At 40.1% G+C, this 57,671-nt stretch carries 50 protein-coding genes; 26 read left to right on the top strand and 24 right to left on the bottom strand.

The window, feature by feature from the left end; translation table 11 throughout:
* The first annotated feature begins 113 nt into the window (after window positions 1-113).
* From EHO65_RS18735 to prfB, 4 genes are all read left to right on the top strand, one after another.
* Window positions 114-2,762, top strand: coding sequence for a valine--tRNA ligase (locus tag EHO65_RS18735; RefSeq protein WP_135776073.1), 2,649 nt, complete (start codon window positions 114-116; stop codon window positions 2,760-2,762).
* A gap of 28 nt (window positions 2,763-2,790) precedes the next feature.
* Window positions 2,791-4,062, top strand: coding sequence for a phosphoribosylamine--glycine ligase (gene purD, locus EHO65_RS18730; RefSeq protein ID WP_135776072.1), 1,272 nt, complete (start codon window positions 2,791-2,793; stop codon window positions 4,060-4,062).
* 4 nt (window positions 4,063-4,066) lie between these two features.
* Window positions 4,067-4,912 carry a hypothetical protein gene (locus EHO65_RS18725; RefSeq protein WP_135776071.1) on the top strand — a complete coding sequence of 282 codons (846 nt, stop codon included), beginning with the start codon at window positions 4,067-4,069 and terminating at the stop codon, window positions 4,910-4,912.
* Window positions 4,913-4,996: 84 nt separating this feature from the next.
* Window positions 4,997-6,100, top strand: a complete 1,104-nt coding sequence (gene prfB, locus EHO65_RS18720) for a peptide chain release factor 2 (protein WP_086447133.1) — start codon at window positions 4,997-4,999, stop codon at window positions 6,098-6,100.
* Here prfB and EHO65_RS18715 read toward each other — a convergent pair.
* Genes EHO65_RS18715 through EHO65_RS18700 form a run of 4 tightly spaced genes read right to left on the bottom strand, consistent with a single transcriptional unit; the run spans window position 6,097 to window position 9,397 of the window.
* A complete protein-coding gene (locus EHO65_RS18715; RefSeq protein WP_135776070.1) occupies window positions 6,097-6,660 on the bottom strand; it encodes a TetR/AcrR family transcriptional regulator in 564 nt (187 codons plus the stop codon). The genes prfB and EHO65_RS18715 overlap by 4 nt on opposite strands.
* Window positions 6,657-7,331: an ABC transporter ATP-binding protein gene (locus EHO65_RS18710; protein WP_135776069.1), complete on the bottom strand. Its 675-nt coding sequence runs from the start codon at window positions 7,329-7,331 to the stop codon at window positions 6,657-6,659. The genes EHO65_RS18715 and EHO65_RS18710 overlap by 4 nt, the downstream gene beginning before the upstream one ends.
* Window positions 7,331-8,578 carry an ABC transporter permease gene (locus tag EHO65_RS18705; RefSeq protein WP_135776068.1) on the bottom strand — a complete coding sequence of 416 codons (1,248 nt, stop codon included), beginning with the start codon at window positions 8,576-8,578 and terminating at the stop codon, window positions 7,331-7,333. The genes EHO65_RS18710 and EHO65_RS18705 overlap by 1 nt, the downstream gene beginning before the upstream one ends.
* A complete protein-coding gene (locus EHO65_RS18700) occupies window positions 8,579-9,397 on the bottom strand; it encodes an efflux RND transporter periplasmic adaptor subunit (RefSeq protein ID WP_135776067.1) in 819 nt (272 codons plus the stop codon). It abuts the gene before it with no gap.
* A 242-nt stretch (window positions 9,398-9,639) separates the two neighbouring features.
* Between EHO65_RS18700 and EHO65_RS18695 the strand changes: the two genes are divergently transcribed.
* Window positions 9,640-10,011, top strand: coding sequence for a DoxX family protein (locus EHO65_RS18695; RefSeq protein WP_135776066.1), 372 nt, complete (start codon window positions 9,640-9,642; stop codon window positions 10,009-10,011).
* Window positions 10,012-10,474: 463 nt separating this feature from the next.
* Here the strand turns inward: EHO65_RS18695 and EHO65_RS18690 are convergent, their stop codons facing one another.
* The 4 genes from EHO65_RS18690 to add form a co-directional block, all read right to left on the bottom strand.
* Complete coding sequence (locus EHO65_RS18690; protein WP_135776065.1) at window positions 10,475-11,833, bottom strand: adenylate/guanylate cyclase domain-containing protein; 1,359 nt, start codon at window positions 11,831-11,833, stop codon at window positions 10,475-10,477.
* Between the two features lie 88 nt (window positions 11,834-11,921).
* Entirely contained in the window at window positions 11,922-13,283 is a 1,362-nt protein-coding gene (locus tag EHO65_RS18685) for a DUF805 domain-containing protein (RefSeq protein WP_135776064.1), read from the bottom strand.
* Window positions 13,284-13,291: 8 nt separating this feature from the next.
* Window positions 13,292-13,852, bottom strand: a complete 561-nt coding sequence (locus EHO65_RS18680) for a GyrI-like domain-containing protein (RefSeq protein ID WP_208744170.1) — start codon at window positions 13,850-13,852, stop codon at window positions 13,292-13,294.
* Window positions 13,853-13,915: 63 nt separating this feature from the next.
* Window positions 13,916-15,250: an adenosine deaminase gene (gene add, locus EHO65_RS18675; protein WP_135756970.1), complete on the bottom strand. Its 1,335-nt coding sequence runs from the start codon at window positions 15,248-15,250 to the stop codon at window positions 13,916-13,918.
* 119 nt (window positions 15,251-15,369) lie between these two features.
* On the opposite strand from add, the gene EHO65_RS18670 reads away from it, so the two are divergent.
* Together EHO65_RS18670 and EHO65_RS18665 are read left to right on the top strand one after the other, a co-directional pair.
* Window positions 15,370-16,566: a DegT/DnrJ/EryC1/StrS family aminotransferase gene (locus tag EHO65_RS18670; protein ID WP_135776062.1), complete on the top strand. Its 1,197-nt coding sequence runs from the start codon at window positions 15,370-15,372 to the stop codon at window positions 16,564-16,566.
* 184 nt (window positions 16,567-16,750) lie between these two features.
* On the top strand, window positions 16,751-17,029 hold the full coding sequence (locus EHO65_RS18665; RefSeq protein ID WP_135776061.1) for a DUF2442 domain-containing protein: 279 nt from the start codon (window positions 16,751-16,753) through the stop codon (window positions 17,027-17,029).
* Here EHO65_RS18665 and EHO65_RS18660 read toward each other — a convergent pair.
* The gene (locus EHO65_RS18660) at window positions 17,022-17,621 is read right to left on the bottom strand and encodes a hypothetical protein (RefSeq protein ID WP_135776060.1); all 600 of its coding nucleotides are present in this window, start codon (window positions 17,619-17,621) and stop codon (window positions 17,022-17,024) included. The two genes, EHO65_RS18665 and EHO65_RS18660, sit on opposite strands and share 8 nt — an antisense overlap.
* 93 nt (window positions 17,622-17,714) lie before the next feature.
* Between EHO65_RS18660 and EHO65_RS18655 the strand changes: the two genes are divergently transcribed.
* Window positions 17,715-18,527, top strand: coding sequence for a carbon-nitrogen hydrolase family protein (locus tag EHO65_RS18655; RefSeq protein ID WP_135776059.1), 813 nt, complete (start codon window positions 17,715-17,717; stop codon window positions 18,525-18,527).
* A gap of 54 nt (window positions 18,528-18,581) precedes the next feature.
* Here the strand turns inward: EHO65_RS18655 and EHO65_RS18650 are convergent, their stop codons facing one another.
* The 3 genes from EHO65_RS18650 to EHO65_RS18640 form a co-directional block, all read right to left on the bottom strand.
* A complete protein-coding gene (locus tag EHO65_RS18650; protein WP_135776058.1) occupies window positions 18,582-19,547 on the bottom strand; it encodes an MBL fold metallo-hydrolase in 966 nt (321 codons plus the stop codon).
* A gap of 2 nt (window positions 19,548-19,549) precedes the next feature.
* Window positions 19,550-20,125, bottom strand: a complete 576-nt coding sequence (locus EHO65_RS18645) for a TetR/AcrR family transcriptional regulator (RefSeq protein WP_135776057.1) — start codon at window positions 20,123-20,125, stop codon at window positions 19,550-19,552.
* A gap of 135 nt (window positions 20,126-20,260) precedes the next feature.
* The gene (locus tag EHO65_RS18640; protein WP_135776056.1) at window positions 20,261-21,850 is read right to left on the bottom strand and encodes an exonuclease; all 1,590 of its coding nucleotides are present in this window, start codon (window positions 21,848-21,850) and stop codon (window positions 20,261-20,263) included.
* A gap of 349 nt (window positions 21,851-22,199) precedes the next feature.
* On the opposite strand from EHO65_RS18640, the gene EHO65_RS18635 reads away from it, so the two are divergent.
* Window positions 22,200-22,736 (top strand): inorganic diphosphatase, encoded by a 537-nt coding sequence (locus tag EHO65_RS18635; protein ID WP_036089002.1) that lies wholly within the window; start codon window positions 22,200-22,202, stop codon window positions 22,734-22,736.
* A gap of 2 nt (window positions 22,737-22,738) precedes the next feature.
* Here EHO65_RS18635 and EHO65_RS18630 read toward each other — a convergent pair whose 3' ends face one another.
* Together EHO65_RS18630 and EHO65_RS18625 are read right to left on the bottom strand one after the other, a co-directional pair.
* Window positions 22,739-24,646, bottom strand: a complete 1,908-nt coding sequence (locus EHO65_RS18630; protein ID WP_135776055.1) for an adenylate/guanylate cyclase domain-containing protein — start codon at window positions 24,644-24,646, stop codon at window positions 22,739-22,741.
* 236 nt (window positions 24,647-24,882) lie between these two features.
* Entirely contained in the window at window positions 24,883-25,704 is an 822-nt protein-coding gene (locus tag EHO65_RS18625) for an alpha/beta fold hydrolase (protein WP_135776054.1), read from the bottom strand.
* Window positions 25,705-25,768: 64 nt separating this feature from the next.
* Between EHO65_RS18625 and EHO65_RS18620 the strand changes: the two genes are divergently transcribed.
* The 3 genes from EHO65_RS18620 to EHO65_RS18610 all read left to right on the top strand — a co-directional run bounded on the left by EHO65_RS18620 (window position 25,769) and on the right by EHO65_RS18610 (window position 28,319).
* A complete protein-coding gene (locus tag EHO65_RS18620; protein ID WP_135776053.1) occupies window positions 25,769-26,719 on the top strand; it encodes a helix-turn-helix transcriptional regulator in 951 nt (316 codons plus the stop codon).
* 85 nt (window positions 26,720-26,804) lie between these two features.
* Window positions 26,805-27,647 carry a GGDEF domain-containing protein gene (locus EHO65_RS18615; RefSeq protein WP_135776052.1) on the top strand — a complete coding sequence of 281 codons (843 nt, stop codon included), beginning with the start codon at window positions 26,805-26,807 and terminating at the stop codon, window positions 27,645-27,647.
* Complete coding sequence (locus EHO65_RS18610; RefSeq protein ID WP_135776051.1) at window positions 27,648-28,319, top strand: class I SAM-dependent methyltransferase; 672 nt, start codon at window positions 27,648-27,650, stop codon at window positions 28,317-28,319. It begins immediately after the preceding gene.
* A gap of 7 nt (window positions 28,320-28,326) precedes the next feature.
* Here EHO65_RS18610 and EHO65_RS18605 read toward each other — a convergent pair whose 3' ends face one another.
* Window positions 28,327-28,866 (bottom strand): DUF4442 domain-containing protein, encoded by a 540-nt coding sequence (locus tag EHO65_RS18605; RefSeq protein WP_135776050.1) that lies wholly within the window; start codon window positions 28,864-28,866, stop codon window positions 28,327-28,329.
* 273 nt (window positions 28,867-29,139) lie between these two features.
* On the opposite strand from EHO65_RS18605, the gene EHO65_RS18600 reads away from it, so the two are divergent.
* The gene (locus tag EHO65_RS18600; protein ID WP_208744161.1) at window positions 29,140-31,071 is read left to right on the top strand and encodes a ricin-type beta-trefoil lectin domain protein; all 1,932 of its coding nucleotides are present in this window, start codon (window positions 29,140-29,142) and stop codon (window positions 31,069-31,071) included.
* A gap of 137 nt (window positions 31,072-31,208) precedes the next feature.
* Here the strand turns inward: EHO65_RS18600 and EHO65_RS19975 are convergent, their stop codons facing one another.
* Entirely contained in the window at window positions 31,209-31,373 is a 165-nt protein-coding gene (locus EHO65_RS19975) for a hypothetical protein (RefSeq protein ID WP_167482064.1), read from the bottom strand.
* 125 nt (window positions 31,374-31,498) lie between these two features.
* Here EHO65_RS19975 and EHO65_RS18595 point away from each other — a divergent pair, with 125 nt between their 5' ends.
* The 5 genes from EHO65_RS18595 to EHO65_RS18575 all read left to right on the top strand — a co-directional run bounded on the left by EHO65_RS18595 (window position 31,499) and on the right by EHO65_RS18575 (window position 36,631).
* On the top strand, window positions 31,499-31,942 hold the full coding sequence (locus tag EHO65_RS18595) for a MarR family winged helix-turn-helix transcriptional regulator (RefSeq protein ID WP_279632295.1): 444 nt from the start codon (window positions 31,499-31,501) through the stop codon (window positions 31,940-31,942).
* A 172-nt stretch (window positions 31,943-32,114) separates the two neighbouring features.
* Window positions 32,115-32,855, top strand: a complete 741-nt coding sequence (locus EHO65_RS18590) for an SDR family NAD(P)-dependent oxidoreductase (RefSeq protein ID WP_135776047.1) — start codon at window positions 32,115-32,117, stop codon at window positions 32,853-32,855.
* Between the two features lie 3 nt (window positions 32,856-32,858).
* Window positions 32,859-33,578: an MIP/aquaporin family protein gene (locus EHO65_RS18585; RefSeq protein ID WP_135776046.1), complete on the top strand. Its 720-nt coding sequence runs from the start codon at window positions 32,859-32,861 to the stop codon at window positions 33,576-33,578.
* Window positions 33,579-33,601: 23 nt separating this feature from the next.
* Window positions 33,602-34,558, top strand: coding sequence for a glycerophosphodiester phosphodiesterase (locus EHO65_RS18580; RefSeq protein WP_135776045.1), 957 nt, complete (start codon window positions 33,602-33,604; stop codon window positions 34,556-34,558).
* Between the two features lie 33 nt (window positions 34,559-34,591).
* Entirely contained in the window at window positions 34,592-36,631 is a 2,040-nt protein-coding gene (locus EHO65_RS18575) for a PP2C family protein-serine/threonine phosphatase (protein ID WP_135776044.1), read from the top strand.
* Here the strand turns inward: EHO65_RS18575 and EHO65_RS18570 are convergent, their stop codons facing one another.
* Window positions 36,632-37,093 (bottom strand): GNAT family N-acetyltransferase, encoded by a 462-nt coding sequence (locus EHO65_RS18570; RefSeq protein ID WP_135776043.1) that lies wholly within the window; start codon window positions 37,091-37,093, stop codon window positions 36,632-36,634.
* 35 nt (window positions 37,094-37,128) lie between these two features.
* Between EHO65_RS18570 and EHO65_RS18565 the strand changes: the two genes are divergently transcribed.
* Window positions 37,129-38,370 (top strand): TCR/Tet family MFS transporter, encoded by a 1,242-nt coding sequence (locus EHO65_RS18565; RefSeq protein ID WP_135776042.1) that lies wholly within the window; start codon window positions 37,129-37,131, stop codon window positions 38,368-38,370.
* 1 nt (window position 38,371) lies between these two features.
* On the opposite strand, the gene EHO65_RS18560 is transcribed toward EHO65_RS18565, so the two are convergent.
* Window positions 38,372-39,019 (bottom strand): hypothetical protein, encoded by a 648-nt coding sequence (locus tag EHO65_RS18560; protein WP_135776041.1) that lies wholly within the window; start codon window positions 39,017-39,019, stop codon window positions 38,372-38,374.
* Window positions 39,020-39,162: 143 nt separating this feature from the next.
* On the opposite strand from EHO65_RS18560, the gene EHO65_RS18555 reads away from it, so the two are divergent.
* The 6 genes from EHO65_RS18555 (at window position 39,163) to EHO65_RS18530 (ending at window position 46,006) form a co-directional block, all read left to right on the top strand.
* The gene (locus EHO65_RS18555) at window positions 39,163-40,164 is read left to right on the top strand and encodes a hypothetical protein (protein ID WP_135776040.1); all 1,002 of its coding nucleotides are present in this window, start codon (window positions 39,163-39,165) and stop codon (window positions 40,162-40,164) included.
* Window positions 40,165-40,498: 334 nt separating this feature from the next.
* Complete coding sequence (locus EHO65_RS18550) at window positions 40,499-41,791, top strand: imelysin family protein (RefSeq protein WP_135776039.1); 1,293 nt, start codon at window positions 40,499-40,501, stop codon at window positions 41,789-41,791.
* Window positions 41,792-41,852: 61 nt separating this feature from the next.
* Window positions 41,853-43,430, top strand: coding sequence for a di-heme oxidoreductase family protein (locus EHO65_RS18545; protein ID WP_135776225.1), 1,578 nt, complete (start codon window positions 41,853-41,855; stop codon window positions 43,428-43,430).
* 11 nt (window positions 43,431-43,441) lie between these two features.
* A complete protein-coding gene (locus EHO65_RS18540; RefSeq protein WP_135776038.1) occupies window positions 43,442-44,698 on the top strand; it encodes an imelysin family protein in 1,257 nt (418 codons plus the stop codon).
* A 118-nt stretch (window positions 44,699-44,816) separates the two neighbouring features.
* Window positions 44,817-45,233: an MAPEG family protein gene (locus EHO65_RS18535; protein ID WP_135776037.1), complete on the top strand. Its 417-nt coding sequence runs from the start codon at window positions 44,817-44,819 to the stop codon at window positions 45,231-45,233.
* Between the two features lie 53 nt (window positions 45,234-45,286).
* Window positions 45,287-46,006 carry a phosphate signaling complex PhoU family protein gene (locus EHO65_RS18530; protein WP_135756995.1) on the top strand — a complete coding sequence of 240 codons (720 nt, stop codon included), beginning with the start codon at window positions 45,287-45,289 and terminating at the stop codon, window positions 46,004-46,006.
* Window positions 46,007-46,024: 18 nt separating this feature from the next.
* On the opposite strand, the gene EHO65_RS18525 is transcribed toward EHO65_RS18530, so the two are convergent.
* From EHO65_RS18525 to EHO65_RS18515, 3 genes are read right to left on the bottom strand one after another with little or no spacing between them, the layout of a single operon-like run.
* Window positions 46,025-46,966 carry a DUF1554 domain-containing protein gene (locus EHO65_RS18525; RefSeq protein WP_135776036.1) on the bottom strand — a complete coding sequence of 314 codons (942 nt, stop codon included), beginning with the start codon at window positions 46,964-46,966 and terminating at the stop codon, window positions 46,025-46,027.
* Between the two features lie 6 nt (window positions 46,967-46,972).
* The gene (locus tag EHO65_RS18520; RefSeq protein WP_135776035.1) at window positions 46,973-47,686 is read right to left on the bottom strand and encodes a hypothetical protein; all 714 of its coding nucleotides are present in this window, start codon (window positions 47,684-47,686) and stop codon (window positions 46,973-46,975) included.
* Window positions 47,683-48,381, bottom strand: a complete 699-nt coding sequence (locus tag EHO65_RS18515) for an alpha/beta hydrolase (protein ID WP_167482068.1) — start codon at window positions 48,379-48,381, stop codon at window positions 47,683-47,685. Before EHO65_RS18515 ends, EHO65_RS18520 begins: the two co-directional genes overlap by 4 nt.
* A 184-nt stretch (window positions 48,382-48,565) precedes the next feature.
* Here EHO65_RS18515 and EHO65_RS18510 point away from each other — a divergent pair, with 184 nt between their 5' ends.
* Window positions 48,566-49,339: a LamG domain-containing protein gene (locus EHO65_RS18510; protein ID WP_135776033.1), complete on the top strand. Its 774-nt coding sequence runs from the start codon at window positions 48,566-48,568 to the stop codon at window positions 49,337-49,339.
* A 34-nt stretch (window positions 49,340-49,373) separates the two neighbouring features.
* On the opposite strand, the gene EHO65_RS18505 is transcribed toward EHO65_RS18510, so the two are convergent.
* The 3 genes from EHO65_RS18505 to EHO65_RS20080 all read right to left on the bottom strand — a co-directional run.
* On the bottom strand, window positions 49,374-50,543 hold the full coding sequence (locus EHO65_RS18505; protein ID WP_135776032.1) for a YheT family hydrolase: 1,170 nt from the start codon (window positions 50,541-50,543) through the stop codon (window positions 49,374-49,376).
* 188 nt (window positions 50,544-50,731) lie between these two features.
* The gene (locus EHO65_RS18500) at window positions 50,732-51,106 is read right to left on the bottom strand and encodes a TIGR04452 family lipoprotein (protein WP_135776031.1); all 375 of its coding nucleotides are present in this window, start codon (window positions 51,104-51,106) and stop codon (window positions 50,732-50,734) included.
* Between the two features lie 843 nt (window positions 51,107-51,949).
* Window positions 51,950-57,671 (bottom strand): RHS repeat domain-containing protein (locus EHO65_RS20080; RefSeq protein ID WP_244243587.1); only part of this gene is annotated, 5,722 nt, incomplete at its 5' end.

Genomic DNA, 57,671 nt, shown 5'->3' with positions numbered 1-57,671 from the left:
TTAAGGCCCTGGAATCACTCTAGGGCCTTTTTTATTCAGTATTCTCTTTTAATTATGGGATCAGTACGACTTGACCTCACCCTTCTACGGAAAATTCTATCCGAACGAAGGCTATGAAGAAACAAATCAGCGATCGCTACGAACCCACCAGCGTAGAACCGAAATGGATCTCTCTCTGGGAGAAGGAAAAAAGTTTTGAGCCTAACCTCAAAGCAGGGGAATCTTTTACCATCGTTCTTCCTCCTCCTAACGTGACCGGAAGCCTTCATATCGGTCACGCCCTCAATCATACTATCCAAGATATTCTAACCCGCATCGAACGTAAAAAAGGTAAATCCGCTCTTTGGGTTCCTGGTACCGACCACGCAGGGATCGCGACTCAAGTAGTTGTAGAAAGGGAACTCGCTAAAGAAGGCAAAAAGAGAACAGACTTCACTAGAGAAGAATTCGAAAAGAAAGTTTGGGAATGGAAGGAACACTCTGGTGGAATGATCCAAAACCAGCAAAAACTTTTGGGAGAATCGGTAGATTGGTCCCGTTCCAGATTCACCATGGACGAAGGATTGTCCAAAGCGGTTTTCAAAGTTTTCAAAACATTATATGATGAAGGTTTAATATACAGAGGAGAAAGGATCATCAACTGGTGTCCTAAAACTCTGACTGCTATCTCGGATTTGGAAGTAGAACATAGAGAAGTAAAAGGTAAACTTTATCATCTACGTTATCCTGTTGTAGGCCAACCGGGCAAATACCTGATCGTTGCTACTACAAGACCTGAAACTATGTTTGGGGACGTTGCGGTTGCTGCTCATCCTGACGACGAAAGATATAAATCGTTAAAAGGTGCGGAGTTGGAACTCCCACTAACCGATAGAAAGATCCCACTTTTATTTGATTCATTCGTTGATAAGGAATTCGGATCCGGTTTAGTGAAGATCACCCCTGCTCATGACCCGAATGACTTCGAAGCAGGACAAAGATTAGGGCTTAAACCATTACTAGTAATGAATCCTAATGCAACTCTGAATGAGAATGCGGGAAAATATGCAGGATTAGAAAGATTCGTAGCTCGTAAAAAAGTAATCGATGATCTGCAAGCTTTAGGCCTAGTAGAAAAGATAGAAGAACATACCCATTCTATCGGCCATAACTCCAGGGGTGGAGAAATTATAGAACCTTACTTATCTACACAGTGGTTCTGTAAAATGAAACCTTTGGCTGAACTAGCAATCCAAGCAGTTCAATCCGGAGAAACTGAATTTGTTCCTAAACTTTGGGAAAAAACTTTCTACGAGTGGATGAACAATATTAGAGATTGGTGTATCTCTCGCCAATTATGGTGGGGACATCGTATCCCTGCATATCATTGTAAAAATTGCAAACATATAGAAGTTTCCGAAACTAAAGTTAGTAACTGTCCTAAATGTAATTCCACAGAAGTCGAACAAGACACTGATGTTTTGGATACTTGGTTCTCTTCTCAGCTTTGGCCATTCTCCACTTTAGGTTGGCCGGAGAATACGGAAGATCTTAAAAAATTCTATCCTACATCCGTATTAGTAACCGGATTTGATATCATATTCTTCTGGGTAGCCAGAATGATCATGATGGGTAAGAAATTTTTAGGTAAGGCCCCTTTCCAAAAAGTTATTATTCACGGATTAGTAAGAGATAAAGAAGGTAAGAAGTTTTCCAAGTCCATAGGAAACGTTATAGATCCTTTGGATATGATGAATAAATACGGAACCGATTCTTTCCGTTTCTTCTTAGCCGCAACTTTACCCGAAGCAAAAGATGTTCTTTTTGATGAAAGTAGATTAGACGGTTATCGTTCTTTTTGTAATAAGATCTGGAACTCCAGTCGTTTCATCCTAATGAACTTGGACGCAGATTGGAAATTAGAGGATCTGGAATCCAAGTACGGTTCAAAATTAGAACCGATGGACAAATGGATCCTTCATAGGTTCAATGAAACTCTTTCTAATTACGAAAAAGCATATTCCAAATTCCTGTTTTTCGAAATGGCTTCCCAGATTTACGATTTTGTTTGGGGAGATTTCTGCGATTGGTATATCGAATTGGTTAAACCAAGGATTTACGGAAAATTGGGCGAAGAGTCCCAAGAGATCGCAAAACAAGTACTTGCAAGTATTCTAATTAAAGCATTGGGACTTCTTCATCCTTTTATGCCATTCTTAACAGAGGAAATTTACGAAGTATTCAGCGAAGGAGATTTTTTGATCCAAACTCCTTTCCCGACTTCTTATAATGTTTCGGCCGGCGATGAAGGTGTTCAAAAAACTATTATCCTACAAGACGTAGTAACCCAGATCCGCGTTCAAAGAGCGGAGAACGGTGTTCCATTAGATAAAAAATGTAAAGTGATATTAAAATCTTCGGAATCACTCGTTGCTTCTGCAGTAAAAGATTTTGAATTCTCTATCTTACAATTAGCTCGTTTGGAAAGTATAGAAGTGAATGCAAACTATACTGGTGAAAAAACAGACTCAGTCGGCGCTTTCCGTTTTGGAGAAGTAATTCTTCCTTTAGCAGGAATGATAGACTTCGAAAAAGAAAGAGCACGTATAGACAAAGAATTACAGAAGTTGATCCAAGAAGAAGAGAAACTCGCATCCAAATTAGGAAACGAGAACTTCATCGCGAAAGCGAATCCGGATGTGATCGAAAAAGAAAAAGAAAAACTCAAAACTGTCCGTGATAAAAAAGAAGTTCTCCAAAAAGGTTTGGAAAAACTAGGTTAATCCTCGGACTAAACTGCGGTGAAATATTATGTCTAAGATCCTTTTAATCGGCTCTGGCGGTCGCGAAAGTGCTATTGCCTATAAGCTTCGCCAGTCCCCTAAACTCAGCCAATTACATGTTTTTCCGGGTAACGGAGGCTTTCCTGATTCTGAGGTTTTGGCCCCGAATTCTTTCGATCTGAAGAGTAAATCTTCCGTTCAAAGCTTCATTCAAAAAAATGAATACGATTTAGTGGTAGTTGGTCCGGAAGATCCATTAGTAGACGGGATCGGAGACTGGCTGGCTGAGATAGGAGTCCCGGTTTTCGGACCTTCTGCTTATTGTGCTCAGATAGAAGGCTCGAAAGAATTTGCAAAAGCATTAATGATAGAAGCTGAAGTGCCTACCGCGAAGTATGCTTCATTCGATAATTACGAATCGGCATCTGCATATGTTAAAAAAGAAGGAGCACCTATCGTAATCAAGGCTGACGGCCTTGCTGCTGGTAAGGGTGTAACAGTTTGCACTGAACTTCCTCAAGCAACACAAGCTCTAAAAGAGATCTTTTTAGACAATAAATTCGGAAAAAGTGGATCCAAAGTTGTTATAGAAGAGTTCATGGACGGACAAGAAGCTTCTATCTTTGCGATCAGTGATGGAAATACTTATTTCACTCTTCCCGCTGCTCAAGACCATAAAAGAGCGTATGACGGAGACCTAGGACCGAATACAGGCGGTATGGGTGCATACTGCCCTGCCCCGATCGTCACCAAAGAAACATTAGAAAAAGTGAATGCACTCGTCTTCCAACCTGTATTCGAGATCTTTCGCAAGAAAGGAAATCCTTATAAAGGCCTTTTATATGCCGGATTAATGATAGATTCCAAGGGAAATCCTAGAGTAGTAGAGTTCAATTGTAGATTCGGTGACCCTGAGACACAATGTGTGTTACCCATGTTAGAAGGTGACCTACTGGAAATTTTCCAAGCGTCTGCCAAAGGGGCACTCGGCGATGTAAAAATAGGTTTGAGACCCGGAGCATCCACCGTAGTCGTTTTGGCCGCGGAAGGTTACCCCGATTCTTATGAAAAGAATATTCCTTTGAATTTACCTGAAACGAATAGTAAAGATCTAGTAGTTTTTCATGCTGGCACTTTAAAAAAGGATGGAAACTTAATATCAACGGGTGGAAGAATTCTAGGAATCTCTTCTTACGGTAAGGACTTAAAAGAATCTGTGGATAAAGTTTATTCTTATCTAAGCGGATTTAAAATTTCTAAAACCTTCTTCCGTAAAGATATCGCGAGTAAAGCTCTTTAAGTTTATGCCTTTTCTAGTTTCCGGAAATATCGATTTAGTCGAAAGGTCCAACCTTCGCAAATTAGAAAAACATTTAGGGATCATTCTATCTCCCCATCAATATCCTTTAGAACAATATAATCTAATTCGTGCTTCTTTGAAACAAAAACTGGATTCGGACACTCTGATCCGTTCCATGACTCGCAAAGAACTATTATCTTTTATTTATATACTCACTCAATTCGGTGATGTTGTCCAAAAAGAAACTCCTGACGAATACTTGGATGTGGAGAATGTTCCCGTCGTAATCGAATGGCAGGCGGGTCATTATATGATCCCTTACGAGGTTTTGGACTTTCTTGCACAATCCAGAGTTTTCCGAAATCAAAACTATCTGTTCGCATTGATACCTGCACTTCCAAGCAAAGAGAAGAAGGCATGGTTAGAATGGATCGGAGCAGGATACGGCAGGACCTTCCCACGCGAGATCAATCACGAACTATATTTTCAGTGCAGACATCTGCAAAAACCTTTCCAAGGTAAAAGTTTAGTCCAAGAGGAATCCATTCGATTGGATCAACTTTGGGCTCCGGGCAAAAACGAGACTGTAGATTGGTTCTATAAAGGTATCATGCCTTTTTATTCTTCCATGAAGGAACTTCAACGTTCCGAAAGAGACCCATTCTTACTACATGTTTTGGATCTGATCCGCTCCGGAAAACTTGTCCTAAAACGCCTCCCGGAAGAATTTGGCAGAAAGGAAGAATACCAACTTGTCTCCACGGTAGAAGGAAACACTCCTCAGCTCAGGGACACAGTATTTAGCTGGGAAGAAGCCAGAGAAGAAAGCGAAGATTTCCTCTTTCGATAAATACACTCCTTTACAGTACGATCCCGGACTAATCATCCGCAAATTTGCAAATTAGATTAATATTATATATTTTATTGGACCGAAATGGAAGTTAAGAACGCCAAGGAACTGAAGCGCCTCTCTAAAGAACTTCAAGAGAACTTTTTAAATCGCTGGAAACTTTTGAACCTGGATAAAGACCAGGACCAGCTCAAATCATATAATGATCGTATCGCAGAACCCACTTTCTGGGATAACCCTGACCAGGCGAAATCGATCAGCCAAAGAAAAACGGAATTAGAAAGAAAATTAGAACCTTGGGTCAATATCAGAAGAGATATATTAGATTTTCCTGATTTAGTTGAACTCACTTTCGACGAAAAGGGAGAAGACGGAGTAGACGAACTCAGCTCCGAATACCAAAGATTAAAGTCGGAATTCGAAAGACTGGAACTTTTAGGTGCTCTAAACGAACCGGAAGACATGAAACCTGCGTTCTTAAATATCCATCCGGGTGCCGGCGGGACAGAAAGCCAGGACTGGGCAGAGATGCTTTTCAGAATGTATCTGAAATATTTCGATAAAAAGGGATACCAGTACAGCGTTGTAGACTTCCAAGAGGGGGACGGTGCCGGGATCAAAAATGCCACCATACATGTTATAGGTGATTTTGCTTACGGATTTATGAAATGTGAGAATGGAGTGCATCGTTTGGTGCGGATTTCTCCTTTCGATGCAAACAAACGTAGGCACACATCTTTCGTATCCGTCCATGTAAGCCCAGAGTTAGACGACGATATAGATATCAAGATAGAAGATAAAGATATCCGAGTGGATGTATACCGTTCTTCCGGAGCAGGTGGACAGCACGTTAACACCACCGACTCCGCAGTTCGTATCACTCATATTCCAAGTGGAATCGTAGTCGCTTGCCAGAACGAAAGGTCCCAGATCAAAAACAGGGACACTGCTTTTAAGATGTTAAAAGCGAGACTTTATGAGCTGGAACAAGAAAGATTAAAAGACGATTTGGAAAAAAAATCCGGAGAGAAAAAAGACATTTCTTGGGGAAGTCAGATCCGCTCTTATGTATTCCATCCTTATAATATGGTGAAAGACCATCGTACAGATCAGGAAACAGGGAACGTGCAAGCAGTCATGGACGGAGATATCGAACCGTTCATCATGGCTTACTTAAAAACTCTTTAATATTTTTCCTGAACTCCTTCTAAGAAGATGGTAACGATCGCATCGAATGCCATCGTATTAGAATAAGGACTCTGGAATAAATAAGTCGGATTTAAGATCCCGTCCACAGCAGCCAAAAGAATATCGATCGTCAGCTCGGGTGTAACATCCTTCCGTATCTGACCTGCTTTTTGTCCTTCCCGGAGAAGGTCCGCTAAACTCAATATCCTTTGTTTACGGAACTCCCTCATAGTAATAAATAGATCCGGGCGCACCATCTCAATATCCTTGGCAAACGTTTTGGACATCTTGGATCCCATATCCGAAATGAAGAATAAAATCTCCTTTAAACGATCGATCGGGTCTTTGGCCTTATCCTGCAAAACCTTATCAAACTTGGCTTGGACCTTTGACCTCATCAGCTCGAAAACCGAATCGATCAATTTATCCTTGGTATCATAATATTTATATAATGTTCTTTTGCTGATACCGATATGTTTTGCGATTTGATCGGTGTTCGTTTTTGCAAAACCGGAGGACAAAAAAAGAAGAAAGGTTCTTTCTAAAATTCTTTCTATCATTTCTCCCCCTTTCCGTTGGAGATCATACCATCCACTAGTTTGATCTGTCTCTTGGCGGATTTAGCAAAATCAGGATCATGAGTGACCATAATCACTGTGGTTCCTTCCGTTTTATTGATATCCTTAAAGATATCCATAACGATCTTTGCGTTGGCTGAATCCAAAGCACCAGTAGGTTCATCTGCAAAAAGATATCTAGGTTTCATCACCAATGCTCTTGCGATGGAGACCCTTTGCATCTGTCCTCCGGAAAGTTTAGAAGGAATATGATCCAACTTGTCTCCTAGATCGAATCGTTTTAAAAGTCGGATAGCATCTTCTCTTTTTTCTTTCAGTTTACCTGCTTTTAAAGCAGGCATCAGAACGTTTTCCAAAGCTGTAAACTCAGGAAGAAGATAATGAAATTGGAATACGAATCCCATATGAAGATTTCTAAAAGAATGGAGATCTGTTTGAGACAAAGAACTGATCGTTCTTCCGTCTATGCTGATCTTTCCTTGAGAAGGGTCGTCCAAACTGCTGATCAAATACAAAAGAGTACTTTTACCGGAGCCAGATTTTCCTGTTAAAGAAACAAATTCGTTTTCTTTGATCTCAAGGCTAATTCCTTTGATGATATCAGTAGGAGGTTTACCAAAACTCTTTGTAACGTTTTCCAATATGATTCCCATTATTCCCCCCGAATGATCTCAATTGGAGAAAGTTTACTGGCAGATCGTGCAGGAAAAATACTCGCGATCAATGTAGCAATAAATGCAAGCAAGAACGCTTGGAAATAAATAGAAGGTGCAAATGAAACCATCATCATTCCGGATTTAGTTTGCATAAGGGGATTTGAAAAGGATACATGCTCTAGTCTTCTGCAGATCAGATTACCCAAAAACATTCCCAAAACACCCCCGGCAATACCTAAGATCAAACCTTGGATCAAAAATATTTTCAGAATGTCTCCTGCTTCATATCCTATGGATCTAAGGATCGCAATCTCCCTTCTCTTCTGTCCGATCACAATGTTTAGAATATTATAAATTCCGAATCCTGCTACGAGTAAGATCGTTCCGACCAATGCGTAACGAATCGCATCTTGCATTTTAAATAGAGAAATAAATGTGGCATTTACATCTTCCCAGCTTTGCACTTTTACATCTCCGGATTCGGCCCATTCTCTCGCCTTAAGAGTTGCTTTAGAAACATCCTTAAGGCGAACTGCAATATCGCTTATCCGATTCGGGGTTTGGTTTAAACTTTGGACATCTCCCAAATTTGCAAATGCTGTGCTATCATCGATTGCCTTGTTTCCCATTTGGAAGGAAGCGGCTATTTTAAAAGGAATCGGTTCCGATTTTCCGGTACTGATATATACGGTATCCGAGATCCTGGCTCCGAGCAAAAGTCGTAGTCCTTCTCCGATTATAAGCTTGTTTCCACTTTCTTTAATCTCTAAAAAATTACCTTGTATGATATTTTCAGTAATCCTAGCGACCTTAGCTTGAAATTCAGGCTTTACTCCGATGACCCTACCTGCTTCTGCGATTTTCCCTCTTCTATATATTACTTTTATCTGAAGTTGTGGAGAACTTGCCTCTACTTCCGGATCAGAAGCGACTTTTTTTTGCCATCCTGCCTGGTTCTCGATTTGTTCGGTATCTCTTCTCCCGGAAGGAGGAACGGACCAAAAAGGAATTTCCTTAGAATGGAAAAGCACCTGATCTAGGTCCTTCTCTCCTATAATTTTTACCTGAGAAGAAATCCTAATATGGGCATCGTTATTCACAAGTTGGTCTATCAGATATTCTCGTAGTCCCAACATGATCCCTGAGATCACTATATAAGCAGTCGCACCTAAAATAATCCCAAGCAAGGTAAGGATAGTTTGTTTTTTGCGGGCAGACATTTGCCGAAGAGCGATAAATAACATTTATTTATCCTCCTGGACAAGCACCCTATCTCCCAAACGTACATCTCCGGAAACAAGTTCAGCGTATTCTCCGTTCGTAAGTCCAGTCTCGATTTTCTTAATATGAACTTTACCATTTTCTAATACTTTAATTTTTCCGGATTGGATACCTTTGATCGGAACCAATATAACGTTTTCCTTACTCGAAGTCTCTATTGCAATATCGGCTGTCATTCCAGGAAGTATCTCGGTAGGGATTCCGATCGGAGTGATATGGACTTGGAATTGTCCGTCTGCGGGATATACTGACTTAACTTCTCCTCCGAAGTTTTTATCTCCTAATGCTTCGAAACGAATGCGAACCTTCTGGCCTTTTTTAACCTTTACCGCACCTTTTTCTTCTAAAGATACAGTCAGGTATCTTTTTTTCAGATCCATCACGGTTATTACTGGAGTTTGAGGGACCACAGTCTCTTTGGTTTCATAAGCAACGTTAGTTACTACTCCTGCAAAAGGAGATTTCATAGTGCCAAAACTATCGAACTCTACGAGAGGAGTTCCTTCTTGGACCTGATCGCCTTCTTCCACATAAATTTTTCGAATGGCAGAAGGTATCGCAACCCTAAGATGATACACTTCGGAGGAACTGACGGTTGCGAGACCATATACCGATTCTATTATGGAGCCTTGGATAATTTCAGAAGTGTCGGTGTTGGAATTCCTACTTCTCCAAATAAGAAGAACCAGAAGTAAGAGTATTGGAAGAATGCCCCAAATTAAAAGTTTGGGTTTATTCTTGAGCTGAAGTATCCAACGATCGAGTGGAAGAGAAATTTTCATAACCTTGTCCTACTACCACTAGGACGGAACCAATTCAAAAAAGTAAACTATTTTATTGTATTTTAGTTTACATTCAAAAATGCCATATTGTCAGCAATATTCCCTCCCCAAAATCGAATCTTCTTTCCATCTTGCTGTAGAAGCTTCTACAATCCATGAGCAATTGAAATTCTATATCGATTTATATTTACAGCTGAAGTTGAATTCTTAACTATATCGAATCTCGAAATCAGAGGATCTATATGAACAAAACAGTTATTAAAGTTTTATATTGGGCAACCACAGGTCTTATCGCTGTTGGAAATTTATTCGGTGCGTATGCATATACAAGTCAAAGCCCACAAGTTTTAGAGGGACTCGCACACCTAGGCTATCCTGGATACCTAGCTTTAATCTTAGGACCTGCGAAAGGTTTAAGCGCAATTGCACTTCTTTATCCTAAATTTCCAAGGCTCAAAGAATGGGCTTATGCAGGAATCACCTTCAATGTGTTAGGTGCAGGGCTTTCTCATCTTTTAGCGAAAGATCCAAATTTCGCGACTCCATTTATTTTCTTGGTACTAGTTGCTGTTTCTTATATTACTTGGAGAAAATTAGAAGCTGAAAAAGTTTAAGTAATGATCTTTTTGTAGGAGTTCCTACATGTGTAAGCGCTCGCCCCCACCCCTTCGCAGCGACAATAGGAGCGAGAAGACGACCGCGTATGCGAGTCGATGATCGAAAGATCAAACGAGCGAAAAGATTGAATGGGCAGCTGCATTTGATCGGAGTCAAAGTTTCAAAAACGACCCCCACCCTGCATTGGGATTGGGGGGAGTGGCTTGTGGGAAAGCTCCCATTCCCATATCAGAAATTCCTAATTCTTTCAAGCAAATTTTACAACTCGTGTAGGAGCTCCTACAACGCAAATTTACTTGCACAATCATTGTCTTCGCTCTCTGCCCGCGAGGGATCGAGCCGGGGTCATAAAAATCGCGAATGCGATTTTTTGACCGAAGGCGAGAGCCCGGTCCGAGCTGTTTGGTGTGCCTCGATAAGCGCCCATGGATCGTTCGCGAGGACGCGGCCAAATTATTTTTAAAATGAAATAATCGGCTCTCTTCTTCCGAATTGTTTGCCGTATTCTTCCCAGAATTTTCCGTTTGGGTTTCGTGGATTTTTTCGATCTCTGAATTCCGGTTTTAATCCTAATAGAAAATACATTGCTGTTTTTTCTTTGTTCTTCACTGGCAGTTTTCCACGGGACTTGAATTGGAAATATTCATCGGTTAAATCTACAATTGATTGTGTCACGTTTACTTTACCAGGTTCGCTATTGGATTCCATTCGACTCGCAAGATTGACTGTGTCTCCCCATACATCGTATGAAAATTTTCGTGCACCGATGACTCCTGCAACTAAGGGTCCTGAGTGGATTCCTATTCTTGCCTTCCAGTTAGGTCCTTTTTTTAATTTGGATAATTCCTCTAAACGTTCCAGCATTTCTAATGCGGCGAGCAAACTGTCTACCGCATGTGAAGATCTGTAAGAAGGAACCCCGGCTACACACATATATGCGTCTCCGATCGTTTTCAATTTTTCCAATCTATGTGTTTCAGTAACCGAGTCGAAATGCCTAAAACAAAAATCTAGTTCTTTCACCAGATCATTTGGAGTAAGTTTTTCTGCGATGGAAGTGAATCCGTAAAAGTCCGTGAATAGGACTGTAGCTTGTGTAATCAGCCTTGGCTCGGAACTTCCGGTTTTTTTAAGCTCTTCTGCAGTTTCCTTCGGAAGTATATTCAACAAAAGTAATTCTGTTTTTGCTTTTTCTTCCTTAAGAGAACGATCCGCCTCCCAGGCAGCCTGTGCTAATTCTTTGCCGATGAATGAAAACCAGGCAACTACGAGGATCAAACTAATAAAATAAAAGTAACTTTTGTATTTCGGATCTAAGCTAAGGATCGGATCGAAAAAATAAGGAATGATATGGACGGCAACGAACAAAAGTGCAAGTGCTGCTTCCATCATATAGATGTATTTTTTCTCTTCCGGAGGAAAAATATAAAAAGGAAATGCAAAACTTGCAATAATGTATAAATCCAACCCTGCTTCTTGAGGCAAGATCCTGGAGATCATCAAAAGTTGCATTGTCCCTACAGCAGCAAGTAATAGTCTAGCGGCCTTATGGGAACGAATAAAGTTCAAGAATAGTACGAAAGCATATCCGAAAACATTCGCTGTCCAAAGTAAGTAGAGCCAGATTGGAAATACTAATCCGAAGGCAGTGAATACGATATAATAAACTAATGTGAATATAGCCGTAATCAATACTACGGCATTGGTAGCGACTATGTATCTAGCCCCAGGCGCGTCTTCTACTCCGATCGATAATAATTTTTTCCAGATCCTTTCCGGGATCCGGCAATATTCGAATAAGGTTTTGAAAACGCTCATAGGCGACTATTTCGCGGGAATTTTAAGATGTTGGAAATACTTATTTGTCTGATTTTGCAAAATTCTAAACCGCCGACTGCTCATCGTTTTACGAAGAAACTTCGACAGAATTACGTATATGATCCAAAACTCTATAATGGATCTTATGTAAAATCCAATGGATCCAAACATTCCAGTACGTAGTTGGACCGAATTTATTTAAGAACCAGGTCCTTCCGATTAGAAGTGTCTCATTCTTTCCCAAGGAAACCAATTGGAAACTCCCTTTTTTAGATGCAAAGTATCCGTCCAGATGTGTAGGTCTGATATTTTTATAAGGACTCAGCTCTTTCATTGCATCAGGTTGGCGGATAACATTAAATTCTAATGAATTGTTCTCATCCCAATTGGTGATTTCTTCCACGAATACTCCGTTATTAAACTCACAGTATCGAATTGCACCGATTCCTTTTCCTTCCACCCTTGCACGAACTGGATAAGAAACTCCCGCATTAAAGATAATTTCCTTAGGTTCAGGTATATCAGAAAATTCGAATAGACCTTTCCAAACTTTTTCTCTGGACGAGGAAATTTTCAGACTGGTTTCTACCATATACCAATCGGATTTTTTATCCAAATTGGCTTCTAAATACGCAACCGAAGGTAAGATCAAAAACAAAAATGGCAGAATGGAGGATACTAGTTTGGACTTCGCCTGAAGAAGATATGCGATTCCTCCACCTAAAAACCCCAGAAAGTAGGCCAATGGAGCAGCCATCATAAGACAGATAATTCCTTCCAAGGCGACTATTAATGTAAGAATGCCTGCTATTGAAATCGCCGTAAACGAGATGAGCATTGCTTGTTTAAAGTCGACTGGTTCAGCTCTGGAATATAATACTACGGAAGTAAATCCTATTATAAATGGTCCGCCTACGAACAAACTCGCTCCGTAGGCTTTTAATATATCTGTAGAAAAAATGCTGAATAGAAGTGAGATACTCGCAGCAAAAATGATCGACCAAATAGAAACAATCAGCTTAGACTTCGGAAAAAACTCAGGAGAAGATCCGACTTCTTTATTATTATATAAATTTTCCGGAAGTACGGATAATAAAAAGAACATTAGAAAGTTCAGAAATGGAACAAAAAACAAAAGTACCCAGAAAGAACTTAAACCTATACTTCTTAACCTCTTGATGCAGAATATTGTACCTAAATAAATGAAAGGCAAAGAGACCAAGAGTAAGGTAAAATAAAACCTGGATTCTTCCGGCTCAAATTTCTGTAGGACGATCTTTCCAGGATCTTTGAAATACTCAGAGATCCACCATAAGCGATCGAAAAATGCATAAGCTATAATTCTATCTATACTATATTTAATGAAGAATAGAATTATTCCTGTAACAAAAAATTTTTTCCGATCAATAGGAAGAGAAACATTCAAGAGTTCTTTGAGTTGAGAAAACATTCCTTACCTCAATCTATCCCGGAGGAATCTAAAGGGAAAAGATATTTCGTATTTTTCTCCGTGATTGGCTCGTAAATCTCCATAGAGGCCTTACCATTCATATCACAACCCTTTTCTATACAGGCCTTTGTGAGTTCTGGATAAACTTTAAAAATTCCAAGAAAGATAGAAACAAAACTTTTAAGCGGAAAGTCGGCAGCTAGATATCTTTTCTTTTCTATAACTTTGTATTTTAAGGGCAAAGAAAATCCGGAGGGAATTTCAGCGATAGGTTCGGAAAATAAGGCACCTACTTCGCATCTTAATTTTTCTTCTGGAACAGTATTCGGGTTATCTTTATAGATCCCGAACATTTTATAATTTTTAATCCCCTTCTCCGGAAATTCCTTCTGGATGGTTTCGAAAGTTTCCCCTACGTTTCTATAATTCCCTACTCTATCATGTGATAGAACATAGAATGGTCCTAATGTTTCTTCCTTTACTTGAACGGTATCAAATGCACCCAAATAATAAAAATAGCCAACACCCGAAACGATTAAGGCAAGAGTAACACCTAAGAAAATTTTCAACTTCATCTTAAACTCCGGAAGGGAATTTTAAACGAAGTATAATGCTGATTGCAAGAAAGAAATTTACTTTAGGCTGGGTTCTAAGAGACCGTATTTCTCTTTTACTTTTTTGATCTGGACTTCCATATCCTTCCAAAGTGTTTCCTTTTGAGGATGGAAGGTAGCATATACACCTTGTCTGATCAGATCCACGATCTCGTCCAAGGAAAAGTCCAAAAATCTCCAAAGTTTAAAATATTCATAAGTCAGGTTGACGTTGAATATTTCAGGATCATCCGTATTAATACATAGCGGAAGACCTTGGTCATAATAATAACGAACAGGGTGATTCTGTTCTTTGCGCACATATTTCCCGGTAAACACATTAGACGTAACACAAATCTCTATCGGGATTTTGTTTTCTCTTAGATAATTCACCAGTTCAGGATCTTGGATGGCAGAAGTTCCATGGCCTATACGTTCCGCCTTACAAAGTTCTACAGCTTCCCAAATTGCCCAAGGACCGTCGTCCTCTCCGGAGTGAGCAACTGTTCTGAGCCCAGCTTCTTTAGCTTTTTTGAATACTTCTGCGTAGTCTCGAGCCGGTCCCATAAGTTCCGCTCCACCCAAACCGATCCCGATAACTTCCTTATGTTTGAGTTTAAGAACTCTATTTAAGTTGTTCATCGCGTTTTCAGGACCGAAGGATCTGGAAACGTCTACAAGAAGGCGGATCTCAATACCATCCTTCTCTTTCTCTTCTCTAATACCTTCTACAAGTTGGCTTACCATCTCGTCGAAGTCTAAACCGTTTTGGATAAACTTAGAAGGAGCGAAGAATACTTCGGTATATAAGATCCTATTTGCTCTCATGTATTCTGCGAGGCTTCCCACAAAATAATAAAGGTCGGCAGGTTCTTTCACCAAACTTTGGATAAAGAAGAATACTTGGATAAAACCGTTTAGGTCTTTAAAATTAAACTTAGCTTCAAACTCTTCATCGCTGAGTTGGATCCCATTTTTAACCATGAGTTTTTTCATGGTATCCTTATTGACGCATGCTTCTAAATGAAGATGGATCTCCGTCTTAGGCAACTCTCTGATTAGGTTGATAACATCCTGGTCTTGTAACTTTTTGGAAGAAAGATCCGCAGGTTCCAAAAACGCAGATGCCGTTCTTTGCCCGGAATCATAAGCATCTGAGTCACCTAAAAGCCAACGAGGCGGATCAGAAATTTCGAGATCTAAAAGGCGGATCCTTTCGTTGAGCAGATTATTGATCTGCTTATCGAAAGAAATTTGAAGGGAGGAAGAATAAGGCCGGTCTGCTGGGAGTCTGCTCTTCAGACGGTTCAATTCGGAGACATCCCGGTCTAAGATCCGGATTCTTTCCAAAATTTCTGAGAAGGTCACGCCCACGGGAGCAGGGTAAGTAAAACCCCGTCGGATTTCAATTCGGAAAAAGATTCTGAAGGTTTTCCCCTTATCTTTTCCGGAAATCTTCCGATCCTAAAAGAAGCGCCGGAGGATTTTGTCTCATGATCACAGCAAGAAAAACGTTTTTACCTTTCGCACTCCCCTCGATTTCAGAAAAAGCGATCGAAGAAGTGGCGGCGGTACTGCGCTCCGGCTGGATCACCTCAGGACCAAAAGTAAAAGAATTCGAAGAAGAATTTGCAAAATACACAGGAGCAGAATTTGCCCTGGCAATGAATTCCGCGACCGCAGGACTTCATCTTGCTTTGGAATCCATCGGACTTTGTTCCGAGGATGCAGTACTTGTTCCTGCAGTAACATTTACCGCAACCGCAGAGACAGTTTGTTATTTCGGCGCAGAGCCGATCCTTACCGATATTGACCCAATCTTCAACCTAATGACTGAAGCCACCTTAAAGGAAACTATTGAAAAAGAATGTGTATTTTCCAAAGGGAATCTGGTTCATAAAAAAACCGGAAAAACAGTACGCGCAGTAATGCCGGTGCATCTTGCAGGCGCAGTTTGCGATATGGATTCTATCAATTCACTCGCAAAAGAATATCATCTTTATGTAATCGAGGATTCTGCACATGCATTCCCCGCAGTTCATAAAGGAGAAAAGATCGGAACCCACGGTGATTTTACCGTATTCAGTTTTTATGCTACTAAAGGGATCACTACCGGAGAGGGTGGAATGGTCACCACACGTCATGCTCATTTTGCAGAAAGAATGAAACTGATGAGACTTCATGGTATTAACAGAGAAACTTACGGTCGTCCAGGCTGGTATTATGAAGTAGTTTCTCCAGGTTATAAATATAATATGAGCGATATCGCTGCGGCACTCGGCCTCGTACAGCTTGCGGAGGCAGAGGATCTTTGGAGAAGAAGGATCCAAATCGCAGAGATCTACCGCTCCGAATTTGCAGATCTTCCTTTTTTACATCTTCCTCTACCTGCGATCGACGGAGAACATTCTTGGCATTTATTTAGAGTAGAAGTAGATACCGTCCCGGGAAAGATCAACAGAGACATCCTATGCTCTGAATTACAAAAACGAAATATAGGTTCTAGCCTTCATTTTATTCCTCTATACGAACATCCTTTCTACCAAAGATTCGGATTCGAAAGAAAAAATTATCCGAACGCGGATGCAATGTATAAGAGAACTCTTTCTCTTCCTCTATTCGCAGGCATGACTGATGGCGATATAGAAGATGTTGTCACTGCAGTGAAAGATATTTTTACGAATCTGTAAGAGACAAATTTCTTTAGAATCTGCCGGAATCACTATTCCGGCGGTCAATCCATTATTCAATTGGTTTTGCTTAACTTTCAAAAACTAGTGGCAAAATCCAATGCCTACGGTTTTAAAAATCATGAAATTCGAGAAATCGAAAAGCTGGTGTTCGAATATAGAGAGCGATTTTTAGAGGCGTATAATGAGTTCCACGGCTGGCAATAATCTAATTACGAATGTGCCTGCAATCAAGGTTTGGGTAGAACATCGAATGATCTATTTAGAATTGAGTGACGGTAGAGTTTTAGGCTTTCCGGCCGACAGATTCAAATTATTGAAAGCCGCCTCGGATTCACAACTCCAAGAAGTTAAATTAGAATTAAAGGGACATGCACTCCGTTGGGAAAACTTGGACGAAGACCTGACCGTCCAAGGAATCTTAGAAGGAAAATTTCAACTTCCCTTAGAACCTTCTACTTAAAGAAAATATAAAACAAAAACACCTTCACAAAAAGAACCAAAAACCCGTCTTCCAAGTCGGAAGCTTCTTCTGCTTTTTCAAAAGAAGAAAGTGCGATAATCCATTCTTCTACTTCTTCTGCGATATCAGAATCATCAAAGGCAGAAAGATCTATCTTTTTATAACCCGCTTTTGGGACCTCTACTCCACATACCAAACATAGGTCGGAAATAATATCCAAGGATTCTTCTCGTACTAGCGCCGAAAATTCTCCCATCTCTTTTGTTTCCATCAAAACAGATTGTCCAAGTTCCAACACATCTTCCATTACGGACTCGGAACCTTCTTCATCCGCTAAATCTCTCCAAGAACGTAACGCTTCCAGTAGAAGGTCCGCAAGTTCCAAAACTTTTTCGGAAGCTTCTTTTTTATCTTCTTCCGACAAATTCTCAGGAAGGCCTTGTAGCCAGGAGGTTTGGACTGCTTGGATGGCTCCTTCTCCGCTACTTAAATATCTGAGCAAAAGATAAACGAGGGCCCAAACATTCTCCTTATGTTTTTTTCCAGAGTAGAAGTTTTGGATGGATTTGAATTCTTTCAGCGCGAATGCCATACTCTCCTAAATTTTTCCGGGAAGTCGCTTAGACAAGCAGAATGTAAAGAATATCATTTTGCATTTTGCCCGAGGATCTGGAATACTGAATCTATGCACCGTTTTCTTTTAGGACTGATCCAATTAAATAGCGGAACCGATATAGACTTAAATTTGCAAAAATCCGAGAACTTCATTCGTGAAGCGGCTTCCGAAGGTGCTAAGCTCATCGGTCTTCCAGAAAATTTCCCTTTTTTAGGATCCGAAAAGGAGAAATTAGAAAGAGCAGAAGAGATCGCAACTAAGACCGTAAATCTTCTTTCCGATATATCAAAAAAACTGAATATAACTATCCTTGCAGGCGGATTTCCAAGCCCCGCTCCGAACGGAAAAGTTTTTAATACTTCTATCATCTTTGGACCGGATGGAAAAGAAAAATTCGAATATCATAAGATCCATTTATTCGATACCGATCCTGGAGACGGGATCGAATATAGAGAATCCAGAACTGTAGAATCCGGCCAAATCGTTCCTGAAACCTATAAAAGTCCGGAACTTGGAAATATCTCCTCTGTGATCTGTTACGATCTACGCTTTCCTGAATTGTTTCGCGAAATAATAAAAAAGGATGCGGAAATGATCTTTGTTCCTTCCGCATTTACTAAGATCACAGGGCAAGCTCACTGGGAAGTTTTACTCAGAGCAAGGGCGATCGAAAATCAATGTTTTATATTTGCTCCTGCTCAAACAGGAATCCATCTAAAAGGAAGAGAAACCTATGGACATTCATTGGTAGTAGATCCTTGGGGAAACATTTTAGGAGATGCAGGAGAAGGAGAAAAATTACTCTTAACAGAGATAGATCTGGAAGAAGTGCGGAAGGTCCGTAAAAAAATACCTGCACTCAAACATAGACGAAATATATAATTCCTATGATAGATGTCGCCCCCAGATATTTTCCGGAGACGACTCATATGATCCTTATTCAATCCACTTAGGATATAATCCCAAACGATCTATCACTTCTCCATCATGAGCAGGAACTACTTCTAGATTTGGATAGACTTTTAAAAGAGAATGTACTCTGTATATTTCCTTTCCTAGAAGCTCCTGGTCTCTGTCTACGATGGATCTCAAAAGTCTGGTTCTATGAGATGGAATTTCAAAACCTTCTCTGGCCCAGGTTATATCGCCTGTAAAAAAGAATCTTTTTCCAGAAGGTAAATTCAAGAACATCCCGATATCTCCGGCAGTATGACCTTCCATAGGCACGAAAACTACCGAACCATCTCCAAACCAATCCAGGCTTTTGGGATAATTTTCATAAGGTTTAGACGAAAAATCCAGATCTTTCCATATTATGTTTTCTGAATCTAATTGTTTTGGAAGATAGCCCTTTTTCACTCCGAATTCTTTCAGATGTTTTCTGCCTTCTTCCATAGACCAGATCCTTGCCTTAGGAAAATCTTCCACCCCACCTGCATGGTCCCAATGCAAATGAGAAAGAACGATATCTCCGATCCTATTCGGATCAATCCCATTTGTTCTTAGCTGAGAGACCAAAGGATTCGGATTTTGATAGGCGACCATAGGTTTTACATAAAATCTATGATCCTTATATTGTTCCTCTATCTGAGTCCCAAGACCTGAATCGAATAAAAAAGTACCCTTAGGATGTTCCACGAAGACTACACTATGATAGATCTGTTTCCTATGAAACAGGGGACCGCCTTCGAATATGAATGCGGAAGACGCTTTCTTTTCCCCGGTTTTAAAGATCGTAAATTTAAGTTTGGTCAACCCGGAAGGATTTTCCAATCTTGGGTCCTTGGATAATTTTTCCAATCCTGGAACTTCCGAAACTGCTAATTTAGGAATTCCTAATGCGGTACAAAATACTAAAAGTAAAACGGCGAGTATCGCCAAAAATATTAATTTAAGTTTCATAATTATTTCTCCGAAACGAGAAGTTTTGCCGTTTTAGAAGCGGATCGTATCGCGTTCGTATTTCGGCTGGTTCTGGAAATCAGAATGGCTCCTTCCAATAAGGAAAGAATACCTACTGCGAGTTCGCTAGACTTGTTCTCCTCGAATCCGTTCTTCCGGAAAAACGAATCCAATAGGGAGATCCAATCTTGGAAAACCGCAGCGCAAGTTGAGTTTACTAAAGAAGGCTCCGAGGCTGTCTCGGAAGCAGTGGTCATGATCGGGCAACCCTTGGAAAAACCGGAGGATACGAGCCTATATTCCAAGGCGGAAAATATCCTTTGGATCCCGGCTGGAACAGATTTGGCAGAATCCAAAACCGCCTTCAGTTCCTTGGCCAATTCGTTGCCAGATACCAGGAGAGCTAAGGAGGCCAATTCCTCCTTTCCGCCAGGAAAATGGAAATAGATAGATCCTTTGGGGGCCTTTGCATCTTCTACGATATCGTTTAACCCGGTTCCCGCATATCCCCCCATTTCCAAACGTTCCGCCATGGCACGGACCATCTTTTCCTTAGCGATTTCTCCCTTCTGACCCATAAAACCTTTAGATCAAATAAAAATAGACCGGTCAACATATTTTTTAAAAAAACAAAAGAGAATTCTTAAATCGAGAACGAGAGAATAGAGCAGGTTGATTGCTTGGTCCCTTCCCCCTTTAACAAATTTCGATCCTTAGGATTTGCCTTCCAGAATTCCGGCCATATGTTCCCGGACTTCTACGATTAATTCTTCTTTGAGCTTTTGTTTGATGGCGCTGATCTTCTCTTCGAATTTCAGTTTTTCACCCATTTGGTGGTATTGGATATCTCCCAACTCTCGGAAAACGTCAGATAACATGTTTCCTTTAAATCCCAAGAAGAAGGCCAATCTTCTATACCAAGGAAATGTATGAGCAAGACAGCTATAACCTACGTTCCTAAAATCTTCCGCAGCAGATTCGTCGGAGAGTAACGGAAGAAGTTTATCCTTATTTTTGAATAACATCAAAAGGAAGCTCAGGCTGGTCATATTATAAAACGCGAATCTTTCGGATAATTCACGGAGCATATTTTTGATCAAAACCTTGTCCCAAGGGCAAATGAACAGTTCCGAACCTTCCGAACCGTAATATATACAGCTTAATAAACTGGAGTCATGTTGAACGGACTTGATAACTTCCGAATCAAACGGCAAATCCTTTCCGATTGACAAAGACATATAACGTGCCATGGCCCCTTTTCCGCTCAGCGCCACTTTTTTGAGCCCGTTCTCCACACTCTTTTCTCTGGCGCCTTTCAGGAACATATCACTTTCCAGGGATTTTTGAGAGATCACTCTGGATAAACGGAAGAAGTCGGAATAGGGTCCTTTGTTTCCGGAAAGTTGGGTTAACTTCGCAAATTCTTCCGAGTAAATTGATTTTCGGATCAATAAAGGATCGTTGTTCAAAAGACCCGATTCGTCGGAAAGAATGGTTTCTCGAATTGAGATCAATTGTTCCGCTAATTTAGGATTTTCGGTAACTAGTTTAGGGATCACCCTCTTTTCGTATAATTCCGATATTTGCGTGAATAATGTATCGGCGTCCTGGTCAGGAACGTGTAAATACCCGCAGGTAGAAGTTCTGGTTAATATCTCTTCCTCCTGGATAAAGGAATGGATCAGTTTATAATAATCATCCAGCAAATCCTTATGCATTAGATTTTTATGATATATTTTCCCTAATAATTCTTTGGCTTTGTCCGTATAAGCGTATTTAAAATGAGGAATATTCCCATCCGCCAAAGAATACAATACTTCGTTCAAAACGATCTCTCTATCGTTTTGGGATGTGATCTCAAAATTTCGGATCGTTCCAGCGGACTTGCGAGCAATTTGGAAGAATATATCTCGTACAGTTTCGGGATTTCCCTTTTTGGAAGACTTAGCTCCTAATACATGAAGAAGTATCTCCAACTCCCCTGTGTTCTTTTTGGCATAGATTCTAGGAACAACTAATAACAAACCTTTAGAAATCAGTTCGGAGATCTCTTCGACAAATTTATAATCTAATTCTGTGATTGCAGGATATGCGGGGATTTTACCTGAGTTTAAACCTTCGCTATTCGTCGACTCCCCTGCTAATAATAAAAGCCTTTCCATTTCAGGACTGAAATAAGGCCTTTCATCATTAGGATAAGAGTCTTTGGATTTAATCTGTAAGTATACAGGTCTAAAAGATGCGAATTTTCCGAACTCAGTATTCGGCTGGTTTTGCTGATCAGGTGTTGTCATCGTTTTCATTTAAACATCCCAAAAAGAAATCAATAAATTTCTTCCTAAATTTAAAAGACGAAAAGAGGGGATGAATTAATTAGAATTTTAAGATAATATAATAAATTAAAAAATTATTCATGTTAAGTACAATTTTATAACCGTTCCAAAATTAAACCATATACATTATATATTCAATAAAATATGTCTTATTATTTTTTTAGAATAGATATAGTATACTCATTCGGATAGAAATATATAGATTGTTCATTTAAAATCCTTCTATGATATTTGCTTCACATCGAAGTTCGGATTTCCTACAAAATGTTAGTAGGAATATGCTTGCTATACATCCATCCGGTTCCAAGATTTCCCCATGATACAACATCCTTGGCACGAGGCCAGTCCTGGCCCAAATCCTCCTCACGAAGTTCATGCGCTTGTGGAAATTCCTTCCGGAAGTAAGGCCAAGTTCGAAGTGGATAAGGAATCGGGTCTCATCAAATTGGACCGAGTGCTTTTTGCTTCCGCGCATTATCCTGCTCATTACGGTTTTATTCCCCAAACTTTGGGAGATGATAAGGATCCTTTGGATATCCTAGTACTTTGTTCGGAAGAAGTTCCCCCACTTTGTTTGGTACCCGCAAGAGTGGTCGGGGTAATGAGGATGATAGACAGAGGAGAAGGAGACGAGAAAATCCTGGCTGTTGCCTCGGGTGATAGAAGTTTTGATGGAATAGAGCACGTATCTCAACTGCCGAATTCATTTAGAGCGGAGCTGACTCATTTCTTCTCCGTATATAAACAATTAGAAAAGAAAGAAGTCAGGGTAGAAGAGCCGGAAGGCCCCGAGGTAGCAAAAGAGCTGATCCTCAGAGCATTAGATTTTTATAAACAGAAGTTCCCGAAAAAGTAAGATCAGCCCAAGACCTCGTATACTTCGCTGGATTTGGATTTTCCCTTCACTTTTACTTTGCCTAATTTTTTAAAGGAATACTTCCTGCGATTCTTCAACTTACGATAGGTGCTTTCGCTAAGTAGAAGGTTCGCATGAAACTCCTTGGTCAATCCCTCGATACGAGAAGCAAGATTGACTGCGTCCGAGATCACTGTCCCATCCATTCTTTCTTCTTCGCCAATCGTTCCGAGCATCAATGTTCCTGTATGAAGCCCGATACCGATTTGGATCGGTTCATAATGTCGATCCGCTCTGGATTGATTTAGGCTCTCTAACTCTCGGAGCATTTCCATAGCAGCATCCAGCGCCTGGTCAGGCAGACTAGGAAAGAGAGCCATAATTCCATCGCCCAAATATTTATCTATGAAACCGCCGTGTTTTCTGATAATCGGCCCCATCTTTCTCATATAAGAATTCAAAAAGTCGAAATTATCTTTAGGAGTCATCTTCTCGGAGAGTTGGGTAAAGGATCTGATATCCGAGAATAAGATGGTCATTTCTCTTTGGACCTGGTCTCCTAAGCCGATCTCGGTGATATCACTTTTATTCAAAAATTTCAAGAAAGCCAAAGGAACGAATCTACTATAGGCCTTGTTCACTTCCAGTAGATTGTCTGATAAACGTTCTATGTATAAGAACGCCTGAGAAAAGCGGAAGGAGAGCAAATAGGACTGCACGAATATAAAAACGAATAATCCTAATGGAAGATAATATCCGGTGTTAATCACTGCTTGTGAATATAAACTATCATTGATAGCAGCCGCGGTTAAAGCGATTACTCCTCCGAGCGCCATTAGAGAGCCTTCTGCCCCGCTTTTTACCAAACGAACTAATACGAAGAAGATCCATAATATTACAAAAATTAAACATACTTGAAATGGGATCAATGTATGAGTATAAATGCTCGCAGGAGTAAATACAACCATCGCGGATACGACTAGGTTGAATCCTATGAAGAATCTTTTTAACTTTGCAGAGAACGAATGCGGGTATAATGCATCCAGATAATAAATGAAAAATGGAACAGCTAAGTAGAAGGAGATATATTCCAACTTATTAAAAAATTCCCAAGGCAGATGAGGAAATTTTAGGATCAGGAACCTTTCTCCGGTTACGAAAATCCTTAGGCAGATGCTCGCGCAGAATGCTCCGAAAAACAACCCGGTCATGTCCCTTCTTCTTAAAGAATACAAACCGAAATGGTATAAAGCCATGATGATGATACTTCCGAACAAGAACATCTCGCTAAAAGAGCTATTGTCCCTGAAGTTCAGAAGATCCGATTCTGTTCCCATCCTAAGGGATTCCCAAAGTCCTCCCTTATAATGATCGAAGTTAGAGATCTCTACTTGTAATAACATCTCCTTGTTTGGTTGTCCGATAGAAACATAAAGCGGAAGATATTGGGGACGGGATGAGTTCTCATCGGGTCCCACTACTCCATTCCCCATAATCTTCTTCCCATCTAAATAGATAGAAGCTGCAGTTCCTGCGCCTTGGAAGTGCATCATTAACCTTCCCTGATTTTGGCCCGGGATTATTTTTAAAGTATAAGTGCCGTATCCGAAAGCCATCAAAGGATTCATACCTTCTAACTTTGGAATTTGGTTCCAGTTACCCGGAATATTAACTATATGAGTTTGAACATCCTTGGATCCAAGCTCCGGTCTGGAAACCGCAAGTTTCATCCATTGGAATTTCCACTCTCCATCTAATTTTACGATACCATCTTCTGCAAAATTCCAATCTCTCAGATCCAAAACCCCATTTTCAGCAAGGGGAGAAATTTTAGGGGAAGTTTTGCTTCGACAAGAAAATAACGTTAAGGCTAGAACTAATACGAGTGGAATAACTTTGATAGATTTCATATGATTTCGATTTGAAATTGGACGAAGAACGTCCTTGTTTTCCTCGGATCGGAAGATGAATTTCCCGGCCCTTCTACGGAAAGCGGGAGCAATACTAATAAAATTTCGAAATCAATTAAATCAGAAATTTAGAAATTCTGAGGAATTTTTGAAAAATTTTTCCAGCAAAGAATCTATAACTCTCGTTCGATGAAAATCATTTGAAGCCTCCCGGACGAAGCTCCGGGAGTTTTATCTTAGAATTTTTGTAAGAAGGTTTCCAGAGTATTACGGAATTCTTCCGGTTGGTCCAATTGTAACCAATGTCCCGCATTCGAAACTACCACATGAGGAAATCCTAAATGAAGTCTATGTAATGCAAATTGGTCATCGTTTTCCGGAGTGACTATCGCAAGTTTTGGACCTACATATCTTTTTAGAGAATGATTCGGATCATAATCCAATAACTCGGAAGTGATCTTGAGTACGGTATCTTTCGGAGTTCTGGTTAATTCTCCCATCAATCTTTCTTTTACTTCAGGTTTAGAATTCGCCAATAGCTGTTCCCAATATGCCTCCGTAGTTTGCACATATGCGTCCGAATGTAATGCATTCTTGATCTGATTGCGAACCACTTCCGGTAATTTTTTTGGATCCCCGTTGGAATCCACAAGAACGAGTCCCGCCACTCTACTCGGATTTTCTCCAGCGTATTGTAATGCGACACTTCCCCCCATACTATGACCCACGAGCACGAATCTTTGCAGTCCCAAAAGATTTACAACTGTAGCCAAATCCTGTGCCATAGAAGAAATCCTATAATCCCCATCTTTTGGAAATTCGGAATCTCCATGACCTCTAAGTTCTATACGCACTACTCTTCTGTTCGGAACAAGAGATTCCTTGATCTCTTCCCAATGAGAAACATTCCCTCCAAAAGAATGAATAAACACGACCGGCATTCCACCGAATCCTTCATCCTTATAGGAAATTTTCCCTGTAGGGCCATGGACAGAAGTTTTGATAATTTCACCTTTACATAGAACGATGCCAAAAACCGAAGTTGCTAAAGTAATCATAAAAACAAGCATAGCAGAATATACATGACAAGTTCTGTCATATTTAGAGATTTATACTAAATTTATGAGAGCTGATAGGCTTCTAAATATTCTTCTACATTTACAGGCAAAAGGAAGAACGACCGCTAAGGAACTTTCCAAAAAATTGGAAATTTCAGAACGAACAGTTCATAGGGATATGGAGGCTCTTTCTGCCGCAGGAATTCCAATCTATGCGGAAAGAGGCATTGGTGGAGGCTGGAGTTTAAGCGAGGGTTATAGAACAAACCTTACCGGGTTTAAAAAAGAAGAAGTGATCTCGCTGTTACTAGTTCACTCTTCTAGAGTTTTGGAGGATTTAGGAAAGAAGAAGGACTTCGATTCTGCATTCGTCAAACTTATGGCTTCTCTTCCACCTGCTTATAGAAAAGATGCGGAAACTGCCAGACAAAGGATTCATATAGACGGGCTCGGTTGGGGCAGAGCGATCAGGGAACTTCCACTTCTTCCAATACTACAAGACGCAGTTTGGGAAGAGAAAAAAGTAATGATCATCTACGAAAAAGAAGGTGGAAAACCTGAACCAAGAACAATAGAACCGTACGGCCTTGTAGCAAAAGACACGATCTGGTATGTCGTAGCAAAACGCGGAAAAGAAATGAGAGTCTATCGTATCTCTCGGATCAAAGAAGCCTCGATAACTGCAGAAAGATTCGAAAGACCTAAAAAATTTGATCTGAGCAAATATTGGGAAGAATGGATCAAAGAATTCAAATCAAGAGTCCCTAAATATCTGATCAAAATTAAGGTCACTGATGCAACCGCGGAACATATCAAGAGTATTCCTCATATGAAATGTCTAAGCCACAAACCTATGGCAAAAGGTTTTACCGAAATGGTAATCGATATGGAAACCAAAGAATGGGCGTTAGGAAGTATGCTGCAACATTGCGATTCCGTTTTTGTTTTAGAACCTTTAGAATTACAGGAAGCAATTCGACATAAGGCGAGAGAAATCCTAAAAATTTACGAATAAAAACTTCTTATAGATCGAATTTTTAAAGAGTCAGAAGAAGATTGATTTTCCCGGAGTTCCGGGATAATTTTTCGAATAGAACTGCATGTCTTCTTCTCCTAAAAACTATTGGATCCGAAACCTAAACTTTCTGGAAAATCAGGAAGACGCGATACTCATCTCGGATAATAAGGGAAAACTTTTGGATTCAAATATCCAGGCAAAAGAATTTGGGCTTGTACCTGAAAAAAATGATCTAAAACATTCTTCTTGGTATAACGAACTCTCAAAGGCAGATTCTAAAGAACATTCTCATCTAACGTTACATCTTTCCTCCGGCAAAAGGAGATTTATTTGTAGGACAATTCCAATCCTAGTAGAAGAAAAAGAACCTGCCAAGGCCTTCTATTTTAGAGACATTACAGAAAGATCTTTTACAGAAGCAAAGGCAAAAAGATACGAATCCCTTTTTAGAAGAAGGGAAAACAAAATTAAAGAATTAGAGATCCGTGATAAACTCACAGGTCTTTTCAATAGAGAATATACAATCGAGTCTTTCCAAGCAGAACTTTATAGAGCAGAAAGAAATGGAAGCACAATAGGTGTAGTTTATTTGCATATAGACGGACTAAAAGAGATCAACGAAATATTCGGGAATAATAGAGGAGACCTTCTTCTTAAAGAAATGGGCAGAATACTTTTGGAAAATTCCAGAAGAAGTGATATCTCTTCCAGGATAGGCGGTGAAAAATTCTTACTTCTTCTTCCCGGAGCGCATAAGAATATAGTGTTGGAAAGAGCAGAGAAGATCAAAAGATTATTTTCGGAATCCACCTCCAACGGTTCTTTGGGAGAAGTAAAAGTCACAGTGTCCTTAGGAGTCGCAATGTATCCGGAAGACGGTTCCACATATGATATTCTTCTTCAAAAAGTCCAAACAGGAAATTAAATGAGCCACGTAGAAAAGTTCGAAGGTGAAAGAGCACAAGTATATGAGAGAAGAATAGGAAAGATGATCCCATTCTATTCAGGGATCATGGAATTAGTTGCGATCTATCTTCTCGAAAACATTCCTGAAAAAGGAAAGATCTTATCAGTAGGTTGTGGAACTGGAGCCGACTTCGCCAAATTATTAAAAATTGCTCCGGATCGGTTTTCGATAACCGGTCTTGACCCTTCGCCTGAAATGATAGAACAGGCCCAGAAAAAATTCCCACAACTTAAACTTGTCTGTGGAACAGTGGGAGAACTTCCTTTAGCCGAAGAATATGATTCAGCCACCCTACTCTTTGTTTTACATTTCCTTCCGGATACCGGAGACAAACTTTCACTCTTGAAAGAGATCCATACAAGATTGAAAAAGGGAGGAAGATTCATTCTATTCGATCTATTCGATTCCGAACCAAATGGATCGGAGATACTATTTAAAAATATAAAATCCTATTTAATCAATTTCCAAGGCTGGGAAGAAGAAGCGGTTGAAGTCTATCTAAAACGAGTATTCGAACTACATCGTATCCAAAGTACCAGATACACAGATCTTTTCAGAGAAGCAGGATTTTCAGAGAGTTCTCAAAAATTCAGATCCTTACATGTAGGCGGATGGATCGCTATCAAATAATCTAAAATCAACTTCTTTTGCTAGGTTTAAATGCAGAAGTCATATTTTTAGAAGCTAACTTCTTCTCATAAAATTCTTTGGAAGCAGCATAGATCGTTTTTTCGAAGGAGGCATATACTGTTCCTTCTTCATCTTCGTATTTTGCAGGAAGATCAAAAACTATTTCGCCTTTTTCTAATATATCTTGTTTTGTCTTTTCGATCAATTCTTCTGTGATCAAAAATCTGATCTTAACTTTATTCAGGATCGGCCGGACAAATTTTACTTTTGCAGCTTTATCCCAAACTACATAGTCGGGTCCAAGTATCCACATCATCATCAACATATAATATGGATCCACCGAACTATAAATACTTCCTCCGTAAATTGTACCGACTCGATTTAATGTGCGAAGATTTTTCTTTAAACTTACATGAAGTTCTCTTAGATCGGAAGAGATGAATTGTATTTTTCCTCCCGTACACCACAAACAAGGCCAATGGTTCAAACGAAAACGTAACCACCAAGAAGATAGAGATTCTTTTTTATCGCTAATAAATAATTTCATAATGGATTTCTTTGCTGTCAGATTGAAAGTCGCACTCGTCTCTGCAAGGCGATTTCCTTTCTGCACCGGCTCTTATATTTTGATTATATTAAGATAACAAACAGAGAACCTTGGAATTCTTTAAAAAACAATCGTTATGTTAACTTTTTAAAAATATTTGAAAGGACGTTGACAGGGAAAAAGTTCCGGTTATTTCTTTTTCTACTCCGGATACTGGAGCAAAGCATTAAACTTTTATAATGCAGAAAAACAGATCATTTGAATGGTGAAAAAATGAAAAGTTCCAAGGTGTTTTCCTCTCGAATCGTCGCAGTCGCGTTTATTTGCGCTGCATCCCTAATAGGAGCAGGATGTAAAGATTCCTCCTCAAACTACGATTCTTTACTATTTTTACTCCAATCCAAAGGTAAATCCGGAGGATCTCTGGGTGCAGATATCAATTATAAGGCAGAATACCTAACTCCTGCCCCTTTGGACCAGCCAAGTGGGATCCCTTTCGAGGGTGGAGGCACTAAGGGTAAAAACGGAAGAAGTCCGATCCCTGTTTATGCTCCAAAATTGCAGATAGACCCGCAAGCATGGATGAGTAATGGATACCTTTCCAAATCAAATACCCAGCTTAGAAATATTTGTATCCCAGGAACTCATGACTCCGGAACTTACGGAATCCAGGGAATAGACGAGAATATCTCCCAAACCCAAGAATACACTGTGGGAGAACAATTATCTCTCGGGTATCGTTACTTCGATCTTAGGATCAAAAAGGCAGACGGACAATTTAAGATCCATCACGGATCTAGTATTTCCGTTCCGGCTCAGGAAGTATTCCAACATATCTCCAGCTTCGTGAATAATCGTAAAAAAGAGATCGTATTCGTTCATATTCAGAACGTGGACAGTATGAGCGATGGGGAACATTACGAACTAAAAGACCAATTGGTTCTTCCTTATTTAGGTTCCAGAATGGCCCCTCGTAATCTTGGAAATTCAGTTAGCTTCTCCCAACTTTGGGACCTAGATAAGAACGTTATCCTAATCTGGGGTGGCGGAAATTATTCTGCTTTATCCGAACTGTATTGGAACCAAGGCCAAACAATGAAGAGTGACTGGCAAAATACTGGAAACGAATCCGATCTAGTGAGCGCACTTAGAAACCGCATCAAGGACAATCGAGAAGGTAAATTTTACGTAGCTCAGATGATCCTAACTCCGAATGCGTCTCAAATTATTTTCCCTCCATATTGGGGAAGTATTGAAGACCTTACTAATGATAAATTGGATCATGCAAGTTTTGTTTATGACTTGGATAGAGAAGCCAAAAAATCAGGGCAACGTATCAATATTGCGATGGTAGATTTTGCAGGTCCTCGTTTCTCTCAATATGCTTTCGAAGCATGTATGGATGTAAACGATCTAGAACCAAGATACTTCACTCTAAAAAGTAAACAATCCAATCTATGTTTGGATGTAAGCAATAGCAGCACTGAAAATAATGCTCGCGTTCAAGTTTGGAATTGTAACGGAACTAACGCACAGAAATGGTTCTATGAACATTCTACAAGTTATCTTAGAAGCAAATTGAATACTGATAAGTGTTTGGATAACGGAGCGGAGAATTGGAACGGGGGAAAAATAGTACTCTGGGATTGTAAAGATATGAATAATATGAGATTCGATTTTTACGATGATTCTATGCGAGTTAGACAAAACGAATCGATTGCTGTAGACGCTAACGGTTCTACCAGCGGTTCCTTGGTCAGCCAATGGACATGGCATGGTGGGAACAACCAACGTTGGGAGAAAAATTATGAGTCTCCGTATTTCGCACTCATTAACCAAGCTTCCAATCGATGTTTAGATGTAAGCAATAGTAGTACTGCAAACGGTGCAAGGATACAAATATACAACTGTAACGGAACCGATGCTCAAAAATGGTATTATGATGCAGGCAACGGTTTCCTCAGAAGCAAACTGAATCCAAATAAATGTATGGATAATGGCGGAGAAACTCGTAACGGAGGAAAGATTGCTCTTTGGGATTGTAAGGATATGAATAATATGAGATTCGATTTCGTAGGAGATAGTATCCGAAATCGTATCAACTCATTGTATGCGGTAGATGCTTCTGCTAATAGCAACGGCTCTCTGGTTCATCAATGGGAATTCCTGAATGCAAGTAACCAACTCTGGACAAAATCCTATTAAATCCAGAACGAGGGAATCTATTTGATTCCCTCGTAATGATACATCCAATCCTGTCCTTTCTTAGCGAAACTAGGTAAGGCCAGGGTAAGGATCCGATCCCTGTTTCAACAACCTATAGGGCTTCTCCCTTTTCATTATTATCCTCCGAACGCGGCTTTGATCACTGTGAATGCAGAAACTAATGAATAAGCCGTCACTGCAAAAGATACGGAAAGGGAGATCATAGCAACCCCCAGACCGATTGGGGATCCCCATGAATACCAAGGGTAATCCGGAATTTCGTTCTTGCTATTTTCTGCCATATTTGGTCTCCTTAAATCGAATTAACTCGACGATCAATTATCTTGATAATCGAGATATATGACGGTCGAGATAATTGCAAGACAAAAAAATCCCAAAAACGAAGCCCGAATTGATGGAATCCATTATGACCGATTCCAAAAACCTGAGCACCGTATCTATTTTGTTCCACCAAACCATTGCGGATCGGCTTGGGCTGCATATTACCGATCACAAATGTGTGGACTTGTTATTAACGCAAGGCCCTCAAACTGCCGGCGAAATCGCTAAAACAATGGGGCTTAGCACCGGTACGGTAACTTCTCTGATTGATCGTTTGGAGAAGAAGGGGCTGGTAGAACGTAAGAATGATCCAAATGATAGAAGAAAGGTGAGAATTTTTCTGACCCAAGATATGGCTGCTATGCAGAAAATAGGAAGCCTATTCGAAGGTTTAGCAAAATCAGTTTGGGAACAACTCTCTGCTTATACTGCAGAAGAACTAAAGATCATTTTGGATTTTACCCGCAAATCGATCCGGATCATGGAAGAAGAAAGAGAAAAACTTTTGCAGAACCGACCGGATGTATAGCCTGCCGGTCCTTGAAGCCCGCGCAGTGGACTATAACTCTTTTAGAAGGATTCTACCATTTCGGTCATATTTTTAAGCTTGCTCAACTAGCGGATCTTGCAGAACAATTCTGCGAAAACTTTTAGAACTAAATGAATTCCGGATTTTTCGGGAATATTTAGGGGAGGAAAGGATGAAAGCTTTAGTCACTGGAGCAAGCGAAGGGATCGGAAGAGAATTCGCAAAACAACTAGCAGCAAAAGGTTATAAGATCACTGCAGTCGCAAGAAACGAAGTAAGGCTCAAACAACTGGTAGATGAACTTGGAAAAGGTCATAACTTCATCATCGCAGATCTATCTGATCCAAAATCAACCGCAAAGATCCAAAAAGAATTAGAAAGTAACCATTACGATTTATTAATAAACAACGCAGGTTTCGGAGTATACGGACCATTCGATAAAGCGGATCTACCTAGATTACAGGCGATGACCCGTCTTAATATAGATTCTCTTGTTTCTTTGTCTTATTCTTTCTTAAAAAAATCCCAGTCGGGAGATTCTTTAATGAATATCTCTTCTACATTGGGTCTTGTGCCTATGCCTTCTTCGGGCGTATATTCTGCGACTAAGGCCTTCGTGACTTCTTTCAGTGAATCCTTATGGTATGAGCAAAGAAAAAGGGGTGTATACGTTATGGGCCTTTGTCCCGGCGTAACTGTTTCTAACTTTTTTGAAAGAGCGGGAGGAGATCCTAAAGATTTTCCGAAAGCGATCGCTCAATCTGCAGAAACTTTAGTGGAATACGCTTTGGCGGCTTTGAAGAAGAGAAGTTCTCCTACTGTGGTTTCAGGACTTCCGAATAAAGTTTTAGTGAAAGTTTCTAAGCTGATCGGAAGAAAGGCCACAGTTAAATTGATGGGAAAAATGAGGTAATAGATGACGTCCCCTTTTTTTGGAGAATTTTTAGGCACATTTGTGCTCATACTTTTAGGAGACGGAGTAGTAGCCGGAGTTTTATTAGAAAAATCTAAAGCAAAAGATTCCGGTTGGATTGTGATCACTGCAGCCTGGGCTTTCGCGGTCATTTTGGGAGTTTTTACAGCCAAAGCATTTGGAAGTGCAGATGCTCATTTAAATCCTGCAGTTACCTTAGCATTTGCAGTCCAATCCGGAGAATATTCTAAAATTCCAATATACCTTCCTGCACAATTTTTGGGGGCATTCTTAGGAGCTGTGGCGGTTTATCTGCATTATCTTCCTCATTGGAAAGAGACTAAGGACTCAGGAAAAATTTTAGCCGTATTCTCTACAGATCCGGCAATCTCAAATCCGCCTTCCAACTTTTTTAGTGAATTTTTAGGAACTTTCATTTTGATCTTAGGGATACATTCTATCTTCTCCGCTCAAATCGCAGATGTGACAACGCCTATGGGAGTTTTTTTCGTAGGAATTTTAGTTTGGGTGATCGGACTTTCCATGGGAGGAACCACGGGATATGCGATCAATCCTGCAAGAGATCTTGGGCCTAGATTAGCACATTATATTCTTCCTATTAAAAACAAAGGAAACTCAGGATGGAAATATGCGTGGCTTCCGATTCTTGCACCTTTAACCGGTGGAACTGCAGCAGGAATATTCTTAAAGACACTACTATAACTTGGTAAGGCCAAATCAAAAGTATGAAATCATTCCATATCAAACAAACATTCTTAATATTCTTCTTAATCTATCTGTCTTGTTCAGGAGAACAGATCCGAAATACTCCAATCGAGGGAAATTTAGATCTGCAAGGTCATAGAGGTGCCAGGGGCTTAAAACCGGAAAACACTTGGCCTGCATTCGAAGAGGCACTTTCTCAAGGAATGACAACGATCGAGTTAGATACTGTTTTGACCAAAGATCAGAAAATCATAATACACCATGATTCTGAATCAAATCCTGCATTATGCACTAAAAAAGACGGATCAGAAATAGTTTCTAAATCGATCTATGAGCTGACACTTGTGGAATTAAAAGAACTGGATTGTGGTACCAAAAAGAATCCTAAATTCCCCGAGCAGATCTCTGTACCTGGAACTGAACTTTTGACCATCCAAGAATTTTTTGAAAAAGTTCAAACATGGGAGAGAACAGGAAAAAGAAAAGTTGTTCCTAAGTTTAATATAGAGACCAAATTCCCGAATGATGCAGAGTCACAGGTTTCAAGTGAAATTTCAGAAGCTCATGTAAATCTTCTGATCAAAGCGATTGAAACTGCAAAGGTTACCGATCGTGCAACTATCCAATCTTTCTATCTTCCTGCGATCTCACTCGTGAAGAAAAAAAATCCTAAGATAAAAACTTCCGCATTATTCTCTCTGACATATTCTCAAGGTGCCGCGATGAAATTCGGGTTTGGTGATTCCAGAAGAGAACTTGTTTTAAATCAAACAAAAGAGTTAAAAGCGGATATTATTTCTCCTTATTTTTTATACGTAACCGATGAATTCGTTTCTAAGGCTCATTCTTTAGGAATTAAAGTAATTCCTTGGACTGTAAATGATACTCAAGAAATGGAAAGGTTAATTAAAACAGGCGTGGACGGAATTATTACAGATTATCCCGATCGATTGAATTCAGTTCTTAAAAAACATTAGACACGCTTTGGGTTCTGCTTATCCTAACGGGAAGTGAAACGGTTCCTTATACTTCTTTCTATATTTTGGTTTTGTTTTTCTTTAGAAGCAGCACCGATCCAGGACGGAGTATTACAAATTTCCTCTCAGGATCTTGCAGAACACTCAGAACTCATTCCATTAAGCGGAAACTGGCAGTTCTTATATGGAGAATTTGTTTCTCCTGAAAAAAGCCAAACCGCGAACTGGGACAAATTATCCATTCCTCATTCTTGGCAGGATACTAAAAAAGGAGACCAAGTACTTCCTAGAGAAGGAGCGGCAAGTTTTCGTTTATCCATCATCTTTCCGGAAGAAGATCTAAAAAAAGAGATCGGGCTCTTAATGCCCGATTTCGCATCCGCATACAAATTATATTATAACGGAAGATTAGTATATTCCTCCGGAACTCCGAACCTAGAACCTTCTTCCGAAATTCCCAAGATCAAATCTGTGTATCTACCTCTAAGAGTAGAAAAAACGAATACGGAAATTTTAATACAAGGTTCTAACTGGATCAATAATTTTGGCGGATTTTGGCAAGTCCCGAAATTAGGAACCTTAGAAGCAATTTATAGAGAGAAGCTCATCACTCAGTCCAGAGAATCTTTTCTATTTGGTGGCCTTCTTCTTATCGGACTTTATCATACCGGGCTTTTTCTATTTAGAAGAAAAGAAAAGTCAGCATTCTATTTTGCGTTATTTACGTTTTTATTAACTTTAAGAGTAGCATTGATCGGCAATAGACTCGTTCTAGAAATTTTTCCAGACTTTCCCTGGGAGTCCGTTTTTAGATTGGAGTTCTTCTCCTTCTATACCGCAGTTCCGATCTTTCTAATGTTCCATCGCTCTTTGTTCCCCGAAGATACATTCCCTTGGGTGCCGGCAGTTGCCTGGGTTTTAGCGATCGCTTACGATATAACTCTACTTTTTCCGATCGGATTTTTTACGAGCATTGTAGGACCGTTTCAGATCGTAACTGGAATCGGCTTATTGTATGTACTATTCACAGTCTGTCTAGGAGTTTGGAAAAAAAGAGAAGATTCACTCTTATTCCTCACAGGATTTTTTGCATTTGGTATCACGGTAGGAATAGATCTACTTTGGGATAAATTAAATCTAAGAGGGATCAATCTTTCTCCCTATGGACTTCTCGTATTTACCCTCTCCCAATCTTTAGTACTTTCGAGAAGGATCGCAAGAGCATTCAGAAAATCTGAAATACTTAGCGAAAACTTAAGGATAACGAACAGCGCACTGAACATTCTAAAAGATAATCTAGAAGTTCTTGTTCGAGAAAAAACCTCGGAATTGAATCATTCTTTGGAAAGAATTCGAAAAGACTTACTCGTTGCCCAAAGGATCCAAAAAAAACTTTTTCCTGAAAATGTAGAATCTTATAAAGAATTAAAATATGCAGTAAAGTATTTACCTCGAGATGAAGTAGGCGGAGACTTTTATGATATTTTCGAAGTGTCTCCCGGAGTGTATCGGATCTTTCTTGCGGATGCTACCGGGCATGGAGTCCAAGCAGCGCTCGTCACCATGGCAATCAAGGCGGAATACGAAGGAATCAAATTCGGAGCGAAAGATCCGGGATTCTGTTTGGATCTTTTGGATGATAAGTTCCAAAGAAAATTCTCCTCCTTAGGGACCATATTCTCTTCAATCATAGTGGATATTTATGCCAGAGAAAACAGATTAGTTTATGCATCCGCAGGACATCCGGATCAGATCTTAGTACATTCTTCTCATCTTATGAATTTAAGAAGGACAGGTGCTATCATAGGTTTGAAAAACAAAAAAAGTTATGAGAATCAGGAATTGGATTTTCTGAACGGAGATAGGATGTTCCTTTTTTCGGATGGAGTATTCGAACAATTCAATTCTAAAAGAGAAGCCTGGGGAGAATCTAGACTCAGGAATCGTATCTCCGAACTTTCTGAAGAACCTATCGAAAATATTCCCGATATGGTTATGAAAGATCTGGATCTATGGCTCGGATATTCCCAACCACAAGATGATATCAGTCTGATTGCAATAGAAAGAGTTTAACTAAATCAACTTTTCGTAACACCAAGCAGTTTCATCGGAAGCCCATTTTCCGAAAGAATCAATGCGAGCATATCCATGTTTTTCATAAAAACGTAATGCTTCCGGCTGAGGAGCACCCGCTCTCAATCGAATAGAATTAAATCCGTTTTGTTTTGCAAATAATTCCAATCCATTTATCAACTCTGAAGCAAGCCCAGTTCCTCTAAATTCAGGATCCACATACATTACATCCAACTCTGCAACCGAATCATTCCAAGGTGTGATTGCAATACTTCCGACCGGGCGATTATCGATCTCAGCGATCCAAAATGCATATTTAGGGCCTTTAAAATATTCTCCCTTCATCGGATTGGGAGCTTGGAAACCGTATCTGGTTTGTATTTCTTTCCACAATGCATCCATCATTAAGATTGCAGAATTTGTTTCCGGGTCTTGAAGTTTGATTTGTATTTTAGGATTCATTTGATCTCAATATACAAAACCAGAAAATAAAAAATATGACAGTTCAAAAAAAGTCCGCACTCCAATTTTTACTTTTTACATTACTCATCGATTTTATCGGATTCGGGATTATCATCCCTGTCGTTCCAAATCTATTAAAAGGAATGTTGCAAGGAAACTTAAGTACCGCAGCGGTTTATGGAGGACTTCTATCCTTCACTTATGCGATCACTCAATTTTTCTGCGCTCCCATCATCGGAGGTTTAAGTGATAAATTCGGGAGAAGGCCTGTCTTACTCGCATCTTTATTCGGATTAGGAATTGATTATGCATTCTTAGCATTGGCTCCGAATGTATTTTGGTTATTTGTAGGAAGGATTATTGCAGGTATCACAGGAGCAAGCTACGGAGTCGCAGGTGCAATCATCGCAGATATCAGCCCTCCTGAAAAAAGATCTCAAAACTTAGGATTAGTAGGAATGGCGTTCGGGATGGGATTCATTATAGGTCCGATTATCGGAGGTTTGTTCTCAGAATTCGGCCCTAGAGCTCCTTTCTGGGTGGCCTCTTCTCTTTCTCTTTTAAACTGGGTATACGGTTATTTTGTTTTGCCTGAAACTCTTTTAGAAGAGAACAGAAGAAAATTCAATTGGGTGATGGCAAATCCATTCGGCTCAGTGGTGGCATTTTTCCGATATCCGGGACCGTTAAGCGGCTTAGTACTTTCTTTATTTCTAATATTTGTTGCAAACCATTGTATGGAAACCAGTTGGTCTTACTTTACGATGAATAAATTCCAATGGACTGCGACAAAGATCGGATTTTCTCTCGCAGTAGTAGGAGCCTCACTTGCAGTAGTACAAGGCGGATTACTCAGGATCATCATTCCTAAATTGGGCCAAAAAAATTCCGCGTATCTTGGAATTTTTGCGAGAGTGGTGATGAGCGCGTTATTTGCATTCGCTTGGGAAGAATGGATGCTTTATGCGCTACTTGTGCCCTTCTCCTTTTGTTTTATTGCAACTCCTGCAATCCAAGGTTATATCTCCAATCACGTATCTCCTACTCAACAAGGAGAATTCCAAGGAATTATGGGAAGTATGATGAGCCTAAGTTCTATATTAGGCCCATTGCTCATGAGTTTCGTTTTCTCTTATTTTACAAGAGAAGGTATGCAGCCTTATTTTCCGGGCGCACCGTTTATAGTGAGTTCCTTTCTTGCGATCCTGAGTTTAGCGATCGCAATCATTTCTTTTAGAAAGGAAAAGTTAAGAGTGGGAGAAAAGGCAGGAGAATGATCTATTCTTCGTCTTCTTCCAGGCCAAGATAAAACAAAGCCCATAAAGTATCGAATAAGATCTGCATAAGTAGCGCGAATCTTTCTTCCCTATCTTCTACAGTTTTGAAGTCTTCGATCAAGAAGGTAACGAAAGGTTCTAAGATCCTTCTCTCTTCCAAATCCGGGATAGAATTCAAACTTTTGATAGAAAAGTTTTCCTCAACAGGGACATTATGAAAATTTAATCTACTATTCAGGACCAGAACAGCCAATTCCAGAAGTTCCGCGTCTGACATTGTTTTTACGCCGGCGTCGTTCAATCCGGAAAGTAATCCGGAAATCGCCTCGTCAGTGATCTCCTCACTTCTATCCTCGTCCTCGTCGCTGTACGCTTCTGAAATTGCGATGAGAACTGCAGTTGCTTGGTCCCAGAAAGAGGACAATACCTCGTCCAAGCGAACCTCATCCTCTTCTGTTAATTCTCTTTTGAAACCCGAGTCAAGATCATCATAAAACGGTTCCGGATCATCAGTTTCGCATGCTGCAGAAACGAATGTGCGAACAGCGATCCAAAACGGGGACTTTTCATGGCCAACACGAAGAATTTCCTCTGCATATTTGGCAACAGCGGTTCTCCAAGTGGAAGGGGAATAGGAAGGAATCTCCATATTCAAATCTTTCTTATTCTCTTCAAACTCGTCGACACTATAAATCTTTTCGTATTATTTTTTAAGAAGAAATTTAAGCGGGATCTCCAGTTGACTCGCGGATTCTAGTTGCTCCTAACCGAGAAGGATTAAATATTTCCCGCATGAGTATTGACGAAGATTATGATTTTCCCAGATTCCATTCCGATTCGAATGCAGGTCATTATGAGAGTTGGTTCGTAAGAGGAAATCATCCGACTCGTCCTCTTGCAATCTGGATCCGCTATACTATTTTTTCTCCTAAAAATTCACCTCAGGATTCTATAGGAGAATTATGGGCGATCTATTTTGACGGAGAGAATGGAAAACATTATGTTTCCAAATCAGAATATCCTATCTCAGAATGTGAATTTTCCGGAGATCCATTTAATATCAGGATCTCCTCTTCTATCCAAGATCATAAAGGATTGAAAGGTAAATCAGGGAATAAACAAGGTTCTACAAATATAGAATGGGACCTAAACTTCTCAGGAGGAGATAAACCTCTTTTTTTATTCCCGAAAGATCTATACTCAAGCGGCTTCCCAAAGGCAAAAGTCCTAGTCGGAAAACCTTCTTTACTACTTAATGGATTTATAAAATTAGAAAATAATAAAATAGATCTAAAAGACTGGAAAGGAAGCCAGAATCATAATTGGGGCCCCAAACATACGGACCAATACGCATGGGGACAAGTGGCCGGTTTTGATGGAGAAGAAGGTTCCTTCCTTGAATTGGCAACTGCAAAGATCAAGTTAGGTCCATTTTGGACTCCTGCAATCACTCCAATTGTTTTACGTTTGCACGGACAAGAATATGCATTAAACAGTTTATTCTCCTCATTCAGAAGAGCGAGCTATCAGTATTTCGATTGGAAATTTCAGGCTTCTTCTACTGAAATAAAAATAGAAGGAAGAATTCACGCAGATAAAAAAGACTTCGCCTGCCTACGTTATGCGAATCCTCCAGGCGGTTGGAAGTTTTGTCTAAACAGTAAAATAGCTAGGGCAGAAGTTTTGGTCCAACGAAGAGGAGAAACTTCTCCCCTTCGTTTAAGATCTGCCAGAAGTGCAGCATTTGAAATACTTACCGAAGATACTTCTCACGGTTTATTGACTGAAGTTTAATAATCTTTTACTCCCGACCTTTTTGCGATTGACCAGGTTCCCTTTATCGAAAATTTTGAGAGTCAGCCTCAGTTTCCTTTAATCCAAAAGGGTTATTTCCTTTAGATAGAATGAAACAAAACGGGATTTCAGATAAAAATTTCCCGAAGTGGCCTGAGATGGAACGTCGAGTGAGGAAAATTCCTTATTGACTTTTTTTGAGACTTATTCTCACTTGCAAAATCAAGCCGGTCCCTGTCCCAGGAGCCGGAGGGAGTCATCCCCACAGTTCATCTCTGGCCCCGGCCGGATTTTATCCGGACGGGGATTTTTCCCAAATTTTAAGGAGATTTCCATGCGGAACATCCACACAAAAATATTTTCAATTCTATTCAGTGTTACTCTATTCGGTTCCCTGATTTCTTGCGAGGGCCCGGGTGGCGACAATAGTGCGGCCGCTGCGCTTTTAGGTTTGGATATTCCTGCCAGTGCAAGTAAGTCTGAATTTTTAAATCGATATGCAGATCTTGCCTTTGAGTCCTATACACAAGCGGAATTGGACGCATCAAACTTAGCGGCTGCAGTTGCTACTTTTGATTCTACTGCAACGCCCAGCGCTTCAGATCTTACTAATCTTCGAAATCTTTGGGTCAAAGCTCGTGCGAGTTATTTAATTACTGAAGGTTTCCGTTTCAGCAAAGGCCCAATCGATGAGGCCCCCGTACTCGAGTGTGAAACTAACTCTGCTTGTGAAGGGCTTCTAAATGCTTGGCCTCTTGATGAAGATGCAGTTGATTCTTATATCGCGGATGGCGGCAATAGTGTTACCACCTTCAGCTCTATCTATGCGAAGATCGGCGATACTACATTAGGCACGGAAGATGATGCGGAAAAAATCGTATTAACCGGTTATCATCCGATCGAATATTTACTTTGGGGAAAAGATACCAGCAATACTACGGCAGGTGTTAGACCGGTCAGTGATTTTGCAGATGCAACTGGAAACGGTGCAAGACGTAGACATTATCTAAAAACAATCACAGATAGATTAGTTATTCACCTCGGTCTTATCAAAGACCACTGGGATCCAGCTCAAACTGGCAACTTTAGAGAAACTTTCTTAGATTCCGCAAATGAAAATACTTCCGTTGGAAATATTTTTCAAGGATTAGGTTCATTCATGGCGGGAGAATGGGGTGGAGAAAGACTTACAGGAGTGATCGGAGAAACACAAGAAGAAGAACATTCTTGTTTCAGCGACACTACTAAAGCAGACTTTTATTACGACGCACAAGGTGTAATGAATATCTGGACCGGGAATTATAGCATCCAGAAAGGTGTGAATATTAGCACTGGACCGGGGCTCTCAGCTATATTAAGCTTTAAGCAACAAGGTTCTATCGAATCTGAGATTGTAAAATCTAGAAATCTTTTTTGCATCAATCTTTCCGACACAGAATCCCAAGATCCTAACTTTACAACTAGCTGCCCTGCAGGAAGTTTAACTCATAGATTTGACCAAGCGATCTCTTCTGCAGATAGCCAACATGGTATTCTAGTAAATATACAAAGATTGATCGGTTCCACGATGAACAGGGATTTCGTAGCAGCAGCGGCAGCTATTGGGTTCTCGGTAGTTCCGGAATGAAAGGTATTTAAATGAATCTACAGGTTCGGTTCCTGTGAAAACTTCCGAAAAATATAAAAATATGAACTGTGATAAAAACTTAAACTTCGGTTCCGGAAAAAACCCGGAACCGAAAATATCTCGGAGACGTTTGAACAAAACGATCCCGATCTTAATCTATATTCTTCTAAACTTTTTTTACTGTGGTGGAAAAGAAGGAACAGATCCTCTTGGAATTGCAGCATTCATCGCAAGCCAAACAGGTATCGCGCCGGATCCGGGGGAAGCTTTCTCTGGAGGGTACGGTACCCGATTTATTTCCAATGACACTTCTTTCGATACTCCTGTTGTAAACTTAAGTTCCGATGGAATTCAATTCAATACGGGAAATAACTTCTTTAATAGAATTTGGGTAGCAGAAGGTAATAGTGCCTCCTCTGGTTTAGGCCCGACTTTTAATACAACTTCTTGCCAAAACTGTCATGCGGGAGATGGAAGAGGAGCACCACCGAGTGGCGGCGGATCATTATTCAATTCTGTTGGAATTTTGATACGACTCTCCAAAGTAGGGGTTTCCGATTCTACAACAGGCGGACCTGTTGCCTTGGATTCTTTCGGGCTACAGTTAAATCAAAAAGGGATCGGTTGCACTGCCCCGCTTAGTTATGATTCTAATTTTGACTGTACCGGTTCCACGGGTCCAAACTTCACTCCGCCGGAAGGCAACGCTTCTGTATCTTATACGGGAGCAACAGTCGTAAGAAATTATACCTCAGGTGGAAGCGTAACTTTAAACACTCCAGTATATTCTTTCAGTTGGAATCCGAATTTAGGAGGAGCACCTTCTTCCTTTAATTTTTCTCCTAGAACCGCTCCTATGATCCCAGGTTTAGGTCTATTGGAAGCAATTCCAGAATCTACTATCTTAGGTTGGGCAGATCCAACTGATTTGGATGGAGATGGAATATCAGGAAAAGTGAATATGGTTTGGGACGCCAAAAATCATAAAAAGGTTATGGGGCGTTTTGGTTGGAAGGCAAACGAGCCAAGTTTATTCCAACAAAATCAGGGAGCTTTCTTAGGAGATATTGGGATCACTAGTCCATTATTCTCCACGGATAATTGTCCAAGCAATCAAACACAATGTTTAACTGCTGCTTCCGGGACTGCAGAGCCTGAGATCACTGCATCTATTGCAGACTCAGTGAATTTTTATTCAAAATTGGTAGCTGTTCCTGCCAGAAGAAATCTGTCTGACCAAGATGTGATTGATGGAAAGGTAATATTCTCTTCTATCAAATGTGATGCATGTCATAAACCGTTGGTAATAACAGGAAATGTTCCAGGGCTTCCTGAACTTTCTTTCCAATACATCAAACCTTATACCGATCTACTCTTACATGATATGGGTCCTGATCTTGCAGACGGAAGGCCGGATTTTGATGCGGATGGACAAGAATGGAGAACTCCTCCTCTTTGGGGATTGGGTCTGATCCAAGCGGTAAACAATCACTTAAAACTCATGCATGATGGAAGAGCCAACGGAATAGAAGAAGCGATCCTTTGGCACGGAGGAGAAGCTGATGCTGCAAGGATTGGTTTCCAAAATCTTTCTTCTACAGACAGACAAAAGCTGATCAAATTTTTGGAATCTTTATAGGAGAATCGACGATGAGATCCAAACTATCTATTTTTTTATTTAGGAAAACATTATACTTCATTTTAGTATCTTCCTTTATTTACTGCGGTGGTGGGGGAAAAGATCCTTTGCTCTTTTTGGCAGCCGGACCTGGAAGTTCTGCATTTTTGGAACATACCGGTAATTTCGTGATTATCCCAAGTTTGGAACAATTGACTACGGATACGGCGGCGTTAGAAGCAGCAGCAGTTACTTATACTACTTCCGGAAGTACAAACGTAACGAATCTTGCAGCTTTGCAAACTGCTTGGGACCAAGCGAGAGTCTCCTTAAAAAAAGTAGAACCCTATTACTTTGGACCTGCTACGAATCCGACTGAGTATTATACTAAGATGGACGGGTTTATCAAATCCGGAGCAAGGCCGAGTGCTAACTTAGTAAAGCAGATCATAGATGGCACCGTTACTGTTTGCACAGCTACGATTACGACTCTTAATAAAACAAACCTAACCGTTTGCCCTCCTAAATATAAAGGAATTGAATCTTTGGAGATCCTACTTTTCGACTCCGATTACAGCAGGACCACAATCGATTCAAACGCCAACATCAACACTGCAAACACCGGTAGCTCCAGAAGAACAGATTATATTTTAGCTCTTGCGCAGGTAATCAATCAAGATGCATTAGATTTATATAATAAATGGCTCCCTAGCGGCGGAAACTTCTTAAGAGAATACACCACTGGAACCGGTATCCAATTCCGTTCTCAGGGAGAAGCTTTCGATACTTATATCCAATCTCTTGGAAATTTAGTGAATCAAATCCAGGATAGTAAATTAGGGGCCCCTGCTTGCTTGAGTGTTTCTTGCACCGGAGTGGGAAAATTACAAGAACCTAGCCCTGTATTTTTAGAAGCAATCTACTCAAGAGTCGCATACAAAGATCTAAGAGACAACCTATTAGGGATCGAATTCGCTTATTTAGGAGATCCTGCGGACCCAAAGATCAGTTCCATGTCAAAATTAGTTAGAGCACAAAACTCTTCTTTGGATGATGATATCCAAGCTGAGATCACAAACTTTAAAAATATGATTGATGCAAAGATCAGCGGTACTGCAGATCTGTACGCGGAGATAGATGCGGATGGCACCACTATGAATGGGACAAGCGTCATTACGAACGTAAAACCAATCTGGGATCAGGCAAAAATTTTAAAGAACCTAATGACTATCGATGCGTTTTCAGTTTTAGGAGTTCCTAATCTTCCTTCTTCCAACGACGGAGACTGATCCTTTTATAAAATACTAATATATATTGTTTGAGATAAAAACGATGTATATTAGTATTCTATCCTGCCGTCAAATTTGTCTTGCCAAACATAGCCGTTAGACTTTTCTCTATCGAACTATGTTTAGTTCTCTATTTCCATTAATCGCTTTTACTGCTTGGACCATTCTACTAGTACTCATCGTAGTATCGTTTAGAACAGTGCAAGTTTTGGCTGGTAGCAAAAAATCCAACGAATTCCCTGCATGGATACAACACGGATCCGATCTTTATTGGAGGATCCACCGCGCTCACTTAAACTGCGTAGAAGGCCTTCCGGTTTTTGCAGTTTTAGTTTTGACCTTTATACTTTCTGGATACCAAAACGATACTTTTGATCTTCTTGCTTGGATCGTATTCGGAGCAAGAATACTACAAACAGGTGCTCATTTAAGTGGTGGTGGCGTCTGGAACGTGAACGTAAGATTTACAGGATTTATAATCCAATATATTTGTTTCACTGCTATGTTAGTGATATTAGTACGTTCCATTCTATAATTTCAAAAACATCTTGACCGCCATGTATATTCGAGGTTAACCTTCGGAGATACATGGCTTCGAAGTTCGACTATCTCCGTAAAAATCTGTATGCAATGGCGGAGCTATGTCTGGAACAAGTCCTGATCTTGGACGATGCGATCGAACAGGAAAATCCCGATCTTGCCAAACAAGTGATCGAAAGAGACGACCTGATCGATAGTTTAGAAAAACAAAACGATAATCTTTCCCAAAACGCGATCTTAGAAGCAATCGCAAACCGAAACTTACTCGGTATGGACCAAATCGACGGAGAAGTGATCCTTAAAAAAGATCCGCTTAGATTCGCACTTTCTTCCATTCGTATCAACAGAAGTTTAGAAAGAATGGGAGATCAGATAGTAAACTGTGCCACCTGTTACAGAAGAGGACTTCTCCCCAAAGGATTTTTCAGACAGGAAGAAATTTTAGACAAGATGCTCTCCCGAGTGGTCACTCTTGTAGGAATGGCTGTTGAATCCTTGGTAGAAGAGAAAAACAGATTTTACGGTTCAGTACATACTGTGGAAGAAGAGCTAAACAATCTATGCCATGCGGCGTTTTTAAAGTTTGTTTTAGATCCTAGACTTGATAAAAACCAATTCGCAGATTTATACAGAATGATCTTAGGGATAGAAAGAGCCGGAGACTACGCAGTAAACATCGCCGAAGAACTGGTGCGCCTAAATACCGGTATGGATATTCGCCATCTTTCCGATCCGGTCCAAGTCACAGAAAAATCAAAAGCTTCTTAATTCAAAAATTCGAATATACTATTGTTGGATACAAACCAATGATTTTACCGCGTCGCAGAAATCAGGTGCTCCTGAAAATATTCCGTTACTGGTAGAATCCAGACTAGTTCCGAAATTTCCCAGCTCCACATTGGAATTAGTTCCCCAACCCAAACAAGTATTTCCGGTCGCCCAAGAAGGTTGCATTCCTGTCCAATGCCCATTCGATCCGGAATTGATCCCATTCCCACTACCGAATACAAACAAGGAAGTGGAATCGGTATCGAATGCCTTAGTAAAAGTTCCGCTATCGTAATCTATGTATTCCTTATTCGGTCTTAATACCCAATTAATTAAACTTGGAGAGGCTTGGCGAAAAGTCCCTGCTACTATAAAAGCTTTATAAGTACCACTCGGAAGAGGTGGAGTAGAAGAATATCTACTCTCGGCCTCACTTTGGCATATAACATCGGCAAAAGTTACAGTGAAGTTTCCGGCATAAAAAGGATTTGTAGCGAATAAAAACTTATCATTATCTTTTTGCAATATTGGATAAACAATTGTTTCATCATTGGGGTTGAGAATAGAGATCACAATGGAATTATTCGTTGAGTCCGAATCGTCCGATAGCCCTACAACACTTAGAACCTGTGGTACATTATAATCCGCAGGAGTAAATGTCATCGTTGTAGGAGAAATAGAAGCTATCGCAGGATTGCTGGAAGAAAAACTATAAACTACAGAACCCTCAGGCTGATGGACCAAGGAAATGGATAAAGCCAAATTTCCACCCTCCGGAAGTGAGCTCCCGCCGACAATATTAAGTTCCCGATCACATCCATTGATTAGGCAGTTGATAATCGCGTTTTCATAATATTCTTGAGTATTCGGGTCCCCGGAATTTTCGGATTTGATCGCACAAGATGAGCTGAATATCGAAAGGCAGATCACAAAGAATAAAGAAACCCGCTTAGCACACATAAAAAATCAGACCGGATCCTTGAAGCGAGAAGATTCTGCACCATTATTGGATTCGAAACCTTCTCCCTGCTCCAAATAACTTTCTAATTCTTCTTTTAAACCATGGGGAAGTTGAAGTCCGGAACTTTCTATTCTTTCGTTATATTTGCTAAAGGAGAATCTATGTCGTGAAGTTCCAAGATAAACGCTCAAAGCTTCAGAGCCCCATTCCAAAATGTCTCGGATATATTCTTCATTCTCTTCTAACTTCTCCGCATAAGGAATGAAAAGAGGTCTATTCACTGGGCGACCGATAGTCCTATAAAATAAAAGTCTCCTAAGGACCTCATGATCTTTCCAATTACCTGCGTCGAGTGCTCTTTCCACCATTCTAAGATTGATACAATCTAAAAATTCGATCTTTAGATTTTCGTTTTTCAATCTTCTGCGAAGACTGGCCTTGATCTCTTCGGATTCGTATAAAAAATTAGGACAATATTCAGGACATTCTTGGTCCTTATGCAAATCACAATAATGTAATAGAATACAATCTATATCTGAAGAAGGTTCTACGATCCCGAAATTGATCGAACCTAAAATTTCAACACCGGTACGAAAACCTTTATCTTCTAATTCCTTCAAAGCAATGCGGCAAGCCTGCATTCTTCTTAAGGCTTCTTTGGTATCGTAGTTGCGGTATTTGTTTTTAAGGGCAACGTATTTTTCTATAAGATGGGTCATTCGAACAATTCTCGCAAATAGCGGTTCATACCGTGTAATACTATCTCCGGGATTTCATGTCCACCCGGAAATGCCAATAACTCACCCACCCAGCCTGCGTCTTTTAACACTGTTTCTAATCTTTTAGCGGCAGGATAACCGAGCACAGGATCCATTCTACCATGACTTTGAAAAAATTTATAGCCCGGAGTTTGTTTCGCATATTGAGACCAATGAGTCTCATCTAGCAAAGTTCCCGACAGAATGACAAGGCCTTTGGGCTTTTTCTCTGCTTTAAGAGTAATCTCAGTCGCAAGCATGGAACCTTGTGAAAACCCTCCCAAGATAATCCGATCCATAGGGACATCCAGAGCTTGGATCATTTCTTCTACCTTTTGTTTGGCTTCCGCTAAACCTGCCGGATAACGTTCAAAAAGTTCTCTTGAACCTCCGGCCACCATGGCTCTTTGTAAAGCTTCCATATCGATGGGAAACCAAGCCTTACCATTATAACCTGGTGCGATTGGAATTTCTAAGATCCCATCCGGAAAGATGAAATTCGTGCCTTCTGGCACATCCATATATGAATACAAAGGAAGAAGATCGAACGCGTTCGCACCATAACCATGTAAAAAGATAACGTAAGGTCCTTGTGGATCACCCGGAATACGAGCTGCTTTTACGGGGCCTAATTGGACAAGTGGGATATCATACATGGTTTCCTTGTAATGAATAAGTTCTAATTTGGCAATACCATTTAAGCTGAAACCATCTGTCGGATCCAAACGTAAGGCTCAAGTACGTAATCAAAATATTAGAATTTTCGAAGGCGTTTTATACGAATAATACTTCCAAAAGAAAAAGCTCAGGCTCTAGAATGTTATTCGAATCAAATAACATATGCGAAAGATCATATATATAGTTCTAATCTCTTGTCTTTCCTTCAATTGTGGAACTTATCTTTTACTAGAAAATTTAGAAAAAAATGACCAAAAGGCATTCTTAGATTTCGTAAACCTTACATTAATCGATTCTTCCATCGGATTAGTCCATTACTGGCCGTTAGATGGTAATACTCGAGATATAATCGGCGGCTTGGATCTAACAGCCATAAGCGGAACTCCCATATTAGCTGCGGATCGATTCGGATTTCCAGGAAGAGCGTATTACTATGATGGAGGCGGAGCCTATCACGAATCCTCAGCGCAAGGGCCCTTATTTTTCGACGGGACCGTTTCTTCATTTACAATCAGCGCTTGGGTAAATGGAAAATTCCCACCTGGGAATAATGGCGCTGAGTATATCTATCTAGGCCAAGGCACAGGATTAGGTCTTCAATTATATGCATTCTCTGGGGGACCTTGTAGCGGAAGACTTAGAGCATTCACAAATGATGGAGGCGCAGGAGATGTGGATACTGGCACTCCTTGCGGACAATATCCCGAAGATACCTGGTATCATATGGTTTTCACTTGGGATATCCAGACCTTAACTGCGACTCTCTATGTGAATAATGTTTTGGTTTCCTCTGGAATTTTCGGAAGTAATCGTCCATGGGCCACTAATGCTTCTTTTCAATTAGGGCGATCCGGTCTTTCTACTCAACTTTTCCAGGGAAGGGTCGACGAAGTTAGGATTTATAACAGGGTGATTTTTCCGGTTTCGAGTTTGTAGATAACTCTTCTACTCATACAATGTATAAAAGCGACTAACGCTTTTTCGCTTTCGCAGATTTAGTCTTCGGCTTCTTCTTATTTTTAGGCAATTGGTCTTGGACAGCTTTAAAATATTCGCAGACAAGATGATCCGACCAAGATATCGCCTTCCATCCTTCATAATATGCAATATGGCTTCCTCTTTTTGTATAAACATGGATCGAATTAGGAAGGGTTTCCAACCAATGCAGATTCTCTAAAACATTCTGGTTTACGCAAATGGGATCATCCTTGGCATTCAAAATCATAATCGGAGTTCGGATATTTTTCATTACCAATGCGGGATTCGAATGTTTGTAATATTCTTCTTTATCGTCAAAACCCGATAGACTATGCAAACGATCCTGGAATTCGCCCAAGGTTTTAGATTCCATTACTTCCTGAAATCCTCCAAGGGAAGATAAGGTTTCATAATGGCGTTTCAAAAAATAATTAATCAACCTTTGACCCATGATCTTACTATAAACCGGATGAACTCTATGAAATGCTTTTTCGATATCATATGCAGGTGAAATCGCAACCGCAGCGTCCAATAAACTTTTAGTCCCGGATTCTCCTAGGTATCGAGCAAGCAACCCGGAACCCGCAGAGATCCCCACTCCAAACAAAGGACTATTCGGAAATTTTTTCTTAATATATAAGAGTTGTTCTTTTAGATCCGAACTAGATCCCATCGTGTTTATCCGCGGCTTAGAAAGAGGAAGATTTCCATGCCCTCTTCGAATACAAACCACAGAGGCCCATTGCAACTGGGCACGGATAGCTTTCACAATAGACTTAACATCTTGCTCATCCCCACTGATCGTATGAAAGACAATCGCGATTGGAACTGAATCGGTTTTTTTCTTACCATTGATATTGGACCAAGCAAGGCCGGTGACACCACCATCTTTCATTTTAAGATGTTCCAGTTTATCGTAATGAAAAAATTTGGAACGATGTTCTCTAAAAAGTAAGAGAGCTAGCATTAGATGATTATTAAAACACCAGAATGTAGGAAAATATTTCCTTGTTAAGCGAGAACAATTTGCAATTACCCTACTTACAAACTCTCCTTCACTGAACTGAAGAACAGGCTCTTCTACAACCTCAAGAAAATAATAAAATAGAAATACGAGAATAAGAAATAAAACAATATAAACAAAGGGGAGGAGCGAGAACATTCAGTGATCCAAAGGAAAATACTTTGGGAAAGAATAGGTGGAGAAAGATTCGGGTCTATTACTTTATTGTTTGCATTATCTATAGGGGGAAAGCCTTCCCCCTGAGAAAAGCCGACAAGCGTCTTTTCTCACCCCCTTCTCCGGGAATCTGCCACTCGCGAACCCCGGAGCCGAGGCCATTTTTGAAATTAAATAATGGGACCGTTTGCTTGCAAGTCACTGCAATTTTTACTCGTAAGAACAGTCTGACTAGGATCCATAACTAAAAGTCCGATTGTCTGAACGTCTTTTACACATTTGTCTACATCAGATTTTTTATAATATTTACTATCATCGATCTTTAGATAAATATCAGTAAGAAATAGATCAAGAGCGGTGATCATCGCTGCATTAGCAGGATCTGCAGATCCATAAAATAAAATATCTGAGGTCAGCGCAGCAGCTTTGATTTGAGATCTAGCTTCGGAACCTTTTACGGCATCCGACAAGCCAAGAGAGTCTACTGCTACACAATTAGCAAAAGTCAAAAGGGAAATCATCCCTACGAACAATATTTTTCTCATATATTTTCCTCATCGTTGAACGTTATGATATCGTTTGATTTGATATCTATGATGGATAACCTTCAGAGTTGGATGTCAGACAGTTGGTGGGGGATTTTTACTGCTTTTAGGTGGGGATTATGCATTATTTGGGATGGGAAATTACCTCATGTGGGATATGCGGCTGGTGTGAAAAGTGACAAACGATATTGCAGTAGAAAATTTATTACGAATAAATTTTGAAATTTTAGTAACTCCAATTGAAAGCCAGAGAAACTCCCACGGATTACTTACAAACTTATCTGTTTTAATTGAAGATCCTTCTTATCCAAAATCACGATATTTATATTATTGAGAAAGAGTATTCGCTTGCGACTATTTAGGAACCAACCGCTCACAAGCCCGAAACTCAAATACTTTCAAATTCAATCTACCCTCATTTCGCCTAATTAGTAATAGAAATTCTTACATGCGATAATTATAAAGTTTCTTAGGCTTTTTCTTTTATGCAAAAAGAAGCTACTCAGTCTCTTATGACAAGAGTATAATTTCTATCTAATTAAAGTATCTGAAGAAAATTTGCAGGTTACTAGCTACTATATCATGCCATAACATCTCAACATCGCAAATAGATTTACTAAACTCATCATGATTGCGCCTACATCTATAAATTTAATTAGATATTGTGTACTTGAATCTCTAGCTGAAAGGTTTCGCCGTTTCAGTCTGTTCAGTGTTTATCAGCCAATTCAATTTTGAACAGTAGGCGTCCGAAAAATGCATAAATATGAAAGAACCAACGTCATGCACAGAAATAAAATGTGATTCAACATCTATCTTCTCCTGTATTAAATAAGAAATACTCTATTTTCCATCTGGCGTATACATTCCAGAATGTCCAAAACCTGGTGTCATAAAACCAAATTCAACTGAGCTACCTCCGCCAAGCGACTGAGTATAACCAGCGCCGATCCAATATCCGGCATTTACATTGTAAGATTTACCTGGAAGATAAGATTTCAACTCATGTTCATAAGGAGCTTGATTTTGATTCATCCATCCATACATAAATGAAAAGGAAGGTCTCGACTTAGGAGAATAGGAAGGTCCCTGACTAATCCCCCCAGAAAAGTAAATATTATTGTAAATATCATATGTAAAACTGAAATTTACGCTTGTTATTTTGGTAAAATCATAATTTGGATAAATGGGAAACGCAAAACCGAGTGTAGTGTAATCAGGTTTGCGATTAATATTTTTCGCGGTCTCCATCGCGTTATCGCAACCTAAATTACAAGAACCTCCCAACATCATAAGACCACTTGCAATAGGATTATCGGTAGTGTATAGCCATGATCCGGCTTTGTCCATCTTTGCAGCCCCTTTAATAGCACCCTGTTTTACTGTATTTGCAGCATTATTAGCTCCTCGTTTTACAGTATTTGCAGTATAGTTCACAGCTTTCGCAGCACGTTGATCCCACTGTTTTACAGTATTTACAGCATTTTTAGCACCCTGTTTTACATTACTTACAGCTCTTTGGGCCGTACTTTTAGCGCTAGCCCAGACATCTTTGAAAAATTTTGAGAAATCCAATTTTATAGGGTAACCGGAGGCTGCTTCGTGCCCAGTCGGATCCTTATACCTTATAGGATTCCCAGCAGCGTACATAAACCTGTTCCAGTTCTGAGTAGCCACACCTCTCTCCGGAATCACACTATCCGCACTTGTAAACCTCGCTATCTGCGGATCATAATACCGTGCATTATAAAAATAGAAATTAGTCTCTCGATCTAGTTCCTGAGAATTATACTTAGGAGCAAAGTCCAGAGTTCCTCTTTGTACAAGAGTCTCACCATACGGCTCGTACTGCATTCTGCTAAGAGTATGCCCTGCTTCATCCAAGACATGAGCTACTGAATCTACTTGATCTGTTAAGAAATAAGCAGTGACTCCATCTTCATTTAGGGCCGCTATCCGTACTCCGTTTAGATAAACGTTATTGATGGAACTTAAGATATTCGTTTCTTCAGAGTATTCCAATCCATAGAATTTACTTGGATATAGGATCTCTTGGTTTTTGAAAGAAGCTCCGCTTGGAACTAATGCTTTCTTACGGACCCTGAATCCGCCTTCATCGTACCAGTAATTACCGATGGTTGTACTTAAAGCATCTTGGACTTGTGTGATCCTGTTTTGAGAATCAACTGTAATAGTCTTAGTCAGATCTTTGAAATTATCTCTCTGGTAAGTCATGTTCCCAGAGGAATCATAACTCATGACCAGACGATTGTTCCCACTTTGGGTAGAATCTATATGAGTGACTTGGTGGTTGGAATATTGGTAATTCCACTCGTCTATGAGTGTGTTATCGTTAAAGTTATGATTTCGTTTCGCGAGAAGGTTTCCGTTCTTCGCGTATGCAAAACTTTGGCGGAAAGTTTTGGTATAATTGTCTGCGGACTCTTGGTATTGCCCGTCTGCTGCGACAAGTCTGTTTAAGCCGTCGTAGCTGTAATTGTATGCAGTTGTATATTCGCTAGATGTATTTGTAATCCCAGTGATATTGTTTCTGCTATTGAAAGCATAGACTGCATCTTGGAGAGTTTTAGTAGTTCCATCCACATCTCCGACTGAGTTGATACGAACTAATCTTTGTTTTATATCGTATGTGTAATTGGTTTGGACACCGTTTCCGAGTCCGAATCCAGCTGTTTGTCCGAACTCGTTATAGGTGATGTTCTCAACAATGGTTTTACTACAGTAACCTGGAATGACGCCGTTTGTGTTTACTTGAACTGAAATCCCTGTGATATAACCTGCTGTCCCATAGGCATAGCAAGCCTTCATCCTTGTATGATTTACCGGATGTTCCGGATAATCGATAGATATTACACGACCAAGTAAGTCATATTTGTATTCTGTAATATAAGGACCATCTGCCAGTTCAATGGTCAGATTTTTGACATTTCGGCTTTCTTTCTTGGCACGACCCAGCTTGTCATAACTGAATGTTTTGATTTGAACTGAATCTTCTACTCTTACGAGTTTTCCAAGAGCATTCTCAGCGCCGGAACCGCTATCATAATCAAAGTATACGGTTCCTTCTGGAGTATCTTTGGTAAGCATTCTTCCGAGAGAATCGTAAGTAAAGGCTGTGGTAATTCCACGAGCATCTATAGCTTGAATAGTATCACCGAACGCGTTATAAGAAGCTGTACTTACCCCAAAATCTGGATCGCTACTTTTCTTTAATCTTCCAAACGCATCGTATAACCAATAGGCTTGGTTTTTACCAGATGTATCTTTTACAGTAATTCCACTCGTATCGCAGGATAAGGCACCGCCATCGTTCAGGTCAGATTTTTTGATCATCTTGCCTGCGATATCGAAACAGAATCCTATCTTTGCATTGGTAGCATCAGAACCGAAGTCTTCTATGTAAAGAGTTTGGCCTTTTCCGTCTTTTACGGTTCGTTTGCTTGTTCCACCACTATGGGTTTCGATCGTTTCGAAAGGATCGTTATAGGTAACGGTTAACGTGGTTGCTTCCGTTTCTCCGGCTGCAATTGGAAGGATTGTTTTCTTAGCTCTTCCTATTGCATCGTATTCTATATAGCTTGGATTTCTTTCCTGAGTATGTAAAACAAATGTATCTATTTCGCCTGCGTCTGCCCAATCCGGTTGTCCGGAACGAATCACTTGGCCATTCCCATTATAAGTGAGCTTTCCAGATCTTACATGCTGTCCATTGGATCCTGTTTTAACAGTATGGATCACTCTACCCATTCCATCTCTATAAGAACGAAGTGCGAAACTAGGATCTGCTCCACCTGTAGGGAATGTGGTCTTTGCACTGAAAGGAAAACTAGATCCGTATTCATAGACTGCGAGGACCTTGGTTCCGGAATCAGTATCTGCGCTGGATTCGACTAGCCTACCAAAATCATCATATTCAAAATAACTTTTATTACCGTTCGGATCTGTAGAATCATCCGGAGAACCGAATGCCTTTCCATAATTTGTGGTATATCTGGTCTTAAGCTGGAGTGAGCCACCGAAACTTGTCTGCTCTTTTACAAATTGATGAAGTTGGTCATCGAAAACGTAGGAGGTCCCACGATTTGGACTTGCACTTACATTCTTTTCCTCAGTTTTGTTTCCATAGGTATCATATTCATATTCTGTAATACTTGCAGAAACAGAAGGTAATCCACTCCCCGTATAGGTTACCGAGTTGCGAGTTAAATTCCCTTGAGAATCATAAGTAAGAGTACTTGTAGTTTCATGAGAAGAGCCGGATAAAGAAACGGTCTTCTTAGGTCTTGTCTGGTTTGTAGTAGAATCCGTCTCAAAATCAGTAACTGAGGTAAAACTTTGAGAAGGGTGAGCAGAATCCGCATAATGATCCGTACTTGTATCTGTCTTCTTAGTTAAATTATATCCATTAAAAATAACAGAACCTTCAGAAGTAGTGGTCGCAGTTCCGTTGATAAAGTTCTGGGTTTTGCTTAATCGAGCAAGATAACTGATCTTTCCAGTAACTGTTTCTATTTGTTGGATCTCGTACGTCTTTTTAGAAGAACCGTAATCCTGATTATCGGAGCCAATAATATGCATTTCTTTTTCTGCTCCGGAAAGCGCTCGGTTATGCATAAAATTAGAATAAGGTTGGCTGAAATAAGAATGAACCGTGCGAGATCCTGTCGCATCGGTCATAGTGAATTCCGTAAATCCGAACGCGTCTGTTTCTTTTTTGCCATTGATAAATGCAGAGAAAGAAACCCCGTTCTTATAACTATAATTCTTTGGAATTGTGTTCCCGAGCCCGTCATCTAAGGTAATCTTAGTACAAACTCTATAGTTAATGGAAAGATCCGGGATATTATCCCCGCCATTATTATCAAACTTGGTAGAATTATCATATTCTAATGTATAAGTCCCACCAATCCCGTTCTTGACCTGTTCGATCACATCCGGAACAGTACCTGAAGACATTGCAAAATACCAAGTTGGTTCTTTGAGATGGATGATCCCTATATCCGTAAGTCCATCCCCATTATAATCTCCTTGGATCCATTGGAATGGATACACTTTTGTCATCAGATCAGGACGGTCGATAGATAAAGCAAACACAGGAGAAGCAGCAGAGACAATCTTACTTTGGGAAAGGTCGTAAACTTTATTCTCTCCATCGGAGACTACGATCGGATTTCCTCTATGATCATACTGGTTAGAAAATCCAACAAGGCCAGGGTTATATACGGTTCTTGCAATAGTAGTTGCAGTAATTCTAATTTTTGAAAATACGATGGAGGCTGTATCTGTAGGATCTTCGTATACGATAGAATTCCCAGTTACTTCCGGATACAACGCATATTGGATCCCAGCTTGGCTCGTTCTGTCATAAACAGTAGTCGTAACGGGAAGGCTCACAGCTGCCCCAGTCGGTAACAATAATTTAAAAGTAATGGAGGAAGTTCCTATGGTCCCCAAATACCATTTATGAGTTCCGGTTCTACGATCTACTAAGAGGATCTGCGCTTTTCCAACACCTGCAAAATCTCCCGAGAAAATGCTGAACATATTCCGGTTATTCCGATTGGTTTCACTTCCTACTTGGAAGAGATTTTGTAGATAGGAGTCTATAACGTCGCCAGGACCTACTGTTAAATATTTTGTTCCGCTTGGTCCTGTGAGTAAAAATCTTTGAGCACTAGTGCTCGTCTGATCATTCAGGATCAAAGCAGATTTAGAAGAGGTAGAATCAAAATTATCTATCGCATATGCGCTTGAGTTGATATCAAAAGAAACAACTTGAGAATCCGCTATACTTGCAAGATCTGTTCTTTTGAATGCGTTTCCGGTATCTTGGGTGACTACGAAAAATTTACTTGTGGTTCCAAAATCTCCGAAGAATAAAACTTCATCTCGAGTGTTTACAGTATAACGATCTGCTTTTCCATTATTTATAGTTACGATCCCGCTAGTCTCCGGATTGAAGCCAGTAAGAACTGCTTCAGTAAAGGTAGAACCCTTCTTAAAATCAAATACTCCTGTTTTTCTATCGAACAAAAGTAATTCAGAAGAAGCACTACAATCATTTGTAGTAAAACATCCTGGATATGGGATCTCTCCTTTTCCCGGGTTGGAGTTCCCATCATACTGGTAATCTAAAAGAACAGTTTTAGTATCCGAAGAAGTGGAGAATACTCCAAATCCTTTAATCGGTTTTACTTCATCCAAAGGAAGAGGGGTTTTCATCACTCTTTCTTGGTTGGGACCATAGCTCATATCACTATAAACTTTATAACGGAATCCGTTAGAAGTTGTTTCGCCGATCCAGAATTTTCCGTCGGTCTCAGAGAAAAACCCTATATCGGTTGATCCATCTCCATTGAAATCTCCCTGAAGCCAGCGAGTGATTGTTTTGAATTGAGGAGCCTTGGACCAGATCTTAAAATTAATGGTTTGGTTTATAGTTTCTCCAAGAGTCCATTCGCCAGAAGAGCGATCGAATAATAAAAAGTCAGAAGTCCCATCTCCGTTAAAATCCCCAGAGAATTGATCATTGGAAAATAAGGCC

This window comes from Leptospira andrefontaineae (genome assembly GCF_004770105.1).
Lineage (GTDB): Bacteria > Spirochaetota > Leptospiria > Leptospirales > Leptospiraceae > Leptospira_B > Leptospira_B andrefontaineae.
The sequence above is the reverse complement of the archived record's forward strand: the minus strand, read 5'-3'. Positions and strand labels throughout refer to the sequence as shown.

Excerpts from the sequence above, each read along its gene's own strand:
- EHO65_RS18645 (WP_135776057.1), bottom strand. The coding sequence starts at position 20,125 with ATGGGTCAGAAGGGAGAAATCGCTAAGGAAAAGATGGTCCGTGCCATG.
- EHO65_RS18665 (WP_135776061.1), top strand. The coding sequence starts at position 16,751 with ATGAGTTCCACGGCTGGCAATAATCTAATTACGAATGTGCCTGCAATC.
- EHO65_RS18590 (WP_135776047.1), top strand. The coding sequence starts at position 32,115 with ATGAAAGCTTTAGTCACTGGAGCAAGCGAAGGGATCGGAAGAGAATTC.
- EHO65_RS18585 (WP_135776046.1), top strand. The coding sequence starts at position 32,859 with ATGACGTCCCCTTTTTTTGGAGAATTTTTAGGCACATTTGTGCTCATA.
- EHO65_RS18670 (WP_135776062.1), top strand. The coding sequence starts at position 15,370 with ATGATCACAGCAAGAAAAACGTTTTTACCTTTCGCACTCCCCTCGATT.
- EHO65_RS18550 (WP_135776039.1), top strand. The coding sequence starts at position 40,499 with ATGCGGAACATCCACACAAAAATATTTTCAATTCTATTCAGTGTTACT.
- EHO65_RS19975 (WP_167482064.1), bottom strand. The coding sequence starts at position 31,373 with ATGGCAGAAAATAGCAAGAACGAAATTCCGGATTACCCTTGGTATTCA.
- EHO65_RS18615 (WP_135776052.1), top strand. The coding sequence starts at position 26,805 with ATGTCTTCTTCTCCTAAAAACTATTGGATCCGAAACCTAAACTTTCTG.
- purD (WP_135776072.1), top strand. The coding sequence starts at position 2,791 with ATGTCTAAGATCCTTTTAATCGGCTCTGGCGGTCGCGAAAGTGCTATT.
- EHO65_RS18655 (WP_135776059.1), top strand. The coding sequence starts at position 17,715 with ATGCACCGTTTTCTTTTAGGACTGATCCAATTAAATAGCGGAACCGAT.
- EHO65_RS18710 (WP_135776069.1), bottom strand. The coding sequence starts at position 7,331 with ATGGGAATCATATTGGAAAACGTTACAAAGAGTTTTGGTAAACCTCCT.
- EHO65_RS18530 (WP_135756995.1), top strand. The coding sequence starts at position 45,287 with ATGGCTTCGAAGTTCGACTATCTCCGTAAAAATCTGTATGCAATGGCG.
- EHO65_RS18605 (WP_135776050.1), bottom strand. The coding sequence starts at position 28,866 with ATGAAATTATTTATTAGCGATAAAAAAGAATCTCTATCTTCTTGGTGG.
- EHO65_RS18555 (WP_135776040.1), top strand. The coding sequence starts at position 39,163 with ATGAGTATTGACGAAGATTATGATTTTCCCAGATTCCATTCCGATTCG.
- EHO65_RS18535 (WP_135776037.1), top strand. The coding sequence starts at position 44,817 with ATGTTTAGTTCTCTATTTCCATTAATCGCTTTTACTGCTTGGACCATT.
- EHO65_RS18725 (WP_135776071.1), top strand. The coding sequence starts at position 4,067 with ATGCCTTTTCTAGTTTCCGGAAATATCGATTTAGTCGAAAGGTCCAAC.
- EHO65_RS18620 (WP_135776053.1), top strand. The coding sequence starts at position 25,769 with ATGAGAGCTGATAGGCTTCTAAATATTCTTCTACATTTACAGGCAAAA.
- EHO65_RS18505 (WP_135776032.1), bottom strand. The coding sequence starts at position 50,543 with ATGTTCTCGCTCCTCCCCTTTGTTTATATTGTTTTATTTCTTATTCTC.
- EHO65_RS18625 (WP_135776054.1), bottom strand. The coding sequence starts at position 25,704 with ATGATTACTTTAGCAACTTCGGTTTTTGGCATCGTTCTATGTAAAGGT.
- EHO65_RS18630 (WP_135776055.1), bottom strand. The coding sequence starts at position 24,646 with ATGAAATCTATCAAAGTTATTCCACTCGTATTAGTTCTAGCCTTAACG.
- EHO65_RS18565 (WP_135776042.1), top strand. The coding sequence starts at position 37,129 with ATGACAGTTCAAAAAAAGTCCGCACTCCAATTTTTACTTTTTACATTA.
- EHO65_RS18640 (WP_135776056.1), bottom strand. The coding sequence starts at position 21,850 with ATGAAAACGATGACAACACCTGATCAGCAAAACCAGCCGAATACTGAG.
- EHO65_RS18560 (WP_135776041.1), bottom strand. The coding sequence starts at position 39,019 with ATGGAGATTCCTTCCTATTCCCCTTCCACTTGGAGAACCGCTGTTGCC.
- EHO65_RS18545 (WP_135776225.1), top strand. The coding sequence starts at position 41,853 with ATGAACTGTGATAAAAACTTAAACTTCGGTTCCGGAAAAAACCCGGAA.
- EHO65_RS18685 (WP_135776064.1), bottom strand. The coding sequence starts at position 13,283 with ATGTTTTCTCAACTCAAAGAACTCTTGAATGTTTCTCTTCCTATTGAT.
- EHO65_RS18520 (WP_135776035.1), bottom strand. The coding sequence starts at position 47,686 with ATGACCCATCTTATAGAAAAATACGTTGCCCTTAAAAACAAATACCGC.
- EHO65_RS18695 (WP_135776066.1), top strand. The coding sequence starts at position 9,640 with ATGAACAAAACAGTTATTAAAGTTTTATATTGGGCAACCACAGGTCTT.
- EHO65_RS18510 (WP_135776033.1), top strand. The coding sequence starts at position 48,566 with ATGCGAAAGATCATATATATAGTTCTAATCTCTTGTCTTTCCTTCAAT.
- EHO65_RS18650 (WP_135776058.1), bottom strand. The coding sequence starts at position 19,547 with ATGAAACTTAAATTAATATTTTTGGCGATACTCGCCGTTTTACTTTTA.
- EHO65_RS18595 (WP_279632295.1), top strand. The coding sequence starts at position 31,499 with ATGACCGATTCCAAAAACCTGAGCACCGTATCTATTTTGTTCCACCAA.
- EHO65_RS18735 (WP_135776073.1), top strand. The coding sequence starts at position 114 with ATGAAGAAACAAATCAGCGATCGCTACGAACCCACCAGCGTAGAACCG.
- EHO65_RS18715 (WP_135776070.1), bottom strand. The coding sequence starts at position 6,660 with ATGATAGAAAGAATTTTAGAAAGAACCTTTCTTCTTTTTTTGTCCTCC.
- EHO65_RS18600 (WP_208744161.1), top strand. The coding sequence starts at position 29,140 with ATGAAAAGTTCCAAGGTGTTTTCCTCTCGAATCGTCGCAGTCGCGTTT.
- EHO65_RS18540 (WP_135776038.1), top strand. The coding sequence starts at position 43,442 with ATGAGATCCAAACTATCTATTTTTTTATTTAGGAAAACATTATACTTC.
- EHO65_RS18660 (WP_135776060.1), bottom strand. The coding sequence starts at position 17,621 with ATGGCATTCGCGCTGAAAGAATTCAAATCCATCCAAAACTTCTACTCT.
- EHO65_RS18500 (WP_135776031.1), bottom strand. The coding sequence starts at position 51,106 with ATGAGAAAAATATTGTTCGTAGGGATGATTTCCCTTTTGACTTTTGCT.
- EHO65_RS18610 (WP_135776051.1), top strand. The coding sequence starts at position 27,648 with ATGAGCCACGTAGAAAAGTTCGAAGGTGAAAGAGCACAAGTATATGAG.
- EHO65_RS18580 (WP_135776045.1), top strand. The coding sequence starts at position 33,602 with ATGAAATCATTCCATATCAAACAAACATTCTTAATATTCTTCTTAATC.
- EHO65_RS18705 (WP_135776068.1), bottom strand. The coding sequence starts at position 8,578 with ATGTTATTTATCGCTCTTCGGCAAATGTCTGCCCGCAAAAAACAAACT.
- prfB (WP_086447133.1), top strand. The coding sequence starts at position 4,997 with ATGGAAGTTAAGAACGCCAAGGAACTGAAGCGCCTCTCTAAAGAACTT.
- EHO65_RS18525 (WP_135776036.1), bottom strand. The coding sequence starts at position 46,966 with ATGTGTGCTAAGCGGGTTTCTTTATTCTTTGTGATCTGCCTTTCGATA.
- EHO65_RS18690 (WP_135776065.1), bottom strand. The coding sequence starts at position 11,833 with ATGAGCGTTTTCAAAACCTTATTCGAATATTGCCGGATCCCGGAAAGG.
- EHO65_RS18515 (WP_167482068.1), bottom strand. The coding sequence starts at position 48,381 with ATGTATGATATCCCACTTGTCCAATTAGGCCCCGTAAAAGCAGCTCGT.
- EHO65_RS18570 (WP_135776043.1), bottom strand. The coding sequence starts at position 37,093 with ATGAATCCTAAAATACAAATCAAACTTCAAGACCCGGAAACAAATTCT.
- EHO65_RS18700 (WP_135776067.1), bottom strand. The coding sequence starts at position 9,397 with ATGAAAATTTCTCTTCCACTCGATCGTTGGATACTTCAGCTCAAGAAT.